This window comes from Okeania sp. SIO2C2 (genome assembly GCF_010692625.1).
Lineage (GTDB): Bacteria > Cyanobacteriota > Cyanobacteriia > Cyanobacteriales > Microcoleaceae > Okeania > Okeania hirsuta.
Window position 1 is genome coordinate 25042 of sequence record NZ_JAAHGM010000009.1, and the last position, 57671, is coordinate 82712.

Here is a 57671-nt window from a genome sequence, read left to right on the forward strand (position 1 = left end):
TTTCCAGTACATATTGAGCTGAGAAGAAATAGTAATGGTATTTTATTACCTATTGAAGTAAATCCCATTCAATTTGGTGGTTGGTGTACTACCGCAGATTTATCTTTCTTAGCTTATGGTTTTAACCTCTACTTATATTTTTACTATCAAAAAAAGCCAGATTGGTGTCAAATTTTAAAAGGAAAAGAGGGAAAATTATTTAGTCTGGTTATATTAGATAATTCTACTGGAAAAAATGTCAGTGAGATTACATCATTTAATTATGATAAATTGCTAGCAAATTTTGAAAAACCCTTAGAGTTAAGAAAGATAGATTACAAAGAATATCCTATCTTTGGCATCTTGTTTATAGAAACTAGAGAGGAGAATTATCTGGAAATTAAAAACATCATAGATTCAGACCTAAGTGAATTTATCACAGTCAATAAATAGGTTGATATATTCATAAGTTACACCAAATTTTTAACCTAGTCGATCTAGTAATATAAAAGCGGTACAAATATAATTACTGAAGAGCGAGGCATTGAGATAGTTAAACAATTAGATAATCCGAGTCTTTACCGAAAAATTGTGGTCTAAAGCCTCCCCTTTTTAAAGGGATAAAAAAACGATAATATTCCTGATGTCAAGCCTCCTTATTGCAGGAGGTAGTGATAACCGATAACTGAAATTACACTACCTCTGAAAGTTCCTATCATTTGGATGTAAAAACATTTTAACTTTACCGATATACCTGAAAAAATATAGCTATTTAAGAACAAGTATAAATTGAGAAAACTCGCAAAGTAAATCTTTCCCAACTTCTACCTTAAAGAGTTTTTTCAAGTAGAACTAAAAAGTCTTAAGTTTGACAACATTTCATATCATGTCCGCACATTATCATTTTCTTTGTGGGTTTAATACCCCACCGTCAACGGGAGTGTTCAAAATTACTTGGGGGAGCGTAGACGCGGAGCGGCCCTTCGTTGACTATCCCCATGTAATTTTCCTCCTGTCTCCTGTCTCCTGTCTCCTGTCTCCTTCTTCAAAGTTTGTGTAAACCCCAGGGTGAATATCTACAGGAAATTTAAGTTTTTTTCAGCCTTTTAAGTCTTCTTCCATCTTCCATCTTCCATCTTCCATCTTCCATCTTCCATCTTCCATCTTCCATCTTCCATCTTCCTTATTCCTTACCCTTACTTTACAATACTGATGCTACCGGACTTAATAGCATGAAAGTCTATAAAGTTTCCAATTATGAGGAATGGGTTAAAACCATCAATTTAATCACAGAAGAAATAACTCAAACTATCAACTTATATCCTGACTGTCTATGGAATACTAATTAATTTAGTTGTATTTCTAGCATTGATGGACTATTTTAGCTTTGTCATTGTATTATAATCTGCTGTCTAAATACTAATAAACTTGGTAGTCGTGCATTGTAATTATTTTGCTCAAGGGGAAGAACAGTAGAAGCAAGATGCTCCTATGAAGCACCATTTTTCATCTACATATACCAATACAGTTTCCTACGGAATGCTGCGCAAACAGATAAGATAAAAATTCATAAGCTATGGAACCATTAGAGTAGCTTTTGAGATTACATAACTGCCAAAAAAATCCTTAACTTAACTATATTGCTACATATACCATCACTATGCATAACTACCATAAACTTTACCTTGATTCCCAATAAATTAGCTAAAACTTAACCATAATTGCCCTTAATATATTAATGTCAAAAAAATAATTTCAAACAAAAAAATATCTATAAATATTGTCAAAATAAGAATGAAAAGTAAAAAAATTATCCACTATTTTATCTTTGCAATTGTCTGGTTAAATTATGCCGAAATACTAATAAACCCTACCTGACTTCCTAATAAATTTGCTAAACTTCAACCAGAATCGCTAAGATATATAAATGTCAAAAATTTTGACACTTAACTTTTGACTTAAAAAATATGATTCCAACCGTTATTGAACAATCTGGCCGTGGCGAAAGAGCCTTCGATATTTATTCTAGACTTCTACGCGATCGCATAATATATCTAGGAGAAGGCATAGACTCTGACTTGGCCAATCTAATTGTCGGCCAATTATTATATTTAGATTCAGAAGACCCAGAAAAAGATATTTATCTCTATATCAACTCCCCTGGTGGATCGGTCAGTGCAGGGATGGGTATTTATGACACCATGAGACACGTTCGCCCCGATGTCTGTACTATTTGTATGGGAATAGCCGCCAGTATGGGAGCATTTCTTCTCAGTGGAGGAACAAAAGGCAAAAGAATGAGTCTACCCCACGCTCGAATTATGATTCACCAACCATTAGGTGGAGCACAAGGTCAGGCCACAGACATTGAAATTCAAGCTAGGGAGATTTTATACCTCAAAAAATACCTGAATGACTGTTTAGCAGACCACACAGGTCAACCCATAGAAAAAATTGTAGAAGATACAGAAAGAGACTTTTTTATGTCAGCTACAGAAGCAATGGAGTACGGCTTAATTGACCAAGTTTATAACCGTAACCCCTCTAATTATTAACCAATTTTTTATTGATTATCACTAAATTTTTGTCTTTTTATTTTGGGTTGAATACCCCGCAGTCTACAGGATGTTTACAATTGGTTGGGGTTTGAGTCCCCATCCATTTTTTCCTTCTTCCTTCTTCCTTCTTCCTTATTATTCCTTATTTCTTCTTCCTTCTTCCTTCTTCCTTATTATTCCTTATTTCTTCAAGGCGTATCTAACTTTTCTAAATGTTGTAAGAAATCTTGCAATTTTTCAAAGGAAAGACGTGTACGCCCTTCTTCTCCATAGTTTTTTTTGAGATAAGTTTTTCCTTTTGTTGGACTCCAACCTAGACGCTTAATTTCATTAGTAGTTTTACCAAATACTTCTAAATACTCCAAAAAGCTTTGTAACTCATCTACACTTAACTGTTCCAAAGATTCTTTATTATGACTATATTCTAAATAATCTTTTTGTTGTTTAAGCTTCCATCCTTGGCTTTTACTTTCCTTTGTAACCTTAAGCAAAATATCTAAATATTGATGGAAATTAAATAATTCTTCTGGTGTTAAGAATTGGCGTTTTTCTTGATGATAATTTTGTTCGAGAAAATCTCGCTCCTGTTCTTTCGTCCAGCCTAAACTATCAATCAAAATGTCTATCTTAACATTTTCATTAGATACATCGTATGATAAACTTAGTGAATAATTTTCATCATTATTATCAATTGATTGAGCTATTTCTACTGATGAATCTATAGATTCTGATGTAGTTATTTCACTATCTATATCATTATCATTTCCAGAGCTTATTAATGTTTCTGTCGCCTCATCAATCTTTTCCTCCTCCTGTTCCGTACCATATTTAGTATTTAACCAACTATTATCAAAGCCACTCGAATTTTGAGTAGAATCAGGAATATCATCATAGTTAATACTAGACTCTACTATTGGTAATTCCTCTTTTTCTACTGAGGTATAAATATCTGATTCTTCCAACTCAGACGAAATAGTTGAACTATCAGGAACCTCATTAACATCTAAAGACAAAACAGTTGAACTATCAGGAATTTCATTAGTATCTAAATTCGATATTGCTGGTGGTACTTCCTCTATTTCTTTTTCTAAAGAAGTGTTTATATAAGTATTAGTCTGTGGTGTTGGAGGACTGACAGATGGAGGAGGACTAACAGATTGAGTAGGATAAAATTGAACAGAAGTTTGAGGTGTAGAAATAGATTTATCAAGTGGAAGAATAGCAAGCGATCGCTTTCTAGCTTGGTCTTCTGCCAACTCCACAGTATCAGCCGCCCCTAACCCACTGGCCAAAGTTTGACCATTGACCTGCACTAGGACACGAACCACATACTTACCATTATGGATAGTAATTAACTCAGAGATTAAGGAACCTGTGGGGTAACAAGCTCGAAAACGTTCTAACATAATTGTCTACTTAGTGAAACCTAGATCGAGTTAAAAGTCCAGTTTAGTACATTTGCCCAAAACTTCAGAGCTATTTCATTGACCAAAAAAAGCTGGTCTCAAGCCCTGTTCTAGAAGCTATGCTTTACCCACATCTTTCTTAACACAAAGCTTGACAAAATAGACGAGTTATGGATAGTTATTGGATCGGCTTTTTCAGGAGAAAAATGTATAGAAAAATACTTTATTTTTGACAACTTCAGTAGTTTTACTTAGCTAAATTGATTTTTTCTCCTTTCTCCCCTGCTCCCTGCTCCCCTGCTCCCTACAAGGGTTTCAAGACTTATGGGTAAGGGATAGGTCCTAGAAGGACGGTGAACCTCAATCGGCGTTGGAGAAATCTAGCTGAATGTGTTAAAATATCAATATACCCCTCCCAAAACTAGCCTCATATATTATGATAGTCTACGAGTTTAAAGTCAAAGGAAAACTGAATCAATACCTTGGTATTGATGAGGCAATCCGGACGGGGCAATTTGTCAGAAATTCATGCTTGAGGTTCTGGATGGATAATCCAGGAGCGGGCAGGAAAGAGCTATATCGGTACAATACCGAATTGCGTGCAATGTATCCCTTAGTCAAAGATTTAAACTCCCATGCTTGTCAGGCATCTGTAAAAAGGTGCTGGTCAGCCATTGCTCAATTCTTTGAGAACTCCAACAGGAACATCCCAGAAAAGAAAGGATATCCACAGTTCAAGAAAAATACTCGCTCTGTCGAATACAAAACATCCGGTTGGAAGTTGCAAGACCCTAAACACATAGAGTTCACCGACAGAAAAGGGATTGGCAAGCTTAAACTGATGGGGACGTGGGATTTAGCATTCTATCCAGTTGAGAAGATTAAGCGGGTGCGACTGGTCAGACGAGCTGATGGCTATTATTGTCAGTTTTGTATTAGTGTAGATATCAAAGTTGAGAGTGAACAGACATTGCATAACGTCGGTTTAGATGTTGGACTCAAAGAGTTCTACACCGATTCAGAAGACAATAGAGAGCCTAACCCAAGATTCTACAGAAAAAGCGAGAAGCGAATGAAGTTCTATCAGCGTCGCGTTTCTCGTAAGCAGAAAGGCAGTACCAACCGCCAGAAAGCTATTAATAAACTGGGACGAGTACACCTCAAAATAAGTAGGCAACGTGAAGAATATGCCAAGAGACTGGCACGTTGCGTCATCCGATCTAACGATGTGGTAGCCTATGAAGACTTGAGGATTAAGAACTTGGTGAAAAACCACTGTCTCGCCAAGTCTATTAATGATGCAGGTTGGTATCAATTCAGAAAAGCGATGCAGCGCGGTCTTGGGGGTTTCCCCCATGAGCGACTGCATCAAGAATGGTTAGAGTATTTTGGGCCAAAGTTTGGCAAAGTAACGGTTGCGGTTAATCCTGCATACAGGACCCAAAAATGCTCAAATTGTGGCACCACAGTCAAAAAGTCATTATCCACTCGAACCCATATTTGTCGATGTGGATGTATTCTAGACCGCGACCACAATGCGGCCATCAATATCCTGAATTTGGCCTTAAGTACGATGGGGCACATCGGAACTTGGCTCAATGAGTCAAACGCTTTGGGAGATTCAGGCACTACTGAGGTTGGAGAAATCCTGCCTCAGCAACTTGGGTCGTAGAACAAAGAATTCCCCGCGCTATGCCTAACGGCAGGCTACGCCAACAGCCGGGGGAGTGTCAAAAACAATACAGTCCAAAGTTGGTCACCTTTTCTTATAGAATAAACAAACGATTAAATTAGTCGCACGTCCATAGACCTGAATCACCAAAAAAGAATAAGTTTCCCATAAACTATGGTGAAGACAAAAAAGTACAAGCCATTTATCCTAATACATTCACAAAAAGTAGCAAAGATAGTGGTAAATACTAGATAGCTGGGCAGTTTTGTCTACGATGAAATAACTCTACTCAGTAAATGTCTTGCCAAAATTAGCTTAAGAGGGCCATTAAGCATTTAACTAGGGAAAGCTGATTAACACAACTATCTAGGTGAGAAAGTCAAGGCAGACTAATTTATAGGATAACTGAACTGATAAAAAAAAAGGATCAAACGCTGCATGAAATTTTCCATCGCTACACTCCTAGCAAACTTTAGTGAAGACAAATTAGTCGCTCCTAAAGCAGTGGAGAAAAAACTAGATTGTCAAGACGATCTAAGTATCCATAAATTACAAATTGTTTTGGATGCTCTAGAAAAAATAGGAGTTTTAGCCAAAGATAAAGGTCGTTATCGACGACTATTTGAAGAGGCAATTGTAGAAGCAAAACTTCGCTGTTCCAGTAAAGGATTTTGCTTCGCAATACAAGACTCAGAAGGAACTGAAGATATTTATATTCGAGAAAGTCATCTGAGTAACGCCTGGAATAGCGATCGCGTATTAGTCAAAATCATCAAAGAAGGCAGTCGTCGTCGGAGTCCAGAAGGAGAAGTAAAGTTAATCTTAGAACGTGCTAACCCCTCCTTGTTAGCCAGAATCAAACAAATAAATGGACACAATGGGGAACCCTATTATCGGGCAGTTCCCCTAGACGATCGCTTACTATTTGAACTAGACTTAGTACCAGAAAGTCCTGACCTAGCGAATGCCATCGATCACCTCGTCCATGTCGAAGTATTGCGCTATCCCCTGGGAGAAAAACGTCCAATAGGAAAAGTAGTTCAAATTCTAGGTTCAGATGCAGAAGCAGCAGACGATCTGGATATAGTATGTTGCAAACATGACTTGCCTCGGTCTTTTTCTGATGCTGTTCTCAAAGAAGCTGAGTCTTTGGTTAAGCACTCGACTAAGGCCGATCAAAAAAATAGATTAGATTTGCGCGAACTGCTGACAGTTTCCTTTGGAAATGCCAATAAGAAAGACATTAACCATGCTCTGAGCATAGAAACAACTTTCTCCGGTTATTGGCGAGTAGGAATTCATATTGCTGATGTAGCATACTTTATTAAACCAGATTCACAACTAGACAAGGAAGCTCGTAAACGAAGTATTAGTATATACCTGTGGGATACAGTAATTCCGATAATGCCAAAGATAATATCAAGTGATTACTGTTCTTTACTACCAGAAAAAGATAGACTCGCGATATCGATCCTAATTACGGTCAATAAAAATGGTCAAATAGTTGAGTTTGAAATTGAACCTAGTGTGATCGAGGTAGATGCTCACCTTAGCTATGAACAAACGAAACAAATCATTAATGGTAACACAGAGGAATTAGCTAATCTGGCCTCAGATCAAATTGAGAATACAATTAATAAACTCAATCATGTCAGTCAAGCAGTCCGCAATGCAAGATTACGAAGAGGTGGTTTCGATCTAAATTTACCAGATGAAAAAAGCTATTACAATGATGAGGGAGAATTGGGAGCAATGATAGTTCCCGAACTATTTCCGGCTCGATCTATGATAGCAGAATTAATCGTCCTAGCGAACCAAGCAATAGCAAGTCACTTACTCGCACTGGGAGTACCAGCAATTTATCGAGTCCAAAATACTCCAGATCCAGGAGACATTCAAGAATTTATTAAATTAGCTAGTAATCTTGGAGCTGAGTTATATCTAGAAGATGAAGAAGACGTGCAACCTGCTGACTATCAAGCATTTATTGAAGAATTTACTGCACAAAAATCAGAAAGAGTGCTGGCATACTTGCTTGAAGATACTTTAAAACCAGCTATTTATAGTACCATAGCTCAACCCCATTTTGGACTAGCATTGCAACATGGTTATATTCATTGTACCTCGCCAGTTTCCAGATATTCTGACCTGCTGATTTCACGAGTATTACATACCATCTTTAATGAAGGACGCGATCGCCGTTCGAGTCGCTCCAAAGAAGGTGTAGAACTAGGTCATTCTTCTTGCCATGGTAAAATCACCTGGAATGTTTTACCTCCAGAAATACAGCAAGAGTTGGAAGCACAACTAACATCAGTAGTTGTACATTTAACAGAACGAGAAAATGTAGCACAGGATGCTCAAGAAGACCTGGAGGGATTAATTAAAACTGGATTGATGAAGGAACGCACAGGGCAAACGTTCCAAGGTTTGATTACAGGGGTGCAGTCTTACGGTTTCTTTGTAGAAATTGAAATTTCCTCTGAGTCAGTAGAAACTTTCAGAGTAGAAGGTTTAGTTCATGTATCCTCTCTCAAAGATGATTGGTATGAATATCGTTCTCGACAACAAACCCTTGTGGGACGCAAAAATCGTAATCAGTATCGACTAGGGGATATGGTGGAAGTACAGGTCAAGAGTGTTGATTATTATCGCCAGCAAATTGACTTAGTTGCAGTGGGTGGTGGTAGCGTTGCTTTTGATGATGATGAGTTTTCACCCCCTAGTCATCGTTATAGATATTAATTATCTTTTTCGGTGTTGCTGAAGGGCGGGATGAATATAAGTGGGGTGGGTATCCTGCTACCCGAAAATATAAGGTGTTGCTGAATGATTGTGTGATTTTTTAGTAGTTAGTAGCTAGCAGCTAGTAGTTAAAAGAAGCTATTTTTACTTACTATTAATACCTACTCACTCACCAGTTTCATTCCTTATTTCAGCAACACCTCTTTTTCCGGTGTTGCTGAAATGTAATAGTAAGTAGCTGAAGGTAAAATTGAAAAACTTATGTTTTGCGTTGATACTTAATCTAAAAATCATTACCATTCAGCAACGCCAGATTTTAAGTTCGATTAAGATCACTTCTGACTTCTGACTTTTGACTTCTGACTTGAGTGAAACGGTATAACTACCACCTACTGTAAATTATTTATTGAAAATGAATGATTCTGTTTCTACTCCGCAACTACCGATAACGATCGGAGTTACAGGAGCATCAGGACTAATTTATGCTGTCAGAACTATTAAATTTTTGTTAGCATCCAATTACACTATTGATTTAGTAGCGTCAAAAGCTACCTACTCAGTCTGGCAAGCAGAGCAAAATATTAAAATGCCTGCTGAAGCAGCTAGACAAGAAAAATTCTGGCGAGAGCAAGCAGGAGAAGAAAGTAACGGTAAACTGTGTTGTCATGCTTGGCAAGATATAGGGGCTAATATTGCTAGTGGTTCCTACAGAACTAAGGGGATGATTATCATTCCTTGCAGCATGGGAACAGTGGGTAAGTTGGCTGCTGGATTCAGCTCAGATTTACTGGAGCGTGCAGCAGATGTACAGTTAAAAGAAGGTGGTAAACTAATATTGGTGCCTCGGGAAACACCTTTTAGCTTGATTCATTTACGAAATTTGACTACTCTAGCAGAAGCAGGAGCAAGAATTGTCCCAGCAATCCCAGCTTGGTATCATAATCCCCAAACTATAGAGGATTTGGTAGACTTTGTTGTAGCTCGTGCCCTAGACCAATTTGGTTTAGATTGTGTTCCTATAAAACGGTGGATAGGCCATGAATAGATCTCGGAATTTACTATTGTTAGTAGTTTTAATCTTGATAATCGTTGGGTTGGCCTTATTTTCTTGGCAAAATTGGTCCCCTAATTTGTCTTTAACTTTTTTGGGGTTACGATCTATACCTCTACCTTTGTCTATATGGATTTTAGGTGCTTTTCTTGCAGGTGTGATTACTTACCTGTTGATTTATGGTATTTTCGGACTTTCAAATTACTTGTTAAAAAAGAATTTACAACCTGCTAGACCTCGTTCTAGAAAGTCTCATCATCAAGATCGAACTGAGGAAGTTTGGGATGCTTCACAACCTCAAGTAACTTTAGATTCTCAAAGCTCTTTTAACTTGAATAAAGATTCAGAACCAGCTAAGAAAAATGAAAATTATGATGATTGGCAACCAAGACCTCCCAGGGTGAATCGTTCTTGGGATGGCACCACAGAGGAGCAAGGTTCAGAAGAAATACAGGAATCTGTGAATGAAAGTGCTACTAAAAATTATGAAACAGAACAACACCCAAAAACAGGTTCTTGGTCTGGTTCTGTATATTCTTATGGTTATCGTGATAGTAGCAGTTCAGGTGTTGGTCAAACTGAATCTGTTTATGATGCAGATTATCGGATAATTACTCCTCCTCCTGCAAATACATCTATGCCTACTCAAGAGGAAGAAGATGATCAAGTTTCTGACAAAGATCATCAGTCAGAAGACCCAAAATAAGTTTGGCTTTTGTTTATTGATTGATACTATCACCGTTAAATCAAAGATTATAACGGGAGTCTTCTTTCAACATTAGACCTCTAGTCATTTCAATTATCAGTTATCAGTTATCAGTAACTCTGCCTGTTTGTGCAGTATTCCGCAGGAAAGTCAGAGTCTTTAAATATTGAACTTTATTTTTTTTTCATCCCTTTTAAAGGAGAGGCTTCAGACCTTATTTTTCGGTGAAAAAGATATAGATTTTTTGTAGGAGTAGGGAATAATTAATAATTAATCATTAATCATTAACAATCACCTTTCCTTGAAAAGAAGAGGATTAACGCTATGCGTTAATTTTTTGTCTTTTTTATCCTTTAAATAAGAGGCTTTAAATCTTAATTATTCGGTAAGATATTTTTACGAAAAAGCCACGAAAAAGGATTTTTTTCAGGTGATTTTTTCGTATCCTTAGCTTGCTCTAATTAAAAGGTTTATTTATTTTCCGGAGATGTCTATTATTTATGATAGTTTTTTTATCAGTAATTTATGAATGTTAGTAACGAATTTATGAATGTTAGTAATAAGAAGTTTTTACAAGGAGTAAATCTTTATTTAGTTGGGATGATGGGAGCTGGTAAAACAACCGTGGGAGAGCTGCTATCCCAAAACTTAGGATATCGTTTTCTAGATACGGATAATTTGATTTCTCAAGTTGCTGGCAAGTCTATCAATGAAATTTTTGCTGATGATGGTGAAGCAGTGTTTCGGCAGTTGGAAACAAATGTATTGGCACAAGTATCTAGTTATAAAAATTTGACTATTGCAACAGGTGGTGGTATTGTATTGAACCATTTTAACTGGAGCTACTTACAGCATGGTATAGTTGTCTGGTTAGATGTGCCTATAGAGGTATTGCATAGTCGCTTACAGGGCGATCGAACTAGACCTCTGCTTCAGGATAGGGACCCTCTAGGTAAACTTCAAGCTATTTTGGAGGAACGACGGCCACTTTATGCTAATGCAGATGTTCATATTCATGTAGAGCCTAAATCTACTCCGGAACAGTTAACTATGTTAGTCTTAGCAGAAGTTAAAAAAGCGGTAAAATCATCGGTAGTAAATTAGTTATTTAAAGGTTCATCCCAAGATTTTAGTATAAAAATAATCTGATTATAGATGTTTTTTGCCCAACCCAAATAAAGTGTTATTTGGTAGAAACTAAATAATATCTGGGATGAATATATGGAAATTTTGTAGATTTTCATAAAAAGACCCCTACCATCAATCAGGTAGGGAGCAAGGACAGTTAAACGCTTATTTTATTATTATCTCAGAAATCAACTATTATTGGTTGTCATATATTTGACAATTTCTTAAACTTTCATATAATATCGTATCCGGTTGAATATTTATAAATAAAACGATGGAGGAGTTAGGAGTTCGGAGGAAAGAAAGAAGTAAGAAAGAAGAGGAGAAAGTTTTTTGTTTGCGTAAGCGGAACGGAGTTCTATCACGCTCTTATCCGGACATGATATAATTCATCACGTCTATATAACCTATAAGATTAATATTAAAACTTGAACCTAATCTTGAAGTCAAGGCAATAGATAATGGTGCTGAACGACATTTCCGGAAGTTGTCCATGGTACTAAAGATCAAGATTTTTAAGCCTCACTATGCTATATTTTTTGTTTCATAGCATGAGTATAGGTGAGATTTAAGGTCTTTCGAGTTTAATTGATTATGCTAAAATTTAAGTGTATAAAGTAGAATTCCTAGCCCTAAACTTGCTTGAGAAATAATTACTAGAATAATAAAAGACTGCCAATTTTTTAAGCCACAAACTTGAGTATCCAGTCTTACCAATATTCCCGCAGATATTAACACTAAAGCATCGACAGAAAGACTAACCCACCTAATGATAACTACAAATAAAAAAGCAGAAATAATCACAGAAATAAAAGTCGTAATATCAGATTGAAACCAGGGTGTAATTATTTCTTTAAAATTAGGCAGAGGAACAGTTAAAATAATATCTAATAAAAAAATAGCAGCTATAATAGCTAGATATAATAACTGAGAAGCTTGAGTACTAGCTAGTCTCCAGCCTAAAATAGTGTAAGTAATTAAAAGTAGGATTAAAGAAAGTAAAGGTATTAGTTTCACATTAAATTTATAAGTTAGTAGAGATTGCTTGCACTGGACAGGTAGGAATACATTGTTCGCATACGATACAACGAGACCTAATAAAATTGAGACGAAAGGTATCAGGTTGTAAAGTCAAAGCTTCTGTAGGACAAACACCAGTACATAAACCACAATCTATACAGCTATCTTCATCAATTAAAATTTCCCTACTAGCTAAACATACATCTATATTTTTTAGTCTCATCCATTCGACAGCAGCATCTAATTCATCAATATCTCCCGATAATTCCAGCACTAATTTACCAACTTGATTTGGTGCTACTTGAGCACGAATAATATTAGCAGCAACATTAAAATCTTTTGCCAACCTATAGGTAATTGGCATATGAATTGAACGTTGTGGAAATGTTAGAGTTACTCGTTTTTTCATAGTTCTGTCCCCCAATTAGAATAATTAGACTGTTTCTAAAAGTCAAAATCCAGTATTTTTTCCTTCGTGATTTTTGATGTTTTTATTTATTCTTAATTATGGAATTAATTTTTAGGCTCTTTGTTTTAAGGCGACAATTGTTAAACTAATAGCTATAGTTTTTAATTGTAATAATTCTTTAATTTTTTGACAATGAGCGTAAACCCATCTAACTCTACAAATACTTCCCCTTTCACAACGCGCCTGAGAAATTTCATTGTGGCGTTGGTAGCGATCGCTTTATCAGTGACCATTTTTATCGGATTACGAACGGAGACTGCTTCGGTCTCTTTGGGTGAAATGGCTGAAGCTGCAACACCTCTGAATGTGGCCTTAAGTAATGGTAAGCCAAGTCTAGTTGAATTTTATGCTAATTGGTGTACTACTTGTCAAGCTATGGCTTCTGAATTGGAGGAAATTAAACAACAGTATGGTGAAAATGCCAACTTTGTGATGCTGAATGTTGATAATAGTAAGTGGTTACCAGAGTTGGCTAAATATCGAGTAGACGGTATTCCTCACTTTGTATTTTTGGATGGAGATGGATCTGAGGTTGGCCAGACTATCGGAGAGATGCCAAAATCTGTGATGGCAGCAAATATAGAGGCTTTAATTGCTGGGAACTTACTACCATACGATGGTACTGTTGGTCAAGGATCTAAATTTAACACATCAGTGGCACCAATTAAAGCAAGTCAAGCAGATCCAAGAGTTCACGGTAGTCAAGTGCAATAGTGGTCGATTAAGCTTGTGTATATATAGAATTACAGCATTGGTGATGTGTGGCTATGATTGTGCTTTAATGGCAATTGCCTAACTAGGGTTTGCTGAATAAAGTCTGTTGGTGGGGGTAGGAGACAGGAGACAGGAGACAGGAGACAGGAGAAATGGGGATGAGCGAGGAGGTAGTAGTAAAAATTGTCCCTTTATTTTTCTGCCATAATCATCCCAAAATACTAGCTTTTTGAGCTTGAGCGACCGAAAAGCTTGCACTTTTTCAAGGCAAAAAAAGGCTGAAACCAATATCAGTCAATGCTTTGATATTTAATCAGCAAGCCCTAACTATTAACTGAAAAGCATTTTATATTTGGCTAAATTTAGGTTTCATAGCTTGATTCACCAATGCTGAATTAGTTGCTTTTTTTAGTTACTTAGCAATTAACGGTATAGCGATTCTATTTTAATACTGATGAGGTACAAAGTTCTAGGTTTTAAGGAATAGCTAACAGAAAATAATACCATTTCACAGAAGTCAATTCAGTTATCAGTTATCAGTTATCAGCTAGCCTTTTTACAGAGGAACTGGGTTAGCCTCTTACAGAGAAGCTACACTATCAGTACCTCATCACAACTGTACCTCACTCACCTGAGAAATGCTATAGTTGATTGATTAGGAAATATAAATTGGTCATTTTTTTTTGATAAGTTGGCTTTTTTTTATATAAGTAACAGAGGTATAATGTTAATTTTATCTGATAATTTACTCATAAATACTGTCAAGATTAACTGCAAATAATGCACATTGAATCAAATCAGTTACAGAAGATTGCAAGTAAATTAGGTAAACTTCTTAATTTCATCGACTCCCAGTATTTTTAAAACTGCTTTATAAATTATGGTTACTGTATCTCATAAGCCTGAAATACGCTGTATAGTAGAAGGAAGAAGGCTTTAGTTATCTAGTAGAGAAGGAAGAAGGAAAAATCTTGCGTTATCCGAGTTTTAAGCTTTTGATATGTCCTAACCTTTCCTTCAAATACTGTATCAGTTATCAGGTTTATGATGAGAGATACTGAATGTTGTCGCTCCACGTCTACAGAACCGTTATCAAAACCCACAACTAATTCTTCAAATAAGCGTGGGGGTCTTAAACTCTATGTTAAAAATATAGATAAATAAATTCTGAATTAGATAGCTATCGAGAATGCAAAAAAGCAGATTATATCACATAAAATACAATTTCAGGAAATAGGTGAACTTGTGGATCTGCTATAGCAATCTTCAATAATTTATTGAAAATAAAAAAATAGATAAAAACTATGAAAAATTTACAAAATTTTTCTAGTTTCATCATATATTTTTGCACAACTAAAATATGATTTATATACATGATAAAACTCACCTAATCTGTCAATTGAAGAAGGAGACAGGAGACAGGAGACAGGAGACAGGAGGAAAATTACATGGGGATTCGCTCCCCCAAGTAATTTTGAACACCCCCGTTGACGGTGGGGTATTAAACCCACAAAGAAAATGATAAATTATCTATGAATAAATCATCTATCAATTCTAAACAATTACAAATACTTTTAATATTTTATTCTGCGGCAGGAATATTTACTATTAGTGTTCTGGTTGCAATAGTCAGTATATTTCCTCTATATAAGCAACTCAAAAGAAACGAAGAAAGCAATTTACAGTCAGCTTTAAGAACTCGAACTTTGGCAGTAGAAGAATTTATTTCAAAAGTCAAAAGTATTGCAGTACAAATTGCTAGTCGTACCCAAGCAAGACTAGAATTAGAAGCTTATAACCAAAGCTTAAATAATCGTGCTTCTGCTGTTTCTAATATTACACACTATCTGAGCGATGCTCTAAATCGGAGCCAAGATGTAGTTGGCATTACTCGCTTTGATCAAAATAATCAATTGATAGTTCAACTTGGTTTACCTATCCCTCAAAAATTTTGGAATTTTTCCACTCAGAACTCTCAAAATTCTCACATTAGCAATCCAATTCGCCTCAATCATCAATCTTATATAATTGTTAGCCAAGCAATTTTTAACTCTAATCAACAACAACAGGGAACAGATTTAGTTTTATTTAAAACTGAGAATTTAGAAAAAATTATCAGAGATTATACAGGGCTGGGTCAAACAGGAGAAATTTTTTTTGGGACTTTTCAAAACCAACAACTAAAATTATTTTTATCCTCCAAAAATGAAACTAAAACTTTATCAGAACCTATTATTAAAGCCTTGGAAAAAACAGTAGTTATTCAAGAATCAGGACTTACATTTATCAAACCTACATTTTGGAATTATGGCCAAATAATTGCCTTTGAACCCCTCTCAAAAGTGAATTGGGGACTTATTATTAAAATCGATCGTCAGGAATTATATGCTTCTGTTAATCATCAGCTTATTACTATTGGAATTATCATAGTTATTTTAAGTTTTATGGGAGCAGGTGGAATGATTTTACTATTGCGTCCATTGGCAGGTCAAGTGATTATTCAAACTGACGAACTTGAAGAACAACTTCAGGAAAAAATTCGCACTTTACAGGAGTTAAATGATGCTCAAGAACAACTACTTCTAGAAATTAAAGAGCGTAAACAAGCCGAGAATTCGCTACGAGAATCAGAAGCTAAATTAAGAGAACAAAAACAAGAACTTCAGCAAACATTAAAAGAACTTCAGCAGACTCAAGCTCAGATGATTCAAAGTGAAAAAATGTCTAGTTTAGGTCAAATGGTTGCCGGAGTTGCCCATGAAATTAATAATCCGGTGAACTTTATTCATGGAAATATTGTTTATGCAAAAGATTATATTCAAGATTTGCTAAATTTAATTCAACTCTATCAAAATTATTATCCTCATCCCCATCAAGAAATTGAAGCAGAAATTGAAGCGATCGAATTAAATTTTCTTCAAGAAGACCTCAAAAAAATTCTTAAGTCTATGGAGGTGGGAACAGAGCGAATTCGGGAGATTGTCAAATCACTGCGCATCTTTTCTCGTTGTGATGAAGCGGAAATCAAAAAAGTCGATATACATGAAGGAATTGAGAGTACTTTAATGATTTTACAGAGTCACTTCAAAGCTAAATCTCAATCTGAATATCCAGAGATTCAAATCATAAAAGAATATGGTCAACTACCTCTGATAGACTGTTATCCTGGACAACTTAATCAAGTATTTATGAATATTCTTAGCAATGCAATTTATGCGATTAAAGATGATCAAAATTCTCAAAAAATTGAATTTAATTCCGGCTGTATTCGGATTAAAACTCAAAGAATATCGGATAATTTAGTACAAATTTGTATCACTGATAATGGAGGAGGAATTAGTGAAGAAGTTCTCTCTCATTTATTCGATCCTTTTTTTACAACAAAACCAGTTGGTAAAGGGACTGGGTTAGGACTTTCAATTAGTTATCAAATTATTGTCGAAAAACATAAAGGAAAACTAGAATGTCATTCTCGAAAGGAAAAATATACAGAATTTATGATTACAATCCCTATAAATTTGAGTTAAAAAATTTCCTTCAGTTCCCGAACGGCATAAATTTTTATTTTTATTGTTGATAAATGGTATTAGATAATACGATTTAAAAAAAAGAATGTTACGAATAATTTGGGTGATTAGAAAGACTTTAAAGGAGATGTTTCTTTGGCTAAAAAGATAAGTTCCAACCTCAAAAATGATATCTAAGCCATTCCCGTACGACTCCTGACTTCCCCTCCTGGGAGGGTTTAGGGGTGGGTTGACTCCTAAGAAATAGCCTACCTATTTGTAGCAAATATTTATCAAACTGGTATAATACCCAACAAATTAACTTTTTTCTAGATTTTTGAGAAACTGCTCTAGGTTTTGAAACCATTTTTCTCCTTCGAGACTAACCAATAATTCATGTCCGGTATTAGGAAAAAGAACAAGTTGCTTAAAACTATTCAAATTATTGAATAACTCCTTAATTTCATTTAATGTTACCCATTTATCTTCTTCTCCTTGCATCAGTAAAGTCAGACAATTTACCTGTTTAGCATCAGAAACTGGATTATAGGTAAAACCATTAAAACCATGTTGAATGCTTCCCCAAAAAACTAACAATTCTGCGGGTGCATCTCAATTTTGAAGAAAGCCAAAATTTTATCGCTTTTAGGCAACAGTTCATCTGGCAACAGGCAACAGGGAATAGCAAATAGAGAATATATAGGAAAAAAGTATTTTTGCAAATATGAGATGCACCCAATTCTGCTAAGGGAAATGGAGAAATATTTGCATCCTTTAACCGAATTTTCACTGCGTCCAAAAAACAAAGAAAAGGCATTTCTATAATAATAGTATTAGCTTCAATCTGTTCTTGAGCAACTGCTCGGAGAATAGCAGCACTTCCCATAGAAATTCCATCAAGTATAATTGGCTGATTTGGATTAATTTGTCGTACAAAAGTCATTGCTGAAGCTACATCTTTCGCTTCTTTTACTCCAATTGTTGTTTGACTTCCGCTCGACCCTCCAACTCCTTGATAATCGACTAATACTGTATCATAATTCAAAGAATGAAAGATTTTTGCAGGGGCGAGAAGTTGCTTATCTTTAACAGCTCCTTGTCCCGGAAAAAGGATTACCGTTCCTTTAGAAGAAGCTGCTGGAATTAACCAAGTTTCTAAACCATTTATTTGAGTTAATTGGAATGTTTTGAGTGACAAATTCCAGTCCTAAATCAGTTGGAGTTCTAGAATTGATAGGTCGAGGAATGCCGAAACCAAACCCTCCAGAACTTTTATAATTAGTTAAAGAGTAAGCTGTTATAAATGCCATCAAATTTATGACAGTTATCAGGATTAAACCCAAATGAATTAATCTTTTTCTTGTCTGTTTGCCAATTAGCCAAGCAATTATAAAGCAACCCAGTCCACTACCTCCCACAAAAGCAATAATATAAAATCCGTTTAATTGGACATAAAAAAAATCTTCAATCGCCATAACTACGTTTATCTTTGTAATTCTTTCTCCTCCTGACTCCTGAGGACTGACTCCTGGCTCCTCCTAACTTAACCATTCTATGGCTGTTTAACCGGATTTGATATAACTCCCTTCAATGGAAATTCCTAACCATTAATTACACCGAGGAGATGTAAAGCAACGACAGAAATAATTATTCCTAGTAACAAAGACAAAATTATTGTGCATACTTTCAAAAAAAAGATTGTGAGATTGATTGAAATTTCATTTTTACTCTTTTCTAAAATTAGCATCTTTTCAATAATCTATACTGAACGCTAATCTAATTTCAGAAGTTAGCAAAGAAACTAATTTTTAGAACGATATAAAGCAAAATAAAAGGCCATATTAAGCCAGGGCTGTTTCATTCTAAACTGTGCCATTTTATGTATTGACGAAACCACGTTATTTACAGCTTTAGGAAATTTATCTTTCGCTGTCTGAAAATCAATAAATTAATTGCCAAAATCTAGAATGAAATGACCCTGATATTAAGCCCTTGCCAATGTAACACAAATAATTATATAGATGAAAAAGTAATTTCTATCCAATAAGTTCTATTATTTCAAATACTAATACCATTTCTCCATGAAACTAAACTCAATAAAAGATGAAAATAATCAGTGCAATAAAGTCTGAGCAAAAATTATTAAGCGTGTCACAAAGAAATGGTATAAGAGATGCTCCTAAATAGGGTTTGCTGAAAAAGTATTTGTGTAGGAGTCAGTCCTCAGGAGTCAGGAGGAATAATTATCTAAGATTTTTCCCTCTAGGTTTGCTGAAAATACTCACATTTTCAGCTTTTTGGAGCGAAAAGCTTGCACTTTTTTCTCATCAAAAAGATTAAAGGATTTACAGATAAAGGCTTTTAGAGTTAATCAGCAAGGCCTAAATATGTAATACCATGTCCGGATGATTAAGTATAATAAAAATTTCTCCCTGAGATCTAGAAAGAATATCCCAAATTTTTGCCACCTCCAGTGTTCCCTTTTGAATTTACACCTACCACCTACAACCTACAACCTAAGAACTTTATTATCGTTGTATTAAGCGGACATGATATAAGTACATTGGTTGTGATATCCCTTTGATTATCAAGAGGTAAAATGCCAAAATTATTACTTATTTAGAACTACCGTATAAGATTCCGTCAATAATTTTTTTTCGATACTTTTGAGATTGCGGTCTAAGGTAAAAGATTGAGGTTGATAAATTGAAATTCTCTCAAAATCAGGATGTAAAGGGTTAATCAAATAATTATATTCTTGAGGAATAATAGCAGAAGGAACCTTTAAAACTGCTGTTGTTTTAGCAGTTAACCATTTATCTCCAATCGATGCTAAAACGGCAGGTGGAGAAGTATCACGCCAGTTATGGGGCAATAAATTTTCATCTACTTGTTTAATCGGAAAATTATCAGGAATTTTTACACCAATAGATACAAATATATTGCCAAAATTTTCTATTTCCATACTGACTAAAGTTTCTAATGTCGCTAGAGATAATGTGGCTGAAGTATAAATCAAGGATGTACCTTTAGAATTCCAACGCCCTCTGCTACAACTAGAAGCTTCAGCTTTAAAAACACTATTAATATGTTTTTTATGAGAGATTCGCCATACTATTAAACTCATAATTATTATCTTGTAAACTACTAAAATTGAAGAAAAATTTAGGGTTCGGAATAAATGATTGAAAGACTCAGACTAGCTACTAATTAATTTTTTTCCTGACTCCTTATTCAAGATTCATATAAGCTCGGTTGATGATCAGAAGTATTCAATTCTTTGATTCATTTTGACAGTGCCACAGAATCAATAGAATAAAAATGCTGATAATATCTATACTATTTTTCGGCTTGTAAATCCTGAATGATTTTCTTAAAAAAAACACCTGTGGGCAGGTTTTAAACCTGCCTTTATATATTTTTTTATTCACGAGTAACAGAAATGAACTATTAATAATGAATAATTAGCTATATACTCCATACTCTATTTTATTCAAAAGTTCATCTACTTGTTGTGTACCTGCATCCGTATCTAATAGTTCTAAAGGAGTTTTGCCACCCAAGGCACGATTTGATTTTTTCAGCCAATCTCTTGCTATTTCTAAATTTTCAAATATATCTAAGGTTTGTGCAAAAATTCTAGCAACACGATACAGTCTATCTGATTCTGAAAGATCTAGAGGTTTCTGATCTTTCTTGCGCCTAGATATAGTACGTTCAGAAGTTGCTAATAAAGCAGCCATTTGTGACTCAGAAATTCCACAATATTCAGCTACTTTAATCACAGAAATTATGGAAAATCCCTGACGAATTATACTGACTATTTGTAGTTCTTGGGGCAATTCCAAAATATTTTCAGGTATTTGCTCAAATCCTAAAATTTGATAGATTCTGGGGATGGTTTCAGTTTCTGAGTTCTGAGAAACTTGATCTGGAGATAACATCTGGACATCCTTTGAAGGTCATGTGTCTAATATTATAATGCCAGATGTCCAAAAAAGTGATTTAAATTTTATATTGATCAGATTTTATAACAAAGAACGGGATAGTTAGGACTTATGTTGATGATGAAGCTTAGATAGGAAAAAGTTTTTCTCACTGTTCCCTCACAGGAGTGCGATACCAGATGCGTCTACCACCGACGGGGGGTTGCACCGCTGTTCCCTGCAATACATCCCTGCAATACAATTAATTCAGTAGGTTAACTCGCCGTAAAAGCAAGATAACATTAGGGAAAAAAGTGTCCTGGATATAGCTGAGTGCTAGTTGCTATATCTAAAGCTAAATATCCAGAATATAATTAATTCATAACTATTATGACCATGATTTATACTATAAACCTCTAATTTTTTCTGATAAGCTCGATACTCTAGAGAGAAGATCCAAAAAACAGGAGGATCAGAAAGATGAGAAAAAGTATAAAGATGAGACCGTTAGAAACCATATTCCTTATTAGTGACTTTATCTGATGTCTAGAAAATTATAGCCCACATTCCGCACGTCAATTTGTAGCATTAAAAGTAGTATATAAATCCGTAGCTTGGTAAGTATTTATACTATGCAAATCATCTCAATTACTTTTTTCGTTGATCATGCTTCCGAGTAAAAAATTTACGCATAAATACTTGCTTGATTGATTACTCAATCATTGATTACTCAATCACGGCAGCTATGATTTTCTTCTAAAATTCTGTCTCCTGTCTCCTGACTCCTGACTCCTGATTCGATACTACATTTTGTGGTGCGGAATGTGGGTTATAGACAACAATGTTACATAGTTTTTGTTAAAGTTGAATAAGGAACAAAAAAACCCATAAATAAATTTATGGAGTTTTGAATAGAGTATTTATTTCTCACCCTTTGTTTCTAGTCTCCTCTACCTTGCAGTAGGTATTCGGGATTATTTTTTTATTCCCGTTGGGTGTAACTGTCATAGCTTTGATTTGACTCGATCTAAACTGTTTTTCTAGAAGGAGAGTGGACAAGAGAAATAATTGTGGCCAGACTTAATGATTTTAGGACACATTTTTACCCTAGCTTTCTATTTGTACGCGAGGATAAAAGGCCACATAGTTTTGAATGTTTTTGGCTTTTTCTTTGGGGTTGGGATAATACCAAGCACCATCTTTATTGATCTTACCATCTACTTCTATATCGTAATAGCTCGCTTCACCTTTCCAGAAACAGTTAGTATGGGTTTTGCTTTCTTTGAAATATTCACGATTAACTGTGTCTGGTGGGAAATAATAATTACCTTCGACAGTTTCACAGCGATCGCTCTGTGCTAAAATAACACCATTCCAAATAGCTTTGACCATGATTTTTTCCTAATCCTAGTAATTACGGTATATAATCATATCAAATATTGAATTAAATCAGGAAAAAGAGAAAATTACAAATTGATTTTCCCGGTCTAAATTTTATAATCCTGGATTTAAGGCGATCGCTAATTTCTATATTAATAATTGAGTAATAATACGTTTTTATCTCTGTATTTTCTGATGATCTAGAAAATCCAAATTTTGTACTTTATCCAACTAAGAAAAGCTATTATTCTGAAAATAACTTTCAGAAAACACAAAAAAAGCAGCTAGTTAAGCTGCATATTTAAGAATAACCGTTGTGTTTCTGTGAGGAAACTTTAATAAATTAATTAATTTAATATAGAAAATAATTTACCTCTCTAGTTTGATAATATGTAAAAATAAATTCAATGTATGTGATTTATCCCATCAGTCAATTGTGAATTTTTTCAATGATTAGAGTGATAATGTTTTGAAAAAAATGCGATCGTCAAAACGAAAACTCAGTAATGCAGGTAACAAGTAAATCTTGATACCTACACTCTCACTGTTTTTTCAGCATAATTTTCTTATAGGGGTTTTTATATTGCACTAACTAACCCTAAAAACGGAACAACGACAAAAAAATCAAAATGTATAGATACATGATATGCTAATTATTATACTCCATGATGGATATTGCACTTCTTGCATCTTCTATTTGATCGATATGAGCTTTGAGTAAAGATAAATCTGTTGCGACAAATCTCTTGTTGCTTGCCAGATCGTAAGCTTCCCACTCTTGAGAAAAATCTACATCTTGCCAAATAAACCAATCTCGGTAGATTTCACCTTTGTCAATATCACCACACAGAGCTAACCAATCATCTCCATCAAAATTGTCTACTGCTGATGCTACTAAGTCAAGCCATGCAATAGTACTACAAGTATCTGTATTGGTATCAGCAGCAAAGGAGGTAGACTGGGAGAGGCAGGTGTTAGATGTCATTATTAAATTCCTTGATTAACTCTATGCTTTAACTGTAGGAACTTTTAGCACTAAATAGTGATAGATATATGCCACTATCTGAATCAAACCATCTCAGATATCAGATTAATCTACCTTGTTACTACGAAAATAGTAAAGCAGAATCATCCGACAAGTAGACACTTCATAAATTGGCACTGTTATGGCAGGTAATAGGGAGTAGGGAGTAGGGGAGTCAGGGAGTGGGGGAGTCAGGGAGTGGGGGAGTCAGGGAGTGGAGGAGTGGGGGAGTAGGGGAGTAGTAAATGTTAACCCACATTCCGCACCACAAAATGTAGTATCGAATCAGGAGTCAGGAGTCAGGAGACAGGAGACAGAATTTTAGAAGAAAATCATAGCTGCCGTGATTGAGTAATCATGTATAGCAAGTATTTATGCGTAAATTTTTTACTCGGAAGCATGATCAACGGAAAAAGTAATTGAGATGATTCGCATAGTATAAATACTGACCAAGCTACGGATTTATATAGTACTTTTAATGCTACAAATTGACGTGCGAAATGTGGGGTTAAGAATAATAGGACTTACCCATGAAGTACGAAAAACTAGGATTTGAGACTGCTTCCCTATGGGTCGCAATGACGAAAATACGTTGTGCTGCGTAAATCCTGAATAATATACAATCATATCATGTCTGCTGGGGGGCGTTTGTGTAACCCAAGGGTGAATATCTACAGGAAATTTAAGTTTTTTATTGCCCTTAAGTATTCTTGCCTGTTCCCTGTTCCCTGTTCCCTGTTCCCTGTTCCCTACCTTTGCTATACAATACCGATGCTACCGGACATGATCTCACTAGACATCTGGTGGAAATTAAAAAAAATCAATTCTTATCCATAAATTGTCAATTATTTCTCCCTATTCCCTATTCCCTATCCCCTGTTCCCTGCTATATTTTTTGGTTTACTCAAATGAAAAGCGCTGTAAAGGAAACAGGATGTTAAGGCAGTTAGGTAAGTCACAAAAAAAATTTTTAACTGCCTAAAATACCTCACAGTCTATATAACTCAGGAGATACCTTAATAATTAAGAACAATTAATAGTTGAGGTGTTCAGAAATGCTTAATATTAATAAGATTAAAACAAATATAGTAGCGATCGCTGCAGTAGCTCTAACTATTTGTAGCACTCCCCTAGCACTTGCAGAAAATTATACCAGAGAATTTGACGAACAAAAATATCTACGCCAAAACCCTGATGTTGCACAGCTAGTACGTCAAGGAAAATATAAGTCTGGTTATGAACATTATGTCAGATATGGGCAATATGAAAATCGCCCCCCAGCTTTCAAAATATTTGATGAGCAAGAATATTTGCGACAGAACCCTGACGTTAGAAATGCGATACGTCGTGGAGAATTTCAGTCTGCTTACGATCACTACCTCAAACATGGTCAATATGAAAACCGTAAAGGTGCTTCTAAACCATCACAACCTGAATTTTATGATGATTATAATCAACCTCCTTTTGCTTACAATAATTCGAGTTGCCAAAATATAAATCGTAATTTATCTCAGGAGGCATTTTTCCGCACGGAGAGTCGAGTAATTCATATTTGTAGATATGAAAATACTAACAAATTAGTTTGGTTTGAGCGGAACAATAGAAGCAATTCTGGTTGGAAAACTTTTCCAGTAGAAATTGCCTATAATGGTTTTGTTAATGCTCGTATGGGCTATTTTGTTAATAACAATGAATTTATTCATAAACGAAGAAATCGAAGGGTTTACAGAGAACAAGTTCTAACTCAATGGAGACATAATTGTACCAAAACATCTCCTTATCTATCATCGAATACTTTTTAAAAGTCTAATACTAATTCGATAAATTTTTGCTACAAATGATTAGCATCTTTATTAGGAATCAGGAGTCAGGAGTCAGAATGAATCTCTTCAGAACCAGTTTTTAGGTCATAAACTCTATTTTTTTGTCAAAGGGACATCTACTGTAAATTATTTTAATCACACTTATTGTTAGTAACATTCTTTTTCTAAAATGGCATCACTAATTATGACCACTATTATTTTTTCCTGTACGTTGCTAATCTGATGGCTCCCCTACCTGTTGAAGTACGTAATGTAGGCTAAAATAATATCTCTGTATCCATTTTATGCTTTAGTCGGAACTTTTTCAGGAAGCTTTACCTCATTTTGGAGAGGCTTTCCTTGCTCAAAGTCAGTAATATTAGATAAGGTTGTAGTAGCAATATCATTCAGTGCTTCTTTAGTGAAAAATGCCTGATGAGAAGTAATCAAAACATTCTGGAAAGATTGTAATAACTGGAAAGTATCATCCTGAATAACTGTATCAGATAAATCTTTAAAGAAAATATTTTCTTCTTGCTCATAAACATCAATTCCAAAATAACCAATTATTCCAGATTTTATACCTTCAATTGCAGCTTTTGTATCAATTAATTGACCGCGACTGGTATTAATTAACATCACTCCTGGTTTCATTTGCGCGATAGTTTTGGCATTAATTAGATGATGGTTTTCTGCTGTTAAGGGACAATGTAATGAAATGATGTCAGAGTTAGCTAATAACTCAGGCAGGTCTACATAACGAGTATCGCCAATCTCTTCAAATTGAGGATTAGGATAAGGATCGTATCCCAGTAAATGACAACCGAATCCGTGCATAATCTGAGCAAAAATGATGCCTATTTTACCTGTTCCCACAATTCCCACTGTACGATTGTGCAAGTCAAATCCTAATAAACCATTCAAAGAAAAATTATCATCACGCCCTCTATTATAAGCTTTATGTAGCTTGCGGTTGAACATCAGAATCATCCCAACAGCAAATTCTGCCACTGAATAGGGAGAATAAACACTAACTCGCACAATTTTAATACCAACTTCTGCAGCAGTTTGTAGGTCAACATTATTAAAACCTGTACATCGTAAAGCTACCAGACGAGTACCCTGCTCCGCTAAGATTTTCAGAGTTTCAGAACCTAAATCATCATTGACAAATACACAAACTGCTGAACATTCTGCTGCCAAAGTAGCAGTTTTTGCTTCCAGTCTAGTTTCATGGAAAATCAACTCATGGTTAACATTAGTAGCAGTATTAGCTGCATCTATAAATTGGCGATCATAAGATTCGGTACTAAAAACAGCAACTTTCATTTTGATATAGGAAATAGGGAATAGGGAATAGAGGTAGGTTGGGTTGAAAAACCCTTAGCGTAGCTTATCTACAGGATAAACTCAATAAGTATAAGGAATAGGCGTAGGTTGGGTTGAGAAACCAAAACCCAACAAATATACAGCAATTCCTGCTACTATAAGGTACACCTGTCACGGGCAAGATGCCCGCACTACCAAACCGTGTTTGTTCAAAATATACTGTAACTATCAACACTTAGCTATCACTTCCAGTCAAATAATTGTTGGGTTACGCTGACGCTTACAGCAGTTTTCAGGTCAATGAACCACATAAAAAAAATCAGCGTTGGTGAAGCGCGTGTATGATATTAATTTTAATTACTTAGGGTTTGCTGATTAAATATCAAAGTATTGACTGGTATTAGTTTGAGCAATTTTAGGTCTGGAGGGGGTGCGAGGTTTTAGGTGGTAATGGTTCAAAAATTCAGGATTTTGGTCAAGAGTTGGGCAGAACAATCTTGGGGCAATTCTTACTCCTACCTCCTCCAAATTCCCATTTCTCCTGTCTCCTGTCTCCTGTCTCCTGTCTCCTACCCTCACCCATAAGACTTTTGAGCGCAAACCCTACTTAGGAGTCAGGAGTCGTAGGGGGGGAATGGCCATTACCCCCTACAGGACTCAGGAGGGAAGAAAGAAGAAGAAACCCCGAGTAGAAGGAGAAAGTTTTTTGGTCGCGCAAAGGTCACGGAGTTCTATCGAGACCTTATCCGGACATGATATCATACCTCAAATCATCAACGCCAAAAACTTATAACCGTTCTACTAAACTTACCCAAACTTACCCATACATGGTTGCATGAGCTTTGGAGCTAGCTTCCTGCTTTCCTGCGGAATGCTGCGCAAACACAGAAGACCACCGACCGCAGTCTGCAACTTATCTTCTCCACAGGCTTAAAATCGCTTGAAACTCAAGCTACTGATTCACATAGTTTTTCAGGTTGATAGCAGCATTCAAATCTCTATCAGCTTCAAAACCGCATTCACTACATTTGCTAACGCTCTTCCCATAATTATTGTCCTCATATTGCTGGCTATTCTATTCCACTATTTTAGTTGTGGAGCGTCCAGAACGTCTATTTTTGGCTGTCTGTTTTTAACGATCGCTTGTTTTTGGTTGTCTGTTTTTTGCGTTGGCGGAGCAAGTGCGGCAGCTATATCGCTTGTCTTAGCAAGAGTAACTTTTGACTGGCTATTCTAATGCACCATTTTAGATGAAACAGTCCACTACTAATAGTGTTCATGCGTAACTCTTAAATATTATGTTCGCTTAAATACTACAGGACTTATGTAGTACAGCTATATGATGTCAGTCAATCTAAATCAGGGTCATTATTAATTGTTGCTCAGACTTTATTACACTGACTATTCTCATTTTTAATATTAAGTGCAATTTCATGGAAAGATGGTATAACGTCTCCGCTGAAGCACTATTAACATTCCGCCGAAATGATAGCTCCAACCAACTAGGAAATGACCCCAATGGTGACGGTACTCCTTACTCCGATATTAGTAGCTATCAATCCGTATTATCGTTGATTTTGAAGACGGAATAGACATCATTGGTTTAGAGGGCAATTTGACTTTCGAGCAGTTAACTATTTCTCAGATAGGCAATGAGACTCGCATTAGTGGTGACCAACTTTCAATTATTTTATAGGGTGTAGAAAGAAGTGCGATCGGTATTGATGATTTCATCGAGATTGTTTGAAAAATAGGCGTTGTTGAAGCGCGTGTATGATATTAATCCTAATTACTTAGGAGTCAACCAACCCCTCGCCCCTCCCCCTTCCAGGAGAGGAAGTCAAGAGTCAGGAGTCAGGAGGGAACAAAGAATAAGAAACCCCGAGTAGAAGGAGAAAGTTTTTTGCTCGCCCTCTTAATCCTGAATGATATCATACCTCAAATCAGCAACGCCGAAAAATATAGCAGAAAGAAGAAAGAAGGACCGAAGTTGGAAAAATCTGGCTTTGTCTGAGTTTTAAGCTAGAGATAAAATTTTAAGGATCATCCTCCTGTGATAGCTCTGAATACCTAACCAGAGTAGGCAAGGGGTGTCACCCTTACCAGAAAATCATCTTACCAATTACCAACGCCGTAAAATTTCTAGCAATACTAAACGTTTAAGGGTTTAGCCTCCTCTAATGACTACTAAATTGAAGTGAGGTTATTCAACCGGATTTGATATTATATGGCTTTCCTAAATAGGTTTTGAACAAATGTTGGTTATCTAAATACTGAGGGTTACTTCTCTTGATATGTAGCTAATGTTCATATTCTATCTAGGATGGCTATATCATGTGCCCCCTCCGGGGGAGCTACGCTATCAGATAATTGGTGATCAATGAAATTATAGCAATCGGTATTAGGATAAAAACACGTTCATATATCTTCTATATTCTTATATTCACCTCATCACTCTATCTTGAAAAATAATTTCAACTGTTTAACTGAAAGTGCAACTGGTGCAGCAAGAAAAACTTTCTGGCCTTGGTGAAATGGTGTGTGGAATTGGCCATGAACTTAATAATCCGATTAACTTTATTGCCAATAATCTTCAGCCACTGCGAAAGCATATAGCTGAAGTGACTGAAATTATCAATCTATATCAGCAGGAGTATCCCATACCCTCACTACAGTTAAAGGAAGCTATTGAGGATTTGGATCTAGAATTTGCCTTAGAAGATATAGCCAAAATTTTAAACTCTTTTACATTAGGTGTCGAAAGGATAAAAAACATCTCAAACTCACTCCGTACCTTTTCTCGTTCAGATAGTGAAACTAAAGTTTTGGCAGATTTACATGAATGCTTGGATAGTACACTAACTATTCTGCAACATCGTCTCAAAGGTAATGCCGATGCCTCCAAATCAAAATAATTAAGTCTTATGGCTCATTGCCTTCAGTGATGTGTTATCCAGGACAAATGAATCAGGTATTTATGAATATCATTGCTAATGCAATTGATGCCTTCGATCAAGCAATCATCCAAGGAAAATTGGGCGATCGAGTTCCCAAAATTAAAATTACAACTCAAATAAATTCCGATCGACAAATCGTTATCCAAATTGCAGATAACGGAATAGGCATTCCCGAATCCATTAAACAACGTTTGTTTGAGGCCATGTTTACCACAAAACCTGTTGGTAAAGGCACAGGTTTAGGACTAGCGATCGCCGAACAAATTGTTGTAGAAAAGCACAATGGTAAACTTACCGTCGATTCCCAATTTGGAGAAGGAACAACATTTACAATCAAAATTCCGATGATGTGAAGAAGGAAGGAGGAAGAAGGAAGAAGGAAGAAGGAAGGAGGAAGGAGGAAGAAGGAAGAAGGAAGGAGGAATAAGTAGATGGGGACTCAAATCCCAACCAATTGTAAACACCGTGTAGATGACGGGGTATTGTACCCAAAAGAAAAAGATAATATCCAAGCAAACAGGGATGTAAAACTAACTATGACAACTGGTAACTGATAACTGATAACTGATAACTGAAATGGCTTCTTATGTATAGTAAATTTGGTTTTCTTAAACTTCACTTTATGTCCATCAAAAGTAAAATTATTTCTGGCTATGCTATTGCCCTAAGTGTAGCATTTACAGGAACTGCATTAGGTTTTGCGATTGGTAACTACTATCAAAACAAGGCACAACAAGAACAACAGATAGCCTCCTACGAAAACCAACTTCTGAGCGCCCTGCAACTTGATGTTCTCTACAACCGCCCAGCTAAACAACTTGCTCCTTACCTTCAAGACCCTGAAGCTTTTCGTCGAGAGAGTGGTGCTTTGCTCAAACGACTGCAAAATATTCAGGATTTGCTCGCTAAACACAATAATTCTGGAAAACCAGCAACCCTCGAAGATTTGCAAGCTTTTTTAGAAGACTATGAAGTAACTGTTGAGGAGTTTAGGGAGCGTGCAATTACCTTTACAAAAACAGTACAACCCCTAACCCAGAAACTTGAGGGTTTAGAAACTGCTCAACAACTCTTGATAAATTTGGTTAAAAGTCCAGAATTTGTTGCTTTTATTGAAGCTCCCGATCTGATGGGAGAGTTTTATCAGCTCGCAATTCAAAGAGAAATAGATGCCGAGCAAGCCTTAAATAATGCCCAACTTCTACGAAATCAAATTATTGTTTTTAGCTTTGGCCTTTCAGGAGGAGTCGCTTTGATTCTGGCTTTATATACCAGCCATGCGATCGCCAAGCCACTGCAAACAGTTACAGATGTTGCTCAATTAGTTACTCGTGATTCTAACTTCAATCTGCAAGTACCAGTTCAAACTAATGATGAAGTAGGTGTATTAGCAACATCCCTAAATCAACTGATCTGCCGTGTCAAACAGTTAATGACCGAAGAACAAGCTTACATCTGGCAATTGGAACAAGCGAAAGAAACTGCTAATGCAGCCAACCAAGCCAAAAGTGAATTTCTTGCCAATATGAGTCATGAACTCCGCACCCCCCTCAATGGTATCCTTGGCTATGCTCAAATCCTTCAGTATTCTGAAACCATGAGTGAGGAAGAAAACAAAGGTCTTGATATTATCAAACAATGTGGTCTTCACTTACTGAAGTTAATCAATGATATTCTCGACCTCTCCAAAATTGAAGCCCGCAAACTCGACCTTTTGGTAAACGAGTTTCATTTTCCCTCTTTCCTCCAAGGAGTGGCAGAAATATGTCGCATTCGAGCCGAACAAAAAGGCATAAATTTTTACTACTCCCCCGATAAAAATTTACCTATAGGCATTTGCGCTGACGAAAAACGACTACAGCAGGTATTGATCAATCTCCTGAGCAATGGGATTAAATTTACTGATATTGGTAGCGTTACCTTTAGCGTCACCGCACAAAAATTGTCAGACCAATATCGCCTCAACTTTGAAGTTAAAGATACAGGAGTAGGCATGACCCCACAACAACAACAGAAAATATTCCTGCCATTTGAACAGGTGGGCGACCGCAAAAAACAGACAGAAGGCACAGGTTTGGGGTTAGCCATTAGTCAAAAGATTGTCAAACTCATGGACAGTCAACTGGAAGTAAAGAGTGAAGTAGGTAAAGGTAGTACCTTCTGGTTTGAGATGGAAGTTCCAGAAGCACGAGAATGGGCAACTGCTTCTAGCACTGATAAGCAGGGAAATATATTGGGTTATCAAGGTGAAAAATACCGTATTTTAGTTGTTGATGACCGTTGGGAAAATCGCTCGGTGGTGGTGAGTTTGTTAGAAATGCTTGGCTTTGAAATGAGTGAAGCGAAAAATGGAAAGGAAGCTCTAGAAAAGATGATGGTATCTCTACCTGATGTGGTGATTACTGATTTAATGATGCCAGTAATGAATGGTTATGAATTACTTAAATATATCCGCAGTTCGGAAAGGTTGAAGGATGTGGTGGCGATCGCTTCTTCTGCTAGTGTGTTTGAAAGTAATCAACTAGAGGCGATTGATAACGGAGCGGATGTATTTTTGCCCAAACCTATACAGACTGACAGATTATTAGAAATTTTACAGCAGTGTCTCGACTTAGAGTGGGTTTATGAGCAAAAGACCGCAGCATCAGCTCAGGTGAGTGAGGTCAATAGTGAAGAGGTTGTTTCTCCAGCGATGGAAGTCTTAGAAGAATTACTAACTTTAGTAGAAGATGGTGATATTCAAGGTGTTGTGGAGGTTGCTGAAGAGCTTCTAGTATCGGATGTGACTTTTACTGCTTTTGCCCAAGAGATTTTGCAACTAGCAAATAGTTTCCAGCTTAAACAGTTGAAAACTTTCATTAAAGACTATCTTGATTTTGATGATGATTGAATGGTTGTAGATAGTGTGTTGACTTTTTCTCCTGTTCAAGCAGATGCTTTAAATTTTGCTAAATCTTCGGGTTCATTACCCTTTTTTATATATTTCACTTATTCAAAACCTCCCGCCGACGAATCAATATTTCCCTATTCCAAAACTTCTGACTTCAAACTTCTGACTTCTGACTTCATTCACTCCCGCCAGAACATACAATACGAAAACCAATATTGAAGTCGTGGATGTCGCGCCTAACGTCGAAGTAGCGATACGCAGAACGGCAGAAATCAGGATTGTTGAACCAGGAACCGCCACGCAGCGGTGAACGACTATCATTACCATTTAACCAAGGTTTGCCATCACTAGGAGCATTTTCATAATTATCATGCCATTCATCTGCACACCATTCCCAAACGTTTCCGTGCATATCACTGAGTCCAAAAGAGTTGACAACATCAAAATAGCCGACAGGTGTAGTTTGTTCCCGATATTCTCCTTTCGGTCTCTCCCCATAAGAGCCTGACCATTTCATTTCTTCATTGTCCGTCCCTCGATAATTGGCTAAGTCTGTTGTAATAGTTTCTCCAAAGTGAAAGGGAGTTGTGGTTCCAGCACGACACGCATATTCCCATTCTGCTTCACTTGGCAGTCTATAATTCTTTCCTGTTAGTTTTGAGAGTCTTTCACAGAATTCTACAGCTTCATGCCAATTTACCTGCTCAACTGGTCTTTGCCATCTATCTATACCTTCGTATGGTTCTTTAAAATAAGAAGGGTCTGGGTTTAAATCTAAATTTACTTTCAAGTCTGTTCGAGAAGCGATCGCTCTCCATTGCTCTTGAGTAACAGGGTAACGCCCCATTAGAAACGCCGAGATAGTTACATTATGCTGGGGTCTCTCATCAGAAAAGCTCCCCTCTTCAGATTCTGGTGCCCCCATTGTGAAGGTTCCATCAGGGATTAATACCATTTCTAGAGGAACCTTATCAATATATTCCCTGTATCCTCGGAACCTTTTGCTTTGACGTTTAATTGGAAGAGTTTTCACTAATTATTAATTGTTAATTGTTAATTGTTAATTATTTGAGGGGGCTGAAAAACTCTTCAGTTTTACCCTACCAAGCTCCCCAACCCAGTTTGATTTTTGGACACCGTTACCAACATCTCAGGAATAGGCTGAACTCTTCGGCGTACTCTTGACAAATTCCCACTTGCCAACTCTGACTGTAAAGAGTTCTCCCGCCTGAACACACAAGACGAAAACCAACATTGTTGTTGTTGTTGTTGTCGCGCCTATTGTTGTTGTTGCGACACGCGGAACGGCAGTTATTAGGATTGTTGTTCCAGGAGCCGCCACGCAGTCGGGGTCGCCTATCCCCTCTTCAATTCCTTGCAAATACAAGGGAACTGAATATCTGTTGTCTTAATTGCCAGGTATTTCCATGTTTTAGGTGAGCTTCCCAGCTATTAAGAGATTGCTTAATATCTTCCAAGTCAATCTTACCTTGGGCATAATTTCTTTGCAATTTTTTGAGCCTTTTTCTAGCACGGCGGAGATTACTATTCCTTACCCGAATTGTTTGAGGAAAAACTCTAAATCCTACAAAGCTTGCCCCATACTTTGTCTCAAATAATTGACTTTTGATAGGATGAAATTTTAACCTCAATTTAACTAAATAATTTTCAATAGCTATCTGGCAATTTTTGAGAAATTGATAGTCGTCAGAAAAAAGTGCAAAATCATCTACATACCGAACATATCTTTTGACTTTGAGTTGCTCTTTTACAAAATGGTCAAAGTCTGATAGATAAATATTTGCCATCCATTGACTGGTTAAATTACCAATTGGTAAACCATGTCTTCGTTCCACTGGAGTTAGTAAATTATCCCCTGGGAAATAATTAATTATTTCTTCTTGTTCGTTACTATTATCAATAATTGTGTCTATCAACCAGAGAGTATCTGGACATTTAATTTTTTGTCTGATTAATTCCTTGAGAATTTCATGGTCAATACTAGGGAAATATTTTCTAATATCACATTGCAGAATATAACGACTAGAACGCGCAAAATCTGTAAATCGCCTTAAGGCTTTATGAGTTCCATATCCTTCTCTATTAGCATAAGTATCGCTAATGAAAGTTCGTTCAAATATTGGCACAATAATATTACACAAAGCATGATGAACGACTCTATCTCGATAGGGTGCTGCTGAAATTAACCGAGTTTTTATATCTCTGAGGTGAAAGGTTCGATAATTCCCTGGTTGATAAGTTTTGTCTGTCAGCTCCTGCTGGATTTTTAATAATTCTGTTTCCAAGTTGTAATTAAACTATAAAACATTATCTCTCAACCGCTTACCTTTTTGTGCCTTTTTAGCTGCTAAATAAATATTATCAAATTTAATAATCTGGGGGTATAAGTTCCCGTAACGCTTCATAATATCTTCAAAATTGATACAATTTCAAGAATGGAATTTATTGATTACTAAAGTTTATTCTCGCTGTCTTTGGTTTTTAATCCATCCTCCTAATTCTACTCCAATACCGTCAATTTGTTTACTAACATACTCATAGCGCTTCAAAGAGATTAATTCAAAATCTAATAATAGTCTAGTTTGATGACGTAATATGTCTAGCTGTACATTGAGGTTAGTTAAATTGTCTAATTTTTCTTTGGCATATTTGGCTTTAATTAATCCTTCCAATAAATTGTACAACTGATTGATAATTCTATCTCCTACTGTGAATTTGTGAACCTTGGGAAATCTTTCAATTATCGGGACGTAATATTTGATTAAGTCATAGGTTTTTTGAATAATTGATAATTCTGTCATTTGTTAACCTAGTTCATTCTCAAATACCTAACAACTTTGATATTTGAAAAAAAATCGATCCGCCTGACGGCGGAAAAAAAAAGAAAATAGAATAAAGGGCAAAAGGGGAAAAGAGTAAAGGGTTAAAGAGTTCTCCCGCCTGAACACACAAGACGAAAACCAACATAGTAGTAGTCGTAGCTGACGCGCCTATTGATGTAGTTGCGACACGCGGAACGGCAGAAATCAGGAAAGTAGCTCCAGGAGCCACCACGCAGCACAGTATACTTTTCTTGTTCATCATTATCATTACTGCTAGGGTCTGGTTCATTTTGATTAAAAATATTTGATACTGTATTTCTCATCCTTTTGAAAAAGTTTTCAGACCGAGGTATATTATTCATCTGGAGAGGTCTATTATTCATATTTTCCCTTTTATTACTATCAAGCCAAGCTCTCCCATCAGTAGGAGCATTTTGATAATTATCATGCCAGTCATCCGCACACCATTCCCATACATTACCGTGCATATCATATAATCCAAAGGCATTGGGAGGGAATTTGCCTACAGGAGTAGTTTGTCCTCTATGTTGTCTTCTTGGTTCATCAGCATAAGTTTCGGAAGCATCATAATTAGCTAATTCTCCTGTGATAGTTTCTCCAAAGTAAAAGGGTGTAATTGTTCCAGCACGACAGGCATATTCCCATTCTGCTTCATTTGGCAGTCTATATTTTCTCCCAATTAGTTTTGAAAGTCTTTCACAAAATTCTACCGCCTCATACCAATTTACCCTCTCTACTGGTCTTTCCCATCTATCTATATCTTCGTATGGTTCTTTAAAACGAGAGGGTTCTGGGTCTAAATCTAAATTTACCTTCAAGTCTGTTCGAGAGGCGATCGCTCTCCACTGTCCTTGAGTAATAGGATATTTGCCCATAAAGAAGGGAGGAACAGTTACATCTGTGGCCACTAAAGAAAAACCACAAATTATCCTCTGTTGATAGAAATGGCTGCTCAAATTTATCTGCCAAAAATTCCTTTACTTTTACTGAAGTCTCATCTACCAATAAGTCAACTTTACTAAAGTTTCGCTGCTCTAAGTAATTTTTTATTACCTCTGCATCTCTAACCGCATATCGTAGGGATGGTAGATGGTTATATTGGTTAATTCCGATAGCAATACCGTAATTCTTTCCTAGTTTCGAGGACGTATTTTCAAGAGCTCGATTAAAGATTTCTTGCAGATAATCAACAAACTTTTGATAATCTTTGCTATCCAACAATTCTCGCTTAGAATAAAAACTATCTGCACCATTTTCAATAAATTCATCAGCAACATTATCAAGGGAAAAACCAACAATAGGTAGACTAGGAGAAATTTTAGAATTACCTTTCAAAATACTGACAATTTCCAACCCATCAACTTGTCTGTTTTGGTAGCGACTGTTAGGTAACAGATGATTGATTAAAATCAAATCTATTTCACCTAATTCTGCTAGTTCAATAACTTCATTAATACTATCTGTTCCTCTGACAGTAATGCCATATTGGGACGATAAATTTTCTGATACTTCTTGGATTACATTTTGTTCGTCTTCAACTAATAAAATAGTCTTTAATTTAACAATGGTGGCAACTTTAGCTGTAAATTCAAATGATTCTAAATTGTCTAAGTTAACATCTTTTGATGTAGCAGTATTACCAGGAATTTCATCTTGAGACTTTTCTATTTCTTCAGCAAAACGAGCATAAGCCCCTCCCAATCTTTTTAAAACTTTAGTTGTGACTGTAGCAAAATACTTGATATCTAAATCTGCAACATTCTTCTCAGTTTTTAACTTTTCTAACTCATCTGGTTTTTTCAGCAATGCCAAAAATTCTTGGAGACTCTTACCTAGTCGGTTGGCAAAATCCTGAGAAATCACAGTAATAATCTCCTGAGAATTCTTTCTTGGACTATCTTTAAGCAAAATATCTCTAATTTCCTCATCAATAAACTGATATTGAACTTCATCAGAATTAGTATCAGGGGTAATCAAAGATTGAGGTTTGAGAATATTGCCAAGAAATACCTCTGCTACATGAACTTGTTGAGACTCACTTAGAAAATTTTTTTGAATTAACCGTACAATAGGTAAATTAATGACAGGTGCAGCAGAGAGTAATTTCGCTAACTTTTTTGCTATTTCTGAAGAACTCATCTCAAAGTGATACACCCGTTCTTGACTGGTTAATTTTTCCGTTTCTGTATTTTTAACTATTTGCTTTTGTTCTTGTATTAATGAAGAGGAAAAAACAAAACCACCAGCACCAATAGTTCCTTTTCCTACTACCATTTCGCTCCAAGTTTCTATCAGTTCTGGTTCTAAGCTAAAGATAGGAATTTTTATTCCAGTTTGTAAATTATTATCACTCCCAAGCCAAACTTCTCTAACAAATAAATTACGATTAGGTACTTTAGGTTGTAAACAGTCTAACTGCACCATTGCACCTAAACTCAAAGCTGTTCTTAACCACAAACGTTCTGGTAAAATTTGAACAATTGCTACAATATTCTGTTTTCCCCAACTCTCTAACAGGGAAAAAGCTTTACCATTACGCCAAATATCGCTAACACAGTCACTAACTACTAAAATCAAACGACGTCCAGTAGGATCGATAAGTTTTTGGGGCGAATAAAAACGAGAATTACTGTTGTGCTTAATTCCTGGTCTCAAACGAATCTGTCCCTGTTTATTTGTCACCATTCCCCAAGTTTGTACATTCCGAAAAATACCATAACGTTTGAACAAACGATAAAGTCCATCCTGCAAAGTAGAACGAGCTGTTATGGCCCAAGTCAATACTGGCCCTAATTTTAATTCATAAGCGATCGCAGTCGTTGTTTTGGGGTTTATTTTTAACCATTTATTTCTACTTTTTTAATAGTTAGTTGTTAGTTGATTAAAAGCAGGCAAATTAATTGGTCTTCGCTCAGTATAATCGCACAAAATTCTTAAATGATAACCTAAACGTCTTTTTTTACAAGCATCAGCAAGGTGCTCTCTACGAATCTTAAAAATTCTTGCATATAATCTGTTTACATCTCTTAATTCTTCTACTTTTATTAAATTGTTTAGTTCATTTATAATAGATTGATAATGTAAATCATTTAGCTCATCTCTCTTATCTTTGCTTTTGATCCATAAACACACAGGAACTCCCTTTTCTAAAATAATTTCAAATAAACGCTCTTTTGGTTTAGCTTTACTAGGCAAAGCACAGGATATTTTTAGGATGACTTTATTCTCTAATCTAATTCCTAACTGTTTTATTTGTTGTGCATTGGATAGTGATGAATTTAATTCATTTTCATGTTCAAAAGCTAAAATGTTTTCTGCTATTATTGCCTATATAATTTAGTAAAGGATTATTATTCTTGTTGTCAATTAAATTTAATAAATAGTCTTCTAAACTATCAATACTGTCAAAATTCATCAAATGTTTAACATATTTATTATTTTTTTGAAATATTTTTTTAATCAAATAAACAAGAGGATATAGTCGTATAGATATTTCGTAAAGTGCTTTAATTGATGGATAGTCCTTACTAACAATTTTAATAAAATCATCAATAAATTCTCTATTAATTAGCTCCTCAATTAAATTAACTGATTTTGTATGATAATCACCTCCTGAAATCTTATTATAAAAATTATTTCCAAATGTATCTCTATATTGAATGAATATGTTTTTTAAGGAATCCTCTTTTAATACCTCTTCAATCTTTTCACAAAGTTTTCCTTTTTGTGCGTCTGTTAAGTTCATTTTTTATATAGTTACATTACTCTTTTTATGTACAGTTTATAAATCCTGAGCAAAATTAGGATAGTCATGTCTAACAATTTTAATAAAATCATCAATAAGTTGTCTATTAACTAGCTCCTCAATTACATTAACTAATCTTGTATGATAATCACCTCCTGAAATCTTATTATAAAAATTATTTCCAAATGTATCTCTATATTGAATGAATATGTTTTTTAAGGAATCCTCTTTTAATACCTCTTCAATCTTTTCACAAAGTTTTCTTTTTTGTGCATCTGTTAAGTTCGAGAAGCTATTTTTTTGCTTATTTGAGGATTTATCTTTAGATTCTTTTAAAAATAAATAACCATCTAAAGCATTCATATACACCACAGGATTTGCAAAATCTTTTCGCTCATACCCATTCTCAATACCTAGTTTAAACCGAGCTTTCTGCACCGCTATTTCAACAGAATCACCTTCAATTATTTTTGAATAAAACTCTTTAACAAAAGTAATTGCTGTTTGATTAGAAACCTTATATTGCATTGCTACAACTATTGGAATTCCTTGCAGCATTAAGCGAGAAGCAAGACTACTAAAAGCATTAGTTTCAGATTGCTTTCCTGTTTCACAAGCTTGTAAAATGACAATTTTAGGTGTGTGACCACTAAACAATTGACCAAACATCCTAGCATCTTTCCAATCAGCTTCACCAAACTCATTAACAAAAGCAACCTGTCCTACTTCTTCTCCTTCTTTCTCAACTAATTGACCATGACCAATAAAATGAAAAATATCCGGTTTTTCTGCTTCTAATCTTTCTACAATATTATAGAAATCCAGAGAATCCATAACAGACAGAAATTTTACTTGCTCTTGTTGACTATCTACTCGTTTTAAGTATTGCTGTACTTCCTGATATTCCACATATTCCACATTACTTAATTGAGAATCAGCATTACTTAATTGAGAATCAGCCGTCGGTTTAGAGACAACTAAAGCAATTTTTATCTGTTCACCTTGATTAATTTTAATAGATAGTTTCTTTGATTCTTCTAGTTGATATCGACAGCGGTAAAAGCTTAATTTCCGGTGAGTTGCAAAATAAATTTCACCCTGATTATATTTCTGAGGTAAAGACATTAATTCCCAAGGATAGGCTACCAGTTCTGGCATTGCTTCCTCATTTATTTCTAAAATAATTTCTAATCTTTGTTGCTTTTTTTTGACAATTTCTTGATAGTATGCTAAAAAATATTCTCTTAATTGACCATCAAACAAAGCCTCAAACAAAGCTTCTCCAACTTTAGTGATTTTTTGACCTTCCAAGTTAGCAGGAGCTTTAATAATTTCTCTAATCTTATCGTTGTCGTTGATTTTAGTGAGATTTAACTTTCCCGTTGTCTGTTCTGGGTCGGTTGATTGAGGAGTTAATTTTCTCACTCTAACCATATTCTCATTGGGAACAATAATCTGATAAAAATATTCATTCATTGTCATTATAATTAAACATTAAATTGAGAGAAATAAAGAACAATAAAAAAATCAATAATCTATGGTTTAGGTAAGATGATTCGTTGCTCACCAATCCATTTTTATTTTATCCCAACTGCAAAACTCTTAGCTGCTTTATCTTTACTCCCAAACAAATTTTTTAAATGACCTGGTAAAGTTGACATTACATCAATTAATTCACCATTAAGCCAATCAATTTTTGGTTCAATCCAAACATTACCAATTAAATCAATATACTCCCTTGTTTTAGGAACTTTGAAAATAATGTCAAATTCAACTGTAGATTTATCCTGAATTTCTGGCTCTTCAATTCGCCAATAACACTGAGAGTTATCTTCTCCTTGAGCCAAAAGATTAAACTTACCAAATTTATAATTTAAACTATCTAAAACAATAAATGTTTTAAGTTCATCCTTGGTCCCTATATTAGCTTTTAACTTGTCATAATCAGGAAGATTAGCTATTTTTGTTAACTCAGAAGCATCAACTTCAACTCCCACTTCTAAGTTTACATCTAGTCCTAAATTCAAGTTAACTCCTGTCTTTAATACTGTTTGCCATTTACTATCTGGAATAATACGATGGACTATTGGCTCGTCTTTTCCTTGAGGACCAAAATCAAGCTGACATTCTAACCTTGAAATCAAAACACTTGGTTGAGGTTTTAGATCGATGCTCACAACCATAGAATAGAAATCAAACTGCTTCATTAACTGCTTAATTTCGTAATTTAATTCCACTCCCTTTGCTTCAAAACCTTTTTCAGTAAGAGGAATTAATTTACTACGAGGATTGCCAAATTTAACAGTAGTTTCCTTCAATCTTTGAATTGCAGTTGCTCCTCTTTTTAACTCTTGAGCTTCTCCTCCTGCTAATTCACTTTCCTGACTTTTTACTTCTTTAAATAAATCATTAAGCAAATCTTCTGCTTTCTCAAAGTTAGGTAGATTAAATTTATGATTTGTCATTGATTTTTTGGGGAAAATAATATTTAGGGTTTGCGCTCATAAAGTCTTTTTGCTGGGGTAGGATACAGGAGACAGGAGACAGGAGACAGGAGAAACGGGGAATGAGCGAGGAGGTAGGAGTAACAATTGTAAGAATGATTTTTCTGCCCAACTATGAGCCTAAAATACGCTCCATGCATGAGCATGAAGAGCTGAAAACCAGGCACTTTTTCAAGGCCCCAAAAAGGCACTTGTCTTTCAAAAAACTTGAAAAGGCAGAACCTTTTACTGATAACTGAAATGACAACCCTATTTAGGGCTTGCGCTCATAAAACTAAAAGTCAGGATAGCTTACGGTAATGGATCTTTTTATATTCAGTTGCTCTCTTACGTTTATGGCTGTTATTGGCATCAATTTACTGAAATTTTCTTGAATTTCAGCAGAAAATTTCTTCACATAAAATGGCCGAAACCCTTGCCTGTTTCCCCATCTCCGCGTCTCCCCATCCCCGCGTCCCCGCGTCTCCGTGTCTCCGCGTCTCCGTGTCCTACCCCCACCAACCAATTTTTTCAGCAGACTCTATTTACTCTTTAACCTTAGCCTCCAAATTTTCCAAGCGACTTTTCAATTCCTGATTTTCCTTTTTAATCTTATCAAATTCCTGACGTAACTGCTTAAGAGTCTTATCAGAACCAATATTTTTCTGCACTTTCTGTACCGCTTCCTCAGCTCGACGACGTACTCGACCATCAGCAGTCTGATCGACTATACTCTGCAAAATTGCAATTGCTTTAGCAGTTTCCATTTGCGACAATGCAGCTACTACAGACATCTGAGTTAAGAAAAATGTTTCCCGTGATAACTCTGTCAGTCGTTGCAAAATACGTTCCAAATTAACAGGAGACTGAGCAGTAGAAATTGTTCCTAGAGAACGAATAGCACTTAAACGTAGCGTCTGCGGTACACCAATAACAGTATATTTCAGAATCTGATTCAAAGCAGTTTCAGAAGTCTTCATCTTACTCAACGCTGATATAGCACCAGAACGCACTACCTCATTCCACCCTCGTTTTTCTGCCAACACCCACTTCAACAATTTAATTACCTTTTCCTCAGTTGGCTTTTGATCGGAGTTAGCATTGGCAGCACCAATATCTCCAATTCCAGACACAGCAGCAGCTTCTACATAATAGCTAGTATCGCCATTTTTGACTATAGATTTTAGTTGCTGATAACTTTTATTGGTTTTGATTTGTGTTAGTGCTTCCACCACAGCACGACGCACCCGAGCATCTTCGTCATTTAAACCTGTAACCAAACCATCAAAAACCTGGTCTAGTTGAATTTTTGCCAGTTGCTTCACTACTTCAACACGCACGCCCCAAAAAGGTTCCTCTATCAGCGCCTTTGATAATACTTTCACAACTTCTAAACCACCCTTTTTCACCAACGCCTCGGCAGCATAAATACGAGATGTAGGATCTGGATCGAATTCTAATTGTGCTTTTAGCTCCGCCAATGGATATACCAATTTCACTGTTTTGAGATAGTTATTACCAACATCAAAGCTGATAAATTTTGGTTTTTCTGCCAGGGGAAAATAAAAGGTTTGTTCCTGCTCATGTATTCGTACAGTAAAGGTTGTCAATTCTGGTTTTTCTTCTTTGAGATAACCAAAAGCAATAGGAATTTTTAGGTCAAATAATTCTTTGCTTGAATCCCCATTTTTATCATTTTTAACTATAGTTTGTTTGACTGTTACTTTAGCTAATTTACTATCACCATCCCAAGCATAACTAACCTGATAATCAGGATGACCGCCCCGAAAAACATATTGGTCAAATAAGAATAGTAAATTCTTTCCTGTTGCCTGTTCAATTGCTCTTAATAAATCGATAGTTTCCACCGTTTGATGAGCATTATTTTTCACAAAAGTATGAATAGCTTTTGTAAATAATTCACCTCCTAATTCGGTTTTAATCATGTGATAAACACAAGCAGCTTTCTCATAAAGATGACGGTCATAAAGCTCTATTGCTTCCCGATAAACATTAGTAACAATCGGACGACGATAGCGAGATTTATCCTCAGCAATATAACTTCGAGCTTCTTTCAATCGATAATAAGCAGCATCATCTTGACCATATTCATGCTTTGTCCATAATACTTCTGAGTAGGTAGCCATTCCTTCTTTAATCCAGGCATGAGACCAATGTTTAATGACAATTAAATCACCGAACCATTGATGAGCAAGTTCGTGAGCCACTAAACTTTCAGAATTACGATTATCTAAAGCTGCTCTTTCATCTAGTAAACATCTATCTGTCAGTAAAGTTGTAGAGGTATTTTCCATCCCTCCAAAAATAAATTCATTAACGCAAACTTGAGCATATTTAGGATAGGGATATTTATAGCCAAATTCTTGACTAAAAAATTCTATCATTTGGGGAGTTTTGCCCATAGTTCGTAGAGCATCATCTTGGCGTTTTTTTTCTACATAATAAGTAACGGGAATACCATTCCATTCATCTTGAATTTCGACAAATTTACCCACTGCTAAGGTCATTAAATATGTAGGATGAACTTGTTTTTGCATCCAATGATAAGTTTTGTTATCTTCACTTTCTTCGGTGTTAATAAGTTCACCATTGGAGATAGCAATAAATTTATGGGGTACTTTGACACGAATTTCTGATGTCGATAATTGACCAGGGTAGTCGAAACAGGGAAACCAGTAACGAGAGTCTTCGTCTTCACCTTGAGTCCAGACTTGGGTGGGTTTGTTTGGATAATGTTTGTCGGGAGTAATGAAATATATGCCTCTTTGAGGGTTGTTGGCAGCGTAGGCGATCGCTACTTTTATTTGTTTACCTGCTTCAGTCGTTGGTTGCAGATAAATCTGTAATTCTTCGCCGTCGTAGTCAAAAGTTTGTTCAGTGTCGTTAACTTTAATAGATTTAATTTCTAAGTCAACCGCATCAAGGGTTAATTTATCAATGCCACTCCGTACAGGGTTTATACTAATGATACAATTGCCATGAAAACTGTGATTAGGAATGTCGAGTTCTAGATCGAGGAAAATATGTTCTACTTGGCCTGGACGATCGGGGTTATAATGGGGTTTAGCACCTGGTAATTCAAAAGATTTGGAATTATTTTCAGAATCAAAGTAGAGATTGGACATTCGATGTGATTTATTGATATGTATTGGACAAAAATCTAGTATATCTGTTAGTCGTAGCCCTGACAGCAATACCTAGATTATTGTAAAATACTATTATACAATTATCCTACAGCTTAATCCTGGGATTGATACGAATTTAATATTTCTCAAATTTTGTATTCAGTAATACATACAGTAGATTCCACTAGGGGTGATATCAAATCCGGTTAAACAGCCATAGAATGCTTAAGTTAGGAGGAGTCAGGAGTCAGGAGTCAGGAGTCAGGAGGAGAAAGAATTACAAAGATAAACGTAGTTACGGCGATTGAAGATTTTTTTTATGTCCAATTAAACGGATTTGATATGAGGTACACCCATAGCAGGCAAGATGTTATGGCGGGCAAGATGTTATGGCGGGCAAGATGCCCGCACTAGGAACATTTAATTGTTAATAGTAGTCTACCAAAATGAAAACCGCTGTATAATATAGCGCTATCAAAAAAACTATACTAACTCCTGATAAAAATTAAATAACTGTCTGGCTAAAGCTTGATTTGTATACTGATTCATTGCTTTTTCATAACCCTTTTTCCCTAATTCCTCAGTTAATTCTTTTTGCTCCATCAACTGCATTAAACAACTTCTCAATTCCTCAACATTTCCCTCTGGAAATACCAAACCAGCATCCCCAATTACATAAGGAATTTCTCCAGAATCAGAACCTATTACAGGCACTTGACAAGCCATTGCTTCAATTAAAACATGACCAAATTGTTCTTTCCAACCCACAGAAGTTAAAGTTTTAAATTTGTAAGTAGTTTCTGATGGCAATACTAAAGTATTCATCAGATTAATATATTTTTGTACATGGTCGTGGGGGACACTTTCTACTAAAATTAGCCTCTCTTTAATTCCTAATTTTGCTGCTTTTTCTAATAAAGTTGATTGTAATTCACCCCTTCCTAATAATAACAATTTCCAAGGCTTTTCTTGTAAACCTCCCAAGGCTTCAGTTAATGTGAGTAAGCCCTTTTCCTCAACAAAACGACCCACAAAACCCACCACAAAATCATCAGCTTGAATCCCCAAACTATTCCTTAATTCTGTTTGAGGTTCTGGTTTAAATAAAGTTTCATCTACTCCTAACTGAGGCATAACTTTTATCGGACCTTTGTAACCTCTATCTCTTAAAATATCTTCTCCATCTTTATTACCTGCAACAATTCCATTAGTATTTCTGAGGTTATAACCTTCTAACAAAGAAATAGGAAACTTGAGTTCATAAGGTAAATTCCACCAAGTGAAAAATAAATTTTTAGCCTTGATTCCTAAAAGTTTATTAAAAGTAATGAACTGAGCATAAGTTAAAGCTTTAGAACCCTGTTCTACTTGAATAATATCCGGCCTAAATTTTTGTAGTAAGCCAATTAAGTCTGGACCAAAAGTCAGTAAAGCTTGATTATTTTCACTGTAATTAGAAATCGGTACTACTTGAAAAGAACCCTCATCAATAAATTGGGTTTCAACGATTTGACTTTGTACACCTTTAGGATTCCAACGTTTAGGAACAACAACCGTAACTTCAATCCCCGGTTCAAGTTTAGCTAAAGCGCGTAACTTTTCCCGGTTTAAGTCAACAATATAGGTGTGGCTAGCTACTAATATTTTCATGGTTATTATTGGATAATTTACTATTTATGAAGGAGTATTTGTTAGAATTTTCAGAAAAAAGTTGAAGTCAGCAGTATTATATTATTTCAACTTTCTCTTGGTATTACTTAAATATTGATTGTTCATCAAAAAATAGCTTCCCTATCTATTACCTATTTGTTATTTTGTCACTCTCGTATTTGCTCTAACCAATCCACTAAATCAGATATATTTTTGAATTCTAACATTGTCTGACTTAATTGCTCTAATTGTCTACTAGATAATTGATTAAAGCGCTCTTGAGTCTGGACATCAATTTTGCCTAATAAACGTTCTATTAAACTTAGGATTAATTCCCTTTTACCCTATTCACGACCTTGCCTTTTACCTTCTGCTTTACTAAAAGCAATTGCCCATTTTTGGTCAAGAATAAATCGCTCTTGACTTTCCAATTATTGCAACTCATCTACAGTTAAATTAGCTTCATTAGCAATGGTAAAAGCTTGATGAATCTCAGGAATTATCCCCATTGATTCGACCTCCAAACTATTAGTATATTTCTTGAAGAAGGAGACAGGAGACAGGAGACAGGAGACAGGAGACAGGAGACAGTCGGAAAATTACATGGGGATTCGCTCCCCCAAGTAATTTTGAACACCGTGTAGACGGTGGGGTATTAAACCCACAAAGAAAATGATAAAGTAAAGCCATTTATCTGTCATAGTTTCTAAATTTGCCAACTTTTTCTTAAATTTAGGTAACTCCACAAAAAATAGTTCTAGATCGCTGTCTGGATAAACAAAATAATTATCCCATTCTTTAAATGCAAAGTGAGTAATAATTTTTTCACTTTCCTGAAACATTATAAAATCAGCAATAGTTAGAGAAATTACAGGTTTTAAGTCAGCGTAAATCTCCCTTCACTTAAGTTGATTAACATAAACTTTTGCAGCATAGTAAATAACTCGTTTATTAAAACCTTCGATATTTAAAACCTGCATTTAAATAATGACTGTAGAGCCATTATCAAGTTTAACTCTCATATCTAAATATGAGTCTTTGAGAATGGCTACTGACCCAGGTTCATAGGTATCAATAAATTCTAAGTCACAGATAGTATTTTGACCTTTATAGAGTAGTGCATTGAGAAAACTAATCAGAATATCTTTACTCTGTGCAGAACTAAAGATTTTTTTGAAGGCATAATCTGTTTTAGGATTAATAAATCTCATACTAAATCTGGTTTACGTTACGTTATATCATGTCCGGTTGAACAGTTATAAATAAACGACCGAGTCCTCAGGAGTCAGGAGGGAAGAGTAGAAGAAGAAAGTTTTTTTGTTTGCTGGCGCACAACTTTTTTATCAGAATACTATCGCAAAAGTTAACGGGTCAGCGGAACGGATTTCTATCGCTAATTATCCGGACATGATATTAGTTAATCAAGACAGAGATCGGCACTTTATCACAAATTATTACCAAATAAATTAGTATAATTTGATTAAATTTATACCATTTTCCCAAAATAACTTCACACTATGCTGTCAGAAAAGAATTAAATTATTAATTGTTAATTATTAATTACTTTGTCGAGTATAAATTTGCCCGTCATCCCAAATAGATTTAACCTTTGTTTGAACAGCACTCAAAAAACCAAGAGTATAGAAACTTCCACGAGTAATTACTTTGATAGGGGAGCCACCTTTATAACAAGGGGGGTTGCCCAACACATGACAATCAAATAATTTGGCAAAAAAACGCAGACATTGATTAAGAGTCAGATTTTTTAATCCCATGAAAAAGTGATTGTGATAAAAAGTAACTTGATACTTGAGCGACCTTGTAGAAATATCATGGCAACCTCCACTTTCTTCACCCAAGTGAACTAAAGAAGCTTCTGGGTCAAACCAAATTTGATAACCAGTTTGTCGTAACCTCAAACAAAAATCCGACTCTTCCCGTACTGCACTACCCCGAAACCGCTCATCGAAAGACAAACCATACTTAGTAAAAATCTCTCGGCGATAAGACATATTACAACCTCTAGCTGATATCACTCGTTGAGGCTTAACTGTATGTACCAAGTCAATATGATACCAAGCAATACCGGGGTCTGCTGCTTCAGGAGGTAAATCTTCTATTTCCAACTCTCCACCAGAATCTCCTAATTTCATGCGATCGAATACTCGTCCCGCCACTGCTCCTACTTCTGGGCGATCGACATAGTTACGAGCATGGGCAGCCAAAAATCCTTTTTCCAAGCGTACATCATCATCAATAAAAAGAATTATTTCGCCACTACAATGTCTGACCGCATAATTCCTTGCCCCTGGTAAACTCGCCCAAGTCAAACGGAACAATTTAATTTTTCCAGCATTAGCTACTTCCTCTAAATAAGTTTGAATTTCTGGTTTATGAGTAGCAGTCTGGTCCACTACCAAAATTTCAAAATTAGGATAGTCTTGTTGAATAAGATCAGCGATCGTATCTACTAGAGGTTCCTCCCGGTTATAGGTAGGAATGACAACAGAAATAGGAATAGTTAATTGTTGATTTTCTTCGGTTAGAGATTGTGTGTTCATTTTTCTCCTTCTTATTTACTATTTTCCATTTCTTCTTCCGCTTTAATTCTTGCTTGTTCCTGTTTATCAATTGCTGGCAACCTCAGAACTACTCCAGCAAAATACCAGTAATAAACCGTAACTGGATCTACATCTAGAGGATAGTAATAAGTGTTGTAGCTAATAATCAAAACAAAAACCCAATAGCATGCACCATAACTGCGTAGACTCTTGTCTTTAACAGAGCGATAAGCTTTGAAACTAGTAAAAGTAATAGTGGTTAGCAAGACTAACATTGCAATTGCGCCGAACTGTCCTATTTCATAAATTAACTTAGGATAATAAGTCTCAATTAACCTAGTTCTACCAAAAGTTCGGGCTGAATTAGTAGCCCGTCCTAACCCTTTGCCCAAACCTCCTACATGGCTGACTTCGTGAAATTGTCCGGTAATAAAAGCAGTGGGTGGTGCAGCTTGCCAGCGACTAACAAAACTATCTATCCGCTCCTGAACAACTACAGGATTGGATACTATTACTCCTCCCAGTACAACACCTAGTCCAATACCTATAGGAAGAAACCTTTTGAGGTTAGCGATCTGACCTGTCAGCACCAGAAGAATTATAGTTACTGTGGGAACCAGAGCTAGAGCAATTCTTTGACCGCTAATAGCTGCATTAACAAAAACCACTGCCATTCCAAATAAACCTCCTATTCGCCAGATAGGAGAGGGGTCACTAAAAGCAACTGCAAAGGTAAAGGCAGCATTAGAAATCAAAAACCATCCCCACTGCCAAGGTGCAACAAAAGTACCCGGTAAACGAATCACACCCTGACTAGGACTAAATAATAGAGCGCCTCCTACTAAACATTTAGCTTTTAGAGTTGCTCTAAATAGTTGTTGTCCAGTAAAACCACGAGTACCTTTACACTTACCTGAACTGAGAAATTGGTACTGTACTATACCAAGTAAACAACAGATAATAGCTAAAATTACTGTAAGACGCGCAGCAAGTAATAATTCTTTTTTAGTTTTGAGTTTATAGTAAGCACCTGTAATTAAAGGTAGGTAGCCGATCAATGCTTTGAGTCCCAATATTCCCATCAATATTGGTTGTTCATTAACTTGTTCATTAACATTTGGTCTGAGTGGGTCTGGTGGTTCCAACTGTTGAGCACCATTAACGAATAGTAAAGTAAGTAGACAAAAGCCCAATAAAATGTATAAGGGATTTTTCACTACCTTGGGAATGATGAATGGATTTCCTGTTTTTTTGCACCACATACCAATGCCAATCATTGCTGGAATGAAAAAGCCATCTTTTGCTAACTGAAAAATGGGACTTCCTCCACCCATCCAGTAAGTCACAGTGCCAGCAAAGGGCATATAAATTAGGAAGGCCCAAAGTCCTAAAATTGGATACTTGAAGGAAAAACCTAAAACTGCCACACCACCACCACCAGCGAGGGCTATTTTTGGCTCCGCTATGAAAAATAACGTTATACCAATAACAAGACCAAGACCACCATAAGTAACAAGAGCGCCAATAACCTGCTGAATTTGTTTAGCTATTTGGCGCTTTCTGGCAGCTAATTCCTTTTTGCTAACCTGGGGAGCAGCAGGTTTGCCTTTCTTTTTTGATTTGCTTTTTGATTTTTTTTTAGACTTTTGTTTTGTCGGCATTGTTAAGTCAGTTTTAGGCCAGATATTGCTGGACTGCTAAAACTAAGTTCTCTGTCCAGTAGCTTGCGAGTTCAGCATTCATTGCTTCTACCATAACTCGAATTACTGGTTCTGTGCCAGAAGCTCGGACTAATACTCGTCCAAAATCTGCTAGAGCTGTTTCTGCTTCTTCTATAGCTCTGACTAATGGTTCGCAGTTTTTCCAGTTAGCTCGGCGATCGCGGTCTTCTACCCGGACATTTCGGAGCAATTGGGGATAGGTCTGGAAGCTTTGGTCTACTAATTCTGCTAGGGAGACTTCTGAGCTTTTGACTAGAGCTGCTAAATGTAGGGCTGTCATTAGACCATCTCCTGTAAGGCCATAGTGAGGACAGAGAATATGTCCTGATTGCTCGCCGCCTAACATTGAGCCTGTCCGCTGCATTTCTGCATGAACATATTGGTCTCCTACTTTAGTCCTCAATATTTGTCCACCCTGTTTGTGCCAAGCACGTTCAAATCCTAAATTGGCCATTACTGTAGTGACAATCAAGTTGTTTGGCAATAACCCGGCTTTACTTAAGCTTTGGCCCCAGAAATAGAGTATGTAATCTCCATCAATGGAACGACCTTGAGAATCTACTGCTAATACTCGGTCAGCATCTCCATCAAAGGCAAATCCTATATCAGCTTTGTTTTCTACTACTGCTTGTTGCAGGGAATGGAGATGAGTAGACCCACAGTTGACATTGATACGATCGCCGTTTGGTTGGTCATGTAAACAAATGACTTCTGCCCCCATTCCCTGGAAAACTTCTGGGGCGGTATGAACTGCTGCTCCCCAAGCTAAGTCCAGAACTATTTTCATCCCCTGGAAATGTCCTGGTATTAAAGGAGAATGTAGAGATGCTTGGTACTCCTTGACTAATTCTGGTCTATGGTAATGCTGTCCCCAGTTATTGTGAATAGCTGGAAAATCTGCCATTCCTCTAATTCCAGATTCTATTTGTTTCTGTAATTCTGAAGAGAGTTTTGTACCATCGGAACCAAAAAATTTAATCCCATTATCTTCGGGTGGGTTATGACTAGCAGAAATCATTACCCCGCCTATTGCTTCTGAAACGCTAGTAAGATAGGCAACACAAGGGGTAGGGCATAAACCTAAATTCCAAACTTCTAACCCTGCTGCGGTTAAACCTGCTGATAGAGCCATTCCTAGCATATTGCCTGAATTTCTGGTATCTTGACCCATAATTACAAGGCCACAGTTTGGAGAATATTGGCGCAATACCTGTCCTGCCCAAAAGCCTATTTGTAAGGCTAGGGGGGCGTTTAGTAGTTCTCCTGCTTTGCCCCGGATGCCATCTGTACCGAATAGGGGTGTTGTGGGCAGTAAGGTCTGGTTCCAAGGCAATGTTGTTGTTATTGCTGTGGGTGATAAGTTAAAAGTATTTTGTCCATAAGTTGGTTTGAATGATGGTATTGCTACCATAATTTTCACTCCTCGTCAATATTTAGTTATTCTCACTCTCAAGAAAGAGAATACCACTTCCTGATTGAATAGATAATTTTGAATTATTTATAGCGCTGTGTGCAGGCAACAGGCAATAGGCAACAGGCAATAGTGTCAGTCCAGTAGGGTGTGTTAGCGGTAGCGTAACACACCAAAACCCTATATTTATTGTCAGTGCCTAAGTCCTAAGAGTTTCGACTTAGTTAACAATTTGCGCAATTTATTGACATAATACGCTAGTTCTCACAGGTAAGTAGTAACGAGGGTGAAATTTGTATCTTCTGCACTAATCCCTGCTATTCGCATTTCTGGCAGTCTATCTATATAGACGTAGACCTATCCTGAAATCCCGCTCCCTACTAGGAACGGCGTAGTAAGGGTTTGAGGACTTTTTTCTGATGTTAATTGATAAAGACTTAAATGTAAGTATAGAGTTTAGAGATGCGGTTGGCTTGACCGTTAATGCCTGTGGATGAGTAACCGCCGACGGCCTCACAAGAAGCAGGAAGTCAACATCAATTTGTCACGTTATGTAACGCTTTGTATCAGTTTTATGAAGCAGTATATAAAGTTGTCTAATCACAGAAATGCCTTGAAAGGGCGATCGCTCCATAGCTAAGAAGGAGGCGATCGCTTTTTTTCCTGCCTACTCCTGGGCCTTTGAAGTATAGCGCTGCGCCCAGGCAACAGGCAACAACTCCGGAAGGCAATAGGGGGAATAAATTGCCGATAGTATAAGACTTTTACCTATTGGACACCTCCTGCAATTTGTAAATAGGGTTTGCTGATTAAATATCAAAGTATTGACTGGTATTAGTTTGAGCAATTTTAGGTCTGGAGGGGGTGCGAGGTTTTAGGTGGTAATGGTTCAAAAATTCAGGATTTTGGTCAAGAGTTGAGCAGAACAATCTTGGGACAATTCTTACTCCTACCTCCTCTAAGTACCCATTTCTCCTGTCTCCTGTCTCCTATCTCCTGTCTCCTGTCTCCTGTCTCCTACCCTCACCCATAAGACTTATGAGCGCAAACCCTAAATATGCCAGCGCACATTGCTATAGGAGTTGCCTCCCTCTGGGGAGTAGGGGAGATGGAGATCAGATGGAATATTTAACTTCTGACTTCTGACTTCTGACTTCTGACTTCGTTAATGCTTGCTGTCTATTGTTTATTGAATAAAAATTCATATAGATTTTATGAGATTGACAAATGATTCGACTTGTGCAGGTAGAAAATACTTATAGATTTTATGAGATTGACAAATGATTCAATTTGTGCAGGTAGCTAATAACGGTTGATTTTCACTATGAAGAAAAGCCTAATTATATGAACTTTTATATGAACTTTGATGAGTCAAATAAGTAAATGTCCTTACGTCTTGATTAATGTAGATAGTCAGCAGATTCAAGAGGACATATAATGGATTTTGCTTTAACTGAGAAGGGCAATTCTGGTTTGGTTTGTCAGTTTTGGGAGCAATGGACTGAACATCAAGATATGCTTTATCGGTGTTGTCTCAGACTGATGAACTTTAACCATACAGATGCGGAAGATGCTCTGAGTCAGGCAATGCTGAAAGCTTGTGAAAAGGTGCAAAAGTTCGAGGGGGAAATTACTAATTTTAGGGCATGGTCGATCAAGGTGACTTGTAATCTCTGTATTGATATTATTCGAGAACGTTCTCGAGGCGCTACGGGTGTTGAAAGTATTGAATTTGTGGGGGATACTCAGGATATGGGTATGGCCTCTTCGGTGGAGTCGCCGGAGAGTTGTCTGGAGAGAGAGGAGAAGTCTATTGAGATTCGACGGGCGATCGCTGATTTACCAGAAAGGTTGCGGGGGACTTTTATTTTACATTTTTATGAGGAGCTTTCCCATACAGAAATTGCGAAACGACAAGGGATATCTTACAACAATGTATCCAGGCGGATATATTTGGCGAGGAAAAAGCTCAAACAGAAGTTGAGCAACTATTTTCTAGGGACGGGGGAGAAAGTAAGTGTTACGGCAGGTTATGGTCGGAAGTTGTCTACCCAAAGAAAATATGGGGAAAAGCAGCAGAGAATTGATTCGGAAGAAAGGAAAGGGTTGGAAATAGGGACGAAACAATTGCCATGCGATCGCGCTGTATTTGATGGCCATTCTATTTCTCCATCACCCCACCTTCCCCTCCTGACTTCCCTCCTGGGAGGGGTGGGGGTGGGTTTGGTTAGGGGTGGGTTCCCATCACCAGAAGAGGTAGTAGAGGTAGAAAAATCTGAGTTTGTGGATAGTTCTGTGGAGTTAGGGGATAATGTAGGTCAGACTATTCAGGAAGTGGCCACAGTATTGGTAGAAGTAGAAGGCGATCGCTTCGTTGAGGCAGAAAAACAAGAGTCTGTGGAGAGTGCTTTCGATTCAAGGCAGCAAGTTGATCGGGAGATTCAGGAGACCGCTACAGAATTAACTGAAGTAGAGTGTGTTGAGGTAGTTGAGGCAGAAAAAGATGGGTGTGTTGAAAGTTCGGTGGAGTCAGATAAAATCCGGAGAATTACTATATCTAAGTCATTGCAACTGAAACGGAGTGGAAGAAAGCAATCTCAGGGGTTTAGGAGATTGCTTCCTATGGTGGCAATGACAACTGTTCAACGGGATTTTGTATCAAAGCATAATAGACATCTTCAGAAAATCAATAATTTTATTCAACCATTTCTGGGAACTGGAAGAAATAGTTACCAGAAAAATCTTTTTTTGTATCACCCACTCTCTGCAAAAATTTCTTCCTTTTTGTCTGTTGCCTGTTGCTGATCAACTGCCAGCAAAAGTTACCAGAAAAAATATCTTGTCTGTTGTTTATCAAGGGAGCGATCGCGATGGTTGAGACCGTATGTTATGTGGCGGGGTTTGGCAGGGGATAATACTAAATCTGGGTTAATATCTCGGTTAATGGGAGAGATGAAACTTTTGCCTAGTGTTTGGAGATGTCTATTGATGGTCGATCAGTGGATTTGGCATAGGTCGTTGATGGATACAGGGGGGTAATGTCTCTAGTGTGCCGTAGTTTTGTTGCCTCTTTACCAAAATTGTGTGAGAGGTTGATTTGGTGTGGCGATCAGAAAGTGGATGAGATTTACAAAGGAATAGGAAGAGCAAACATCGCGTAACGATCACGGCAGCGCTGAATATTTACATGGCAATTTTTCGGTGATCGCTTGACTCAATGTGACTCGTTGTTAGTTTTTGCTGTCAAGAGAGCGATCGCGATGGTTGAGACCGTATGTTATGTGGGGGAGTTTGACAGGGGAGAATAGTAAATTTGGGTTAATATCTCGGTTAATGGGAGAGATGAAACTTTTTCCTAGTGTTTGGAGTTCATTGAAGGGTATTCAGTGGAGTTGGGATAGGTCATTGATGGATACAGGGGGGTAATGTTCTTGGTGTGGTGTAGTTTGATTGACTCTTTACCAAAATTGCGTGAGAGGTTGATTTGGTGTGGCGATCGAAGGTTGACTCATTGAGAAAAGGTAGAACAGTATTCGTTGAGAGTTAACGAATTTGTTGAGACTGTTTGGTTGGTAAGTTCGATAGTGGATGAAATTTGGAAAAGAATAGAAGGGGCAAACATCGCGTAACGTTCACGGTAGCGCGATACGTTGGTTTGGATAATTTTTCGGCGATCGCTTTCCTCCATGTGACTCTTTATAGGTCTCTGCATACAGGAAAAAATGTCGGAAACGAGTAACGAATTAAAATCTGGAGCTGAATTCTGTGCCCAATAAAATTGGGTTGACAAAACTGAAGGGAGAGAATAAACAGTAAGAAGCAAAGCAGAAGAGAAAAAAAAAAGAAAATTCATGTCAGAAAAACCTTATTAGAAACGTCTAAAGTGTGAAGGAGCGACGAAGACAGAGACTAACCACAACCGGAAACAACTTATCCTCTATTTAGATAGAGAGTCGGTATTTCCAGAAAGAGGTAACCGAGTTATTGTCGCACTGGAAAGTGAAAGAAATAAAAACAACACAACAAGGAGCAAAAAATTAATGCCTGACATTTGCGATTGTTCAGTCCACGGATTGAAATATGAAAATTCTAGCTGTCGCTATGAAACCTTTGAATTAGAGGCCTATAAAGGATGTAAACCACCTATAATTCTGATAAAGTATAAGAGGAATGCAGAATTTGTTTCCTCATCTGAGTGCTGGCTAAATGCTAATGTCTCTTTTTGTAATCCCAATAGTTTCCCTTTAAAAGGTGTGGTAATTAGGATTGATGTAGATGAGCTAATAAGAGCAATAGATGATTATGCCCATGTTTATTATAATTGCCAGTGGGTAGACCTAAGTTCTTGTGGAGGAAAGATAGAATATGGTGAAGTCCCAGCTAACACTACTTTGGACTTCCCTTTAAGGATTCAGTGTATCGACAAAGGTCTTGATATGAATGTCCAGAACAGTGGCGATTTTGTTTTGAATGTAGGAGCCAAATGGACTCTAGATTTTACCGACATTGCGGTTCTAAACGGTCCAAAGATTGAGATTACGAAGATACCTGTTATTGGTTAGAGTTTTTGGTAAATAAAAGTTGAAAATGCTCAAAAGCTTACTATATAAGGTTTTCATCGTTTCAGACTAAAAAAAACTATAAACTTTGACTGGTAAGTGTTTTAGCCATTTTTTTAGCTTAACTCCCAACAACTCTATTACTGATTCCTTTATATGTTTGGTGAGTGAATCTCACCAACATATACAGGACTTACGCAAATTCGTAGATAATACCCTATCTGTAGAGGGCAAATGCTATTTGCCTCTACTAGACTGTGTAAGTCCTGATATAACTATTCCACACTATTATAGAACCGATTGATTTGACATATCCCTACCTAATCATCAGCCTTACTAATTTAGCTGAAACCCTTTCACAGAAAGAAACCATTGTCTCAATCTAAACTGAAATGATCATGTGTGCAGGTTCTGATTGGAGTTTTTGGAAAATAGGAAAATAACTGATGAAGATCAAAAAATATTTTAAGTCATTATTAACTGCTTTGATAGCAATAGTAGCAGTATTTAGCATCTCAACAAGTAGCGCAAGTGCAATTTCTAAAAATTATGGATTACAACCCGTAAAACAGAAGTATAAGGAACAAGCCATATCTTATTATCAAGGTTTAAAAGATGCAAAACCAATGCAGGTGTGGCTTCAATATTGGAAAGACGCCAGTTATGTAGATAATGAAGAAAGTTATTTGGAAGCTACGATATATGTCAAAAATCCAAATACTTTCAAACTATGTGATGTAAAGGTTCCCATCGATTTGGATAATAATCTGAAATTATTCGAGACTAATCTCTATGTGTATGAGCCAAAAACCGGGAATTGGGAATTGTTGCCACCTGAAGCTAAAACAAGTTTGGATTTCGGGTCAGTGGAACCAAATAACGTAGAAAAGTATGATATACGTATAAATTTGGCGCCGTTTGGCGGGTCTTCAAGTGACAAAGAGTCGGAAATAGCAATTAATTTTGGAGCGTCATATAAAGTCCCAGAATTTGTAGATCATATAACTCTTAAGGCTGAGAAAATTAAAGTTACTAACCTACCAAATCAACTATAAATTTCTTGCTAGTTCTATAGACATCTCTGAAAAATATAGGACTTACGCAAAGAGACTATATGTAGCGTCTACTAATTTAGGCGATCGCTTAACATTTGAATTAAGGTTTTTTAAGGAAGGTTATGATGTTTAAACATATCTCTAGGGTTGTTGTTGCCCTAATTTTGACTATTTCGGTGGTTCAGGTTGAACCTACATGAGAGGATTACACTGT

Annotated in this window: 46 protein-coding genes and 4 pseudogenes (1 of these 50 running past the window's edge); 21 read left to right on the forward strand and 29 right to left on the reverse strand. The window is 36.4% G+C overall.

What is annotated here, in order from left to right; translation table 11 throughout:
• Together F6K18_RS09315 and clpP are read left to right on the forward strand one after the other, a co-directional pair.
• The coding region (locus F6K18_RS09315) for an ATP-grasp domain-containing protein (protein ID WP_287520342.1) at positions 1-432 on the forward strand (432 nt) is incomplete at its 5' end.
• Between the two features lie 1514 nt (positions 433-1946).
• Positions 1947-2534, forward strand: coding sequence for an ATP-dependent Clp endopeptidase proteolytic subunit ClpP (clpP, locus tag F6K18_RS09320; RefSeq protein WP_287520344.1), 588 nt, complete (start codon positions 1947-1949; stop codon positions 2532-2534).
• Between the two features lie 191 nt (positions 2535-2725).
• On the opposite strand, the gene F6K18_RS09325 is transcribed toward clpP, so the two are convergent.
• Positions 2726-3943, reverse strand: coding sequence for a hypothetical protein (locus F6K18_RS09325; RefSeq protein WP_287520345.1), 1218 nt, complete (start codon positions 3941-3943; stop codon positions 2726-2728).
• Between the two features lie 436 nt (positions 3944-4379).
• Here F6K18_RS09325 and F6K18_RS09330 point away from each other — a divergent pair, with 436 nt between their 5' ends.
• From F6K18_RS09330 to F6K18_RS09350, 5 genes are all read left to right on the forward strand, one after another.
• Complete coding sequence (locus F6K18_RS09330) at positions 4380-5615, forward strand: transposase (protein ID WP_287520347.1); 1236 nt, start codon at positions 4380-4382, stop codon at positions 5613-5615.
• Between the two features lie 438 nt (positions 5616-6053).
• Positions 6054-8360, forward strand: coding sequence for a ribonuclease R (locus F6K18_RS09335; protein ID WP_287520348.1), 2307 nt, complete (start codon positions 6054-6056; stop codon positions 8358-8360).
• Between the two features lie 412 nt (positions 8361-8772).
• Positions 8773-9405, forward strand: a complete 633-nt coding sequence (locus F6K18_RS09340) for a flavin prenyltransferase UbiX (RefSeq protein ID WP_124144869.1) — start codon at positions 8773-8775, stop codon at positions 9403-9405.
• Positions 9398-10117, forward strand: coding sequence for a hypothetical protein (locus tag F6K18_RS09345; RefSeq protein ID WP_287520351.1), 720 nt, complete (start codon positions 9398-9400; stop codon positions 10115-10117). Before F6K18_RS09340 ends, F6K18_RS09345 begins: the two co-directional genes overlap by 8 nt.
• 525 nt (positions 10118-10642) lie before the next feature.
• Complete coding sequence (locus F6K18_RS09350; RefSeq protein ID WP_287520354.1) at positions 10643-11221, forward strand: shikimate kinase; 579 nt, start codon at positions 10643-10645, stop codon at positions 11219-11221.
• Positions 11222-11842: 621 nt separating this feature from the next.
• On the opposite strand, the gene F6K18_RS09355 is transcribed toward F6K18_RS09350, so the two are convergent.
• Together F6K18_RS09355 and F6K18_RS09360 are read right to left on the reverse strand one after the other, a co-directional pair.
• Positions 11843-12262 (reverse strand): hypothetical protein, encoded by a 420-nt coding sequence (locus F6K18_RS09355; RefSeq protein WP_287520356.1) that lies wholly within the window; start codon positions 12260-12262, stop codon positions 11843-11845.
• A 7-nt stretch (positions 12263-12269) separates the two neighbouring features.
• Positions 12270-12674 (reverse strand): NIL domain-containing protein, encoded by a 405-nt coding sequence (locus F6K18_RS09360; RefSeq protein ID WP_287520359.1) that lies wholly within the window; start codon positions 12672-12674, stop codon positions 12270-12272.
• Positions 12675-12866: 192 nt separating this feature from the next.
• Here F6K18_RS09360 and F6K18_RS09365 point away from each other — a divergent pair, with 192 nt between their 5' ends.
• The 3 genes from F6K18_RS09365 to F6K18_RS09375 all read left to right on the forward strand — a co-directional run bounded on the left by F6K18_RS09365 (position 12867) and on the right by F6K18_RS09375 (position 16975).
• Complete coding sequence (locus F6K18_RS09365) at positions 12867-13448, forward strand: thioredoxin family protein (RefSeq protein WP_287520361.1); 582 nt, start codon at positions 12867-12869, stop codon at positions 13446-13448.
• Between the two features lie 1360 nt (positions 13449-14808).
• Entirely contained in the window at positions 14809-14970 is a 162-nt protein-coding gene (locus F6K18_RS09370) for a hypothetical protein (protein ID WP_287520364.1), read from the forward strand.
• 10 nt (positions 14971-14980) lie between these two features.
• On the forward strand, positions 14981-16975 hold the full coding sequence (locus F6K18_RS09375; RefSeq protein WP_287520366.1) for a sensor histidine kinase: 1995 nt from the start codon (positions 14981-14983) through the stop codon (positions 16973-16975).
• Positions 16976-17272: 297 nt separating this feature from the next.
• Here the strand turns inward: F6K18_RS09375 and F6K18_RS09380 are convergent, their stop codons facing one another.
• The 6 genes from F6K18_RS09380 to F6K18_RS09405 all read right to left on the reverse strand — a co-directional run bounded on the left by F6K18_RS09380 (position 17273) and on the right by F6K18_RS09405 (position 23245).
• Positions 17273-17551, reverse strand: coding sequence for an alpha/beta hydrolase (locus F6K18_RS09380; protein WP_287520368.1), 279 nt, complete (start codon positions 17549-17551; stop codon positions 17273-17275).
• A complete protein-coding gene (locus F6K18_RS09385; protein ID WP_287520370.1) occupies positions 17514-18152 on the reverse strand; it encodes an alpha/beta hydrolase in 639 nt (212 codons plus the stop codon). Before F6K18_RS09385 ends, F6K18_RS09380 begins: the two co-directional genes overlap by 38 nt.
• Before the next feature lie 1413 nt (positions 18153-19565).
• On the reverse strand, positions 19566-20081 hold the full coding sequence (locus tag F6K18_RS09390; protein ID WP_287520371.1) for an RES family NAD+ phosphorylase: 516 nt from the start codon (positions 20079-20081) through the stop codon (positions 19566-19568).
• Between the two features lie 337 nt (positions 20082-20418).
• Positions 20419-20898, reverse strand: a complete 480-nt coding sequence (locus tag F6K18_RS09395) for an antitoxin Xre/MbcA/ParS toxin-binding domain-containing protein (protein WP_287520372.1) — start codon at positions 20896-20898, stop codon at positions 20419-20421.
• Between the two features lie 1089 nt (positions 20899-21987).
• The gene (locus tag F6K18_RS09400; RefSeq protein ID WP_287520374.1) at positions 21988-22272 is read right to left on the reverse strand and encodes a DUF427 domain-containing protein; all 285 of its coding nucleotides are present in this window, start codon (positions 22270-22272) and stop codon (positions 21988-21990) included.
• A gap of 637 nt (positions 22273-22909) precedes the next feature.
• Positions 22910-23245, reverse strand: a complete 336-nt coding sequence (locus tag F6K18_RS09405) for a hypothetical protein (RefSeq protein WP_287273088.1) — start codon at positions 23243-23245, stop codon at positions 22910-22912.
• A gap of 1094 nt (positions 23246-24339) precedes the next feature.
• Here F6K18_RS09405 and F6K18_RS09410 point away from each other — a divergent pair.
• Positions 24340-25086 (forward strand): hypothetical protein, encoded by a 747-nt coding sequence (locus tag F6K18_RS09410; RefSeq protein ID WP_287520375.1) that lies wholly within the window; start codon positions 24340-24342, stop codon positions 25084-25086.
• Between the two features lie 303 nt (positions 25087-25389).
• On the opposite strand, the gene F6K18_RS09415 is transcribed toward F6K18_RS09410, so the two are convergent.
• The 3 genes and pseudogenes from F6K18_RS09415 to F6K18_RS36525 all read right to left on the reverse strand — a co-directional run.
• Complete coding sequence (locus F6K18_RS09415; RefSeq protein ID WP_287520376.1) at positions 25390-26415, reverse strand: 2-hydroxyacid dehydrogenase; 1026 nt, start codon at positions 26413-26415, stop codon at positions 25390-25392.
• 375 nt (positions 26416-26790) lie between these two features.
• Positions 26791-27015: a hypothetical protein gene (locus tag F6K18_RS09420; protein ID WP_287520378.1), complete on the reverse strand. Its 225-nt coding sequence runs from the start codon at positions 27013-27015 to the stop codon at positions 26791-26793.
• 352 nt (positions 27016-27367) lie between these two features.
• Positions 27368-27451, reverse strand: a pseudogene (locus tag F6K18_RS36525) (zinc ribbon domain-containing protein); the annotation flags it as partial.
• Between the two features lie 397 nt (positions 27452-27848).
• Here F6K18_RS36525 and F6K18_RS09425 point away from each other — a divergent pair.
• The 5 genes from F6K18_RS09425 to F6K18_RS09445 all read left to right on the forward strand — a co-directional run bounded on the left by F6K18_RS09425 (position 27849) and on the right by F6K18_RS09445 (position 32262).
• Positions 27849-28007, forward strand: coding sequence for a DUF6851 domain-containing protein (locus F6K18_RS09425; protein ID WP_287520380.1), 159 nt, complete (start codon positions 27849-27851; stop codon positions 28005-28007).
• Between the two features lie 165 nt (positions 28008-28172).
• Positions 28173-28304, forward strand: coding sequence for a hypothetical protein (locus F6K18_RS09430; protein WP_287520383.1), 132 nt, complete (start codon positions 28173-28175; stop codon positions 28302-28304).
• A gap of 612 nt (positions 28305-28916) precedes the next feature.
• On the forward strand, positions 28917-29330 hold the full coding sequence (locus F6K18_RS09435) for a histidine kinase dimerization/phospho-acceptor domain-containing protein (RefSeq protein ID WP_287520386.1): 414 nt from the start codon (positions 28917-28919) through the stop codon (positions 29328-29330).
• Between the two features lie 47 nt (positions 29331-29377).
• Entirely contained in the window at positions 29378-29725 is a 348-nt protein-coding gene (locus F6K18_RS09440) for a HAMP domain-containing sensor histidine kinase (RefSeq protein WP_287520388.1), read from the forward strand.
• A 269-nt stretch (positions 29726-29994) separates the two neighbouring features.
• Entirely contained in the window at positions 29995-32262 is a 2268-nt protein-coding gene (locus tag F6K18_RS09445; protein WP_287520389.1) for an ATP-binding protein, read from the forward strand.
• Between the two features lie 175 nt (positions 32263-32437).
• Here the strand turns inward: F6K18_RS09445 and F6K18_RS09450 are convergent, their stop codons facing one another.
• The 16 genes and pseudogenes from F6K18_RS09450 to glmM form a co-directional block, all read right to left on the reverse strand.
• On the reverse strand, positions 32438-33295 hold the full coding sequence (locus F6K18_RS09450) for a formylglycine-generating enzyme family protein (protein WP_287520392.1): 858 nt from the start codon (positions 33293-33295) through the stop codon (positions 32438-32440).
• A 334-nt stretch (positions 33296-33629) separates the two neighbouring features.
• The gene (locus F6K18_RS09455) at positions 33630-34568 is read right to left on the reverse strand and encodes an RNA-directed DNA polymerase (protein WP_287520394.1); all 939 of its coding nucleotides are present in this window, start codon (positions 34566-34568) and stop codon (positions 33630-33632) included.
• A gap of 174 nt (positions 34569-34742) precedes the next feature.
• A complete protein-coding gene (gene avd / locus F6K18_RS09460) occupies positions 34743-35084 on the reverse strand; it encodes a diversity-generating retroelement protein Avd (RefSeq protein WP_287520397.1) in 342 nt (113 codons plus the stop codon).
• Between the two features lie 122 nt (positions 35085-35206).
• Positions 35207-36001 carry a formylglycine-generating enzyme family protein gene (locus F6K18_RS09465; protein ID WP_375341306.1) on the reverse strand — a complete coding sequence of 265 codons (795 nt, stop codon included), beginning with the start codon at positions 35999-36001 and terminating at the stop codon, positions 35207-35209.
• Positions 35901-37907, reverse strand: coding sequence for an SAV_2336 N-terminal domain-related protein (locus F6K18_RS09470; RefSeq protein ID WP_375341307.1), 2007 nt, complete (start codon positions 37905-37907; stop codon positions 35901-35903). Before F6K18_RS09470 ends, F6K18_RS09465 begins: the two co-directional genes overlap by 101 nt.
• A gap of 78 nt (positions 37908-37985) precedes the next feature.
• A complete protein-coding gene (locus tag F6K18_RS09475; protein ID WP_353735049.1) occupies positions 37986-38450 on the reverse strand; it encodes a hypothetical protein in 465 nt (154 codons plus the stop codon).
• Positions 38422-38871 carry an EAD6 domain-containing conflict system protein gene (locus F6K18_RS09480; RefSeq protein WP_287520400.1) on the reverse strand — a complete coding sequence of 150 codons (450 nt, stop codon included), beginning with the start codon at positions 38869-38871 and terminating at the stop codon, positions 38422-38424. The genes F6K18_RS09475 and F6K18_RS09480 overlap by 29 nt, the downstream gene beginning before the upstream one ends.
• A gap of 36 nt (positions 38872-38907) precedes the next feature.
• Positions 38908-40182 (reverse strand): CHAT domain-containing protein, encoded by a 1275-nt coding sequence (locus F6K18_RS09485; RefSeq protein ID WP_287520402.1) that lies wholly within the window; start codon positions 40180-40182, stop codon positions 38908-38910.
• 266 nt (positions 40183-40448) lie between these two features.
• Positions 40449-41336, reverse strand: coding sequence for a hypothetical protein (locus F6K18_RS09490; RefSeq protein WP_287520404.1), 888 nt, complete (start codon positions 41334-41336; stop codon positions 40449-40451).
• Positions 41337-41899: 563 nt separating this feature from the next.
• Positions 41900-44500: a M1 family metallopeptidase gene (locus F6K18_RS09495; RefSeq protein WP_287520405.1), complete on the reverse strand. Its 2601-nt coding sequence runs from the start codon at positions 44498-44500 to the stop codon at positions 41900-41902.
• Between the two features lie 483 nt (positions 44501-44983).
• Positions 44984-46150, reverse strand: a complete 1167-nt coding sequence (gene hpsO, locus F6K18_RS09500) for a hormogonium polysaccharide biosynthesis glycosyltransferase HpsO (RefSeq protein WP_287520407.1) — start codon at positions 46148-46150, stop codon at positions 44984-44986.
• 167 nt (positions 46151-46317) lie between these two features.
• Positions 46318-46482, reverse strand: a pseudogene (locus F6K18_RS36530) (DUF4351 domain-containing protein); the annotation flags it as partial.
• A 267-nt stretch (positions 46483-46749) separates the two neighbouring features.
• A pseudogene (locus tag F6K18_RS09505) lies at positions 46750-47361 on the reverse strand (Rpn family recombination-promoting nuclease/putative transposase).
• Between the two features lie 345 nt (positions 47362-47706).
• A complete protein-coding gene (hpsN, locus tag F6K18_RS09510; RefSeq protein ID WP_287520409.1) occupies positions 47707-48711 on the reverse strand; it encodes a hormogonium polysaccharide biosynthesis glycosyltransferase HpsN in 1005 nt (334 codons plus the stop codon).
• Between the two features lie 11 nt (positions 48712-48722).
• The gene (gene hpsL, locus F6K18_RS09515) at positions 48723-50372 is read right to left on the reverse strand and encodes a hormogonium polysaccharide biosynthesis protein HpsL (protein ID WP_287520412.1); all 1650 of its coding nucleotides are present in this window, start codon (positions 50370-50372) and stop codon (positions 48723-48725) included.
• 13 nt (positions 50373-50385) lie between these two features.
• Positions 50386-51843: a phosphoglucosamine mutase gene (gene glmM, locus F6K18_RS09520; protein ID WP_287520414.1), complete on the reverse strand. Its 1458-nt coding sequence runs from the start codon at positions 51841-51843 to the stop codon at positions 50386-50388.
• A gap of 1437 nt (positions 51844-53280) precedes the next feature.
• On the opposite strand from glmM, the gene F6K18_RS09525 reads away from it, so the two are divergent.
• Both F6K18_RS09525 and F6K18_RS09530 read left to right on the forward strand, forming a co-directional pair.
• Positions 53281-54648: a sigma-70 family RNA polymerase sigma factor gene (locus F6K18_RS09525; protein ID WP_287520415.1), complete on the forward strand. Its 1368-nt coding sequence runs from the start codon at positions 53281-53283 to the stop codon at positions 54646-54648.
• Between the two features lie 69 nt (positions 54649-54717).
• Positions 54718-54882 carry a hypothetical protein gene (locus F6K18_RS09530; RefSeq protein ID WP_287520418.1) on the forward strand — a complete coding sequence of 55 codons (165 nt, stop codon included), beginning with the start codon at positions 54718-54720 and terminating at the stop codon, positions 54880-54882.
• Between the two features lie 469 nt (positions 54883-55351).
• On the opposite strand, the gene F6K18_RS09535 is transcribed toward F6K18_RS09530, so the two are convergent.
• Entirely contained in the window at positions 55352-55555 is a 204-nt protein-coding gene (locus F6K18_RS09535) for a hypothetical protein (RefSeq protein WP_287520420.1), read from the reverse strand.
• A 328-nt stretch (positions 55556-55883) separates the two neighbouring features.
• Here F6K18_RS09535 and F6K18_RS09540 point away from each other — a divergent pair, with 328 nt between their 5' ends.
• The 3 genes and pseudogenes from F6K18_RS09540 to F6K18_RS36535 all read left to right on the forward strand — a co-directional run.
• A complete protein-coding gene (locus F6K18_RS09540) occupies positions 55884-56405 on the forward strand; it encodes a hypothetical protein (RefSeq protein ID WP_287520423.1) in 522 nt (173 codons plus the stop codon).
• Between the two features lie 443 nt (positions 56406-56848).
• A complete protein-coding gene (locus F6K18_RS09545; protein WP_287520425.1) occupies positions 56849-57457 on the forward strand; it encodes a hypothetical protein in 609 nt (202 codons plus the stop codon).
• A 180-nt stretch (positions 57458-57637) separates the two neighbouring features.
• A pseudogene (locus F6K18_RS36535) lies at positions 57638-57671 on the forward strand (LecA/PA-IL family lectin) (its annotated part continues 74 nt past the right edge of the window); the annotation flags it as partial.

Excerpts from the sequence above, each read along its gene's own strand:
- F6K18_RS09325 (WP_287520345.1), bottom strand. The coding sequence starts at position 3,943 with ATGTTAGAACGTTTTCGAGCTTGTTACCCCACAGGTTCCTTAATCTCT.
- F6K18_RS09440 (WP_287520388.1), top strand. The coding sequence starts at position 29,378 with ATGAATCAGGTATTTATGAATATCATTGCTAATGCAATTGATGCCTTC.
- F6K18_RS09390 (WP_287520371.1), bottom strand. The coding sequence starts at position 20,081 with ATGAGTTTAATAGTATGGCGAATCTCTCATAAAAAACATATTAATAGT.
- F6K18_RS09340 (WP_124144869.1), top strand. The coding sequence starts at position 8,773 with ATGAATGATTCTGTTTCTACTCCGCAACTACCGATAACGATCGGAGTT.
- F6K18_RS09445 (WP_287520389.1), top strand. The coding sequence starts at position 29,995 with ATGTCCATCAAAAGTAAAATTATTTCTGGCTATGCTATTGCCCTAAGT.
- F6K18_RS09495 (WP_287520405.1), bottom strand. The coding sequence starts at position 44,500 with ATGTCCAATCTCTACTTTGATTCTGAAAATAATTCCAAATCTTTTGAA.
- F6K18_RS09335 (WP_287520348.1), top strand. The coding sequence starts at position 6,054 with ATGAAATTTTCCATCGCTACACTCCTAGCAAACTTTAGTGAAGACAAA.
- F6K18_RS09330 (WP_287520347.1), top strand. The coding sequence starts at position 4,380 with ATGATAGTCTACGAGTTTAAAGTCAAAGGAAAACTGAATCAATACCTT.
- F6K18_RS09350 (WP_287520354.1), top strand. The coding sequence starts at position 10,643 with ATGAATGTTAGTAACGAATTTATGAATGTTAGTAATAAGAAGTTTTTA.
- F6K18_RS09405 (WP_287273088.1), bottom strand. The coding sequence starts at position 23,245 with ATGACATCTAACACCTGCCTCTCCCAGTCTACCTCCTTTGCTGCTGAT.
- F6K18_RS09375 (WP_287520366.1), top strand. The coding sequence starts at position 14,981 with ATGAATAAATCATCTATCAATTCTAAACAATTACAAATACTTTTAATA.
- F6K18_RS09425 (WP_287520380.1), top strand. The coding sequence starts at position 27,849 with ATGGAAAGATGGTATAACGTCTCCGCTGAAGCACTATTAACATTCCGC.
- F6K18_RS09490 (WP_287520404.1), bottom strand. The coding sequence starts at position 41,336 with ATGACAAATCATAAATTTAATCTACCTAACTTTGAGAAAGCAGAAGAT.
- F6K18_RS09540 (WP_287520423.1), top strand. The coding sequence starts at position 55,884 with ATGCCTGACATTTGCGATTGTTCAGTCCACGGATTGAAATATGAAAAT.
- clpP (WP_287520344.1), top strand. The coding sequence starts at position 1,947 with ATGATTCCAACCGTTATTGAACAATCTGGCCGTGGCGAAAGAGCCTTC.
- F6K18_RS09395 (WP_287520372.1), bottom strand. The coding sequence starts at position 20,898 with ATGTTATCTCCAGATCAAGTTTCTCAGAACTCAGAAACTGAAACCATC.
- hpsN (WP_287520409.1), bottom strand. The coding sequence starts at position 48,711 with ATGAACACACAATCTCTAACCGAAGAAAATCAACAATTAACTATTCCT.
- F6K18_RS09360 (WP_287520359.1), bottom strand. The coding sequence starts at position 12,674 with ATGAAAAAACGAGTAACTCTAACATTTCCACAACGTTCAATTCATATG.
- F6K18_RS09415 (WP_287520376.1), bottom strand. The coding sequence starts at position 26,415 with ATGAAAGTTGCTGTTTTTAGTACCGAATCTTATGATCGCCAATTTATA.
- F6K18_RS09345 (WP_287520351.1), top strand. The coding sequence starts at position 9,398 with ATGAATAGATCTCGGAATTTACTATTGTTAGTAGTTTTAATCTTGATA.
- F6K18_RS09535 (WP_287520420.1), bottom strand. The coding sequence starts at position 55,555 with ATGCAGAGACCTATAAAGAGTCACATGGAGGAAAGCGATCGCCGAAAA.
- F6K18_RS09525 (WP_287520415.1), top strand. The coding sequence starts at position 53,281 with ATGGATTTTGCTTTAACTGAGAAGGGCAATTCTGGTTTGGTTTGTCAG.
- F6K18_RS09545 (WP_287520425.1), top strand. The coding sequence starts at position 56,849 with ATGAAGATCAAAAAATATTTTAAGTCATTATTAACTGCTTTGATAGCA.
- hpsL (WP_287520412.1), bottom strand. The coding sequence starts at position 50,372 with ATGCCGACAAAACAAAAGTCTAAAAAAAAATCAAAAAGCAAATCAAAA.
- F6K18_RS09480 (WP_287520400.1), bottom strand. The coding sequence starts at position 38,871 with ATGAACTTAACAGACGCACAAAAAGGAAAACTTTGTGAAAAGATTGAA.
- glmM (WP_287520414.1), bottom strand. The coding sequence starts at position 51,843 with ATGGTAGCAATACCATCATTCAAACCAACTTATGGACAAAATACTTTT.
- F6K18_RS09400 (WP_287520374.1), bottom strand. The coding sequence starts at position 22,272 with ATGGTCAAAGCTATTTGGAATGGTGTTATTTTAGCACAGAGCGATCGC.
- F6K18_RS09370 (WP_287520364.1), top strand. The coding sequence starts at position 14,809 with ATGATTTATATACATGATAAAACTCACCTAATCTGTCAATTGAAGAAG.
- avd (WP_287520397.1), bottom strand. The coding sequence starts at position 35,084 with ATGACAGAATTATCAATTATTCAAAAAACCTATGACTTAATCAAATAT.
- F6K18_RS09465 (WP_375341306.1), bottom strand. The coding sequence starts at position 36,001 with ATGGGCAAATATCCTATTACTCAAGGACAGTGGAGAGCGATCGCCTCT.
- F6K18_RS09365 (WP_287520361.1), top strand. The coding sequence starts at position 12,867 with ATGAGCGTAAACCCATCTAACTCTACAAATACTTCCCCTTTCACAACG.
- hpsO (WP_287520407.1), bottom strand. The coding sequence starts at position 46,150 with ATGAAAATATTAGTAGCTAGCCACACCTATATTGTTGACTTAAACCGG.
- F6K18_RS09410 (WP_287520375.1), top strand. The coding sequence starts at position 24,340 with ATGCTTAATATTAATAAGATTAAAACAAATATAGTAGCGATCGCTGCA.